Source organism: Pseudomonas sp. FBF18, assembly GCF_024261405.1.
GTDB lineage: Bacteria > Pseudomonadota > Gammaproteobacteria > Pseudomonadales > Pseudomonadaceae > Aquipseudomonas > Aquipseudomonas palmensis.
Genome location: NZ_QKRS01000006.1, coordinates 1 through 55,225 on the forward strand (window position 1 = coordinate 1; position 55,225 = coordinate 55,225).

Here is a 55,225-nt window from a genome sequence, read left to right on the forward strand (position 1 = left end):
CGCGAGCCGCTGCCGGCGCCGGCCGCAGAGGCCGAACCGGCTGCGCTGCCCGGCCTGCTGGTCGGGCATTGGCAGGCGCCGCCGGCCAGTGACGCGCTGCCGCTCACGCGCTTGCCCGTGCATTACCTGGGCGGCCTCAAGGCCGTGCCCGCCAGCGCCACAGTGGTGGTGCTGCGCTACGAGCAGGCGGTGCGTACCTACGTTCGCGGCCAGCGCCTGGCACCGGGCATCGTGCTGCAGGACATCGATGACGATGGCCTGATTTTCGACAACCAGGGGCGGCGCGAGCGCTTGCCCTGGCCGCCACGGCCCGCCGTGACCGGCTTCAAGCGCCAAGGATGAAGGGATGATCGCAAGATTCTGCGTGGCTGGCGTACTGGCCCTGGGGCTCAACCTGGCCTGGGCGTTCGACGAGCCCGAAGCGGTAGCGGACGAAGACGGTACACCGCTGTACGAGGTGAATTTCGTCGACACCGACCTGGGCGAGTTCATCGACAGCGTGTCGCGCATCACCGGGACCACGTTCATCGTCGACCCGCGGGTAAAAGGCAAGGTCACGGTACGTACGGTGGACCGTCACGACAGCGAGGCGATCTACGATATCTTCCTGGCCCAGCTGCGGGCCCAGGGCTTTGCTGCAGTGGACCTGCCCAACGGCAGCGTGAAGATCGTGCCCGATCAGGCGGCGCGGCTGGAGCCGGTGCCCGTCGAGAGCGGGCGCAAGGCCCAGGCCGGCAGCGATGGCATCGCCACCCGGGTGTTCAACGTGCGCAACGCCGCCAGCGAACAGATGCTGGCGATCCTCAAGCCGCTGATCGACCCCCGTGTGGGGGTGATCACGCCGTACCCGGCCGCCAACCTGCTGGTGGTGACCGACTGGCGCAGCAACCTGGAGCGCATCGACAGCCTGCTGCGCCAGCTCGATCAGGTCAGCGAGGAACCGCTGCAGGTGATGCCGCTGCACCATGCCAGTGCCAGCGATACCAGCCAGTTGATCACCCGCCTGCTGGCCCGCGAGCAGGGCGCCGACAGTGCCCAGGTGGTCGCCGACCCGCGCAGCAATGCCCTGCTGGTGCGCGGCAGTGCCGACAGCCGCGAGCGCGTGCGTGCCTTGCTGGCGCAGCTGGACCGCCCCGGCGACGCACTGCGCAGCTCCAACACCCAGGTGATCTACCTGCGTCACGCCAATGCCGGCGAGGTGGTCAAGGTATTGCGCAGCCTCAGCCAGGATGCCGGCGCTGCGCCGGGCGAAGCTGACAAGGACGCCAAGGCGCCCGTGCCGGTCAACCTCTCGGGCATTCGCCTGGAATACGAGGAGGGTACCAACGCCGTGGTCATGGTCGGGCCCGACAGCGAGCTGGCGGCCTACCGCACCATCGTCGAGCAACTGGACATCCGCCGTGCGCAGGTGGTGGTCGAGGCGATCATCGCCGAAGTGTCCGACTCGCGGGCCCAGGAGCTGGGCGTGCAGTGGCTGTTCGCCGACGAGAAATTCGGTGCCGGCGCGGTCAACTTCGGTACCGGCGGTGCCAGCATCACCGGCATTGCCGGGGCCGTGGCCAGCGGCGACAACGCGGCGCTGGGCAAACTGTTGTCGGGCGTGAACGGCGTGACGGCCGGCATCGGCAACTTCGGCGGCGGCTTCAACTTCGCCATGCTGGTCAATGCACTCAAGAGCAACAGTGGCTTCAACCTGCTGTCGACCCCGACCCTGCTGACCCTGGACAACGCCGAGGCGTCGATCCTGGTCGGCCAGGAAGTGCCCTTCGTGACCGGCTCGGTAACCCAGGACAACACCAACCCCTACCAGACCATCGAGCGCAAGGAGGTCGGTGTAAAACTGCGCATCAAGCCGCAGATCAACAGTGACAACACCGTGCGCCTGGACATCGTGCAGGAGGTCTCGTCGATTGCCGACACCGCTGCGGCCAGCGACGTGATCACCAACAAGCGCGAGATCAAGACCAAGGTCATGGTCGAGGACAACGGCCTGATCATTCTCGGCGGGCTGATCAGCGACGAGGTCAGCTCCAGCCATCAGAAGGTGCCGTTTCTGGGGGATATCCCCGGGCTGGGCCGGTTGTTCCGCTCCGATGCCAGCCGTGGCGTGAAGCAGAACCTGATGGTGTTCATCCGCCCGCGGATCCTGCGTGACGGGGCCAGCCTGACCAGCCTCAGCAGCGAAAAATACCGCAGCCTGCAACAGACCACGCCGCTTGCCCTGCCCAGCCTGGCCGATGGCAGCGAGTTGCTGCGGGTGTTCCCGGCCAGCCGCCAGCGCCTGGACGAGGGCACCTGGTGAAGCCGTTGCTGCCCTATCGCCTGGCGCGCCAGGGCGGGCTGGCCATGGCGCCTGGCGCCGACGGCTGGAGCCTGTGGCTGCGCCCGGATGTCGACAGCGACCAGTTGCACGAGCTGCTGCGGGTGTATGGCGCGCCCCAGACCGTGTGCCATTTCGACGCGGGGGAGTTCGACACGCGCCTGGGCCAGTTGTACCAGGCCGGCGAGAACGCCACGGCGGCGCTGATCGAGGGCATTGGCGAACAGGTCGACCTGGACGGCCTGATCAGCGAGATGCCGCGGGTAGAGGACCTGCTCGAAAGCGATGACGAAGCCCCGGTGATCCGCCTGATCAACGGGCTGTTCGGCGAGGCGCTGCGTCAGCAGGCCTCGGACATCCATGTGGAAACCTTCGAGCAGAGCCTGGTGGTGCGCCTGCGGGTCGACGGCCACCTGCGCGAGGTGCTGCGCCCGCCACGTGCGCTGTCGGCCATGCTGGTGTCGCGGATCAAGGTCATGGCGCGCCTGGACATCGCCGAGAAGCGCCAGCCCCAGGACGGGCGCATCACCCTGCGCTCGGGTGGGCGCGAGGTCGACGTACGTGTCTCGACGCTGCCGGGTATCCACGGCGAGCGAGTGGTGATGCGCGTGCTCGACAAGCAGGCCAGCCTGCTCTCGCTGGGCAACCTGGGCATGCCCGGTGCCGTCGAGGCGGGCCTGCGCGCCTGCCTGGGGCGACCCAACGGTATCGTGCTGAGCACCGGCCCGACCGGTTCGGGCAAGACCACCACGCTGTACGCCAGCCTCAACAGCCTGAACGACGGCAGCCGCAATATCCTCACCGTCGAGGACCCGGTGGAGTACGCCATCACCGGTATCGGCCAGACCGCCATCAACCCGCGTGCCGGGCTGACCTTTGCCAGCGGTTTGCGCGCGATTCTGCGCCAGGACCCGGATGTGATCATGCTTGGCGAAATCCGCGACCGCGAAACCGCGCAGATTGCGGTGCAGGCCAGCCTCACCGGCCACCTGGTGCTTTCGACCCTGCACACCAACAGTGCGGTGGGCGCGGTGACGCGCCTGCGCGACATGGGCGTGGAGCCTTTTCTGATTGCCTCGTGCCTGCGCGGGGTCATGGCCCAGCGCCTGGTGCGGCGCCTGTGCAGTTGCGCCGTGGCGCAGCCATTACAGGCGGCCGAGCGGGCGTTGTGGCCGGAGCTGGTCGAGCTTGAGCACAGTTATCACGCAGTGGGCTGCGCACAGTGTCAGGGCAGCGGCTATCGCGGCCGGCTGGGGCTGTATGAGTTCATCGAGCTGGACGCCGGGCTGATCGGCCTGCTGTATGACGGGGCCAGTGAGGTGGCCATGCAGGCGCATCTGCAGGGCCGGCGCCAGAGCCTGGCCGGCATGGCCAGCGAGTGCCTGCGCCAGGGCCAGACGAGCCTGGCCGAAGTGCTGCGCGCGGTGCAGGGCTGAGCCATGCCGACCTACCGATACCAGGCCGTTGACCTCGCCGGGCGCACCCTCAAGGCCAGCCTGCAGGCCGAAAGCGAGCGCCATGCCCGCCAGTTGCTGCGCGAACAGGGGCTGTTCGCGCGCCAGTTGCAGGTGCAGGGCAACGCGCAGGTGTTGCCACGGCGCCAGCGCGTGAGCCGCGCACAGCTGTGTGAATTGACCCGGCAACTGGCCACGCTGACAGGGGCCGGCATTGCATTGGTGGATGCCCTGGCCACCCTTGAGCGGCAGTTGGTGGAGCCGGCCTTGCGCAATCTGCTGGTGGGGGTGCGCGGCGCGCTGGCAGAGGGGCTGGGCCTGGCCCGCAGCCTGGCACGCCAGGGCGGGGTGTTTTCAGCGCTGTACTGCGCGCTGGTCGAGGCCGGCGAACGCTCGGGGCGCCTGGCCCAGGTGCTGGAACGCCTGGCCGACCACCTTGAGCAGGTGCAGCGCCAGCAGCACAAGGCGCGTACCGCGCTGATCTACCCGTGCGTGCTGATGGGGGTGTCGCTGGCGGTGGTGGTCGGCCTGATGAGCTTCGTGGTGCCCAGGCTGACCGAACAATTCGCCCATTCCGGGCAGAGCCTGCCGTTGATCACCCGCCTGCTGATCGGCGCCAGCGAAGCGCTGTTGCTGGCCGGGCCGTGGCTGCTGGGCGCCGCGGTGCTGGGTGCGGCAGGCGCGGCGCGGCTGCTGCGTCGGCCGCACTGGTGCCTGCGCCGTGACGACCTGCTGTTGCGCCTGCCGCGCGTGGGTGCGCTGCTGCGGGTGCTGGAAAGCGCGCGGCTGTCGCGCAGCCTGGCGATTCTGGTCGGCAGCGGGGTACCGCTGCTCGAAGCCTTGCAGGTGGCCACCGCCACCCTGGAAAACCGACGCATTCGTCTGGCGCTGGAGCGGGTGCAGGTCGATGTGCAAGGCGGCGTCAGCCTGCACCGCGCGCTGGATGCCAGCGGGCAGTTCCCGCCGATGCTGCTGAACATGGTCGCCAGCGGCGAGGCCAGCGGCACCTTGCCCGACATGCTCGAGCGCGTGGCCGACAACCAGGAGCGCGGCTTTGCCCGTCAGGTCGACACCGTGATGGCGTTGTTCGAGCCGCTGATGATCCTGGTCATGGGCGCGGTGGTGCTGTTCATCGTGCTGGCGGTGCTGTTGCCGATCATGCAGCTCAACCAGGGCCTCACACTTTAATAGGAGCACTACCATGCAGACACGACGTTCCCGCCAGCACGGCTTCACCCTGATGGAAATCATGGTGGTGATCTTCATCATCGGCCTGCTGATCGCGCTGGTGGCGCCCAGTGTGCTGGGCAGCCAGGACAAGGCCATGAAGCAGAAGGTGATGGCGGACCTGTCGAGCCTGGAGCAGGCGCTGGACATGTACCGCCTCGACAACCTGCGCTTCCCCACCGCCGAGCAGGGGCTGTCGGCCCTGGTGAGCAAGCCGCTGGCCGAGCCGGTGCCGCGTGCCTGGCGGGCCGATGGCTATATTCGCAGGCTCCCGCAGGACCCGTGGGCCACACCGTACCAGTACCGGGCGCCGGGGCAGCATGGGCGCATCGACATCTATTCGCTGGGTGCCGACGGGGTGGAGGGCGGCGAGGGGATCGATGCCGACATCGGTAACTGGGACCTCTAGGCATGCCGGCCCAGCGTGGCTTCACCCTGCTGGAGCTGCTGGTGGTGATCGCCATCGCCGGGTTGATGAGCGCCCTGGCGGTGGCCTCGCTCGACAGTGCCAAGGCGCCTTTGCACCAGGCCCTGGAGCGCCTGGCCGCGGCGTCGCGGGCGCAGGCCGACCTGGCCCTGCATGGCGGGCAGGTGCGCGGCCTGCGCTGGAACGGGCAGCGGCCCGAGTTCGTGCGCCTGGTCGAGGGCGACCAGTGGCAGGTGGAGCCGGTGGCGCTGGGCGAGTGGCCGGCCGGGCTGCGCCCGGACTGGCCTGCGGGCAGCACGCCACGGGTGATGTTCACCCCCTCCGGGCTGGCCCGACCGGTGAGGCTGGAGTGGCGCTGGGCCGAGGGCCGGCAGCGCTGGCACTGGCGTCATGCTGCCGGCCTGCAGGTGGTGAACGTGCCATGAAGGCTCGCCAGCGTGGTTTCACTCTGCTCGAAGTGAGCGTGGCCCTGGGCATCGCCGCGACCATGGCGATCATCAGCAGCCAGGTACTGCGTCAGCGCCTGGTGGTGCAGCAGGGCGTGCAGCAGCATTGGCTGGGCAGCCTGTGTGCCCGGGAACTGCAGGCGCGCTTTGTGGTGGAGCAGTACTGGCCGGCGCAGGCACTGAGTAGCGGCGAGCTGCGTCAGGGGCCGGGCACCTGCCACTGGCGGTTGCAACTGGGTTCCACCGGCGTGCGCAACCTGCGCGGTGGCGAACTGCGCCTGTTTGCCGACCGCGATGAACGTGAGCCGCTGGGTCAGTACCGCCTGTTTCTGGTGCGCCCGTGAGGCGCAGGCAGCAGGGCCTGACCCTGCTCGAACTGCTGGTGGCGCTGGCACTGACCGCTGTACTGGGCGTGCTGCTGGCGGCGCTGGTCAATGGCTGGCTGAGCGTACGTGAGCGACTCGACCAAGCGCCGCAGGCGAGCCCGGTGCTGAGCTTCTGCCTCGGGCTGGAGCGCCGCTTCGACGCCACGGTGCTGCGCCAGTTGTACGAGCAGCGCCTGCCCCTGGCCTTGAACTGGCTGGACTGGCAGCCTGCCGAGTTGCAGCTGCAATGGGTGGCGCTGGCGGCGTGGCCGGCGGCCGAAGGCGGCTCGCGCTTGCAGCGCCAACGCCTGCGCTATGACCGGCGCGATGCACGCCTGCTGCTGGAGACCTCTGCCGACCTGTATGCCGTCGAGCGCCCGCACTGGGTGCTGCGCGACAGCCTGACCGGGGTGTCCAGCCCCGTTTTCGAATTTCGCCAGGGCAGTCGTTGGCTGGCCTGGCCCTCTGCCGAACGCGCTGCGCCCGATCGTGGTGTACGGCTCGAGTTCCAGCGTGATGGAGCCCCCTATGTGTGTACGTTTGCCCTGCCGGAGAGCCAATGATTGACATTCGATACTGGCGACGGCGCCAGCCTGGGTCGTGGTTGCTGGTGCGCCCCGATGAGGCCGGCTGGAGCTGGCTGCAGGTGCGGGCCGGTGAGGTGCTGCGCGCGGGGCACGGGCAACCGCCGGAAGGTGCCGGTCGCGTGGCGCTGGTGGTGCCGGGCAGTGAATGCGCGCACTTCCATTTGCAGGCGCCGCCGGGTCTCAAGCGTGAAGAGTGGCCATTGCTGCTTGAAGATCGCGTGTTGCAGCCAGCCGAGGCGATCCATGTCGGTTGTGTGTCGCGAGGTTCGGGATGGCTTGAGCTGGCGGTGATTGACCGGCAACGCCTGGCGGGCTGGTTGCAGGCTTGCCAGGGCTGGGGCCTGCAGGTCGAGCGCTGCTGGGCGGAGTTCCAGCTGCTGCCGGAGCTTGCCCCCGGCGATGCCTGGTGCTGGCGACGCAGCCCGGACCTGAGCCTGTTCAAGAGTTGCGGCGCCGATCGGCGCCAGGCGTGGCTGGCCTGGCCGACGGCGCTGGGGGCAACCCCGCCGCCGGTGTGGTGTGACAGGCAGGTGCAGGCATTCGAGGGCGCGTGGCCGGTGTCGCTGGCGGCGCTGGAACGTCTGCCCGGCCTGTTCGAGCTGCGCCGCACGCCCCGCGCGCGACCGCACCTGGCACAGGGGCAACGGCGCCTGGCGACGGCCTGCGCCGTGCTGGGTGTGGTGTGGTGTGCCCTGTGGCTCGGCCTGCAGTGGCGCCAGGCCACGCTGTACAAGGCGCAGGTGGTGGCCGTGACCGGGCCGCTGAGCACCCCGCGCCAGGCTACGCAGTGGCTCAAGCGCGAGCGCCAGACGCGGGATGAGCGCAACCTGCGACTGCGCCAGCTGGAGGCATTGCAGGGCGCCATGGTGCAGTGGCTTTTGGCGCAGCCTGGCTGGCGGCTGCAGCGTGCGCGCTTTGATGGCACACGCTGGACCTTGCAGTTGCAGGGTGCGCAGGCACTGTCGGACACGCCGTGGGCTGCCATGGCCGCCAGTGCCGGGGCGCAGGTGGCGGTGCAGCCGACCACGGCAGATGCCGTGCAACTGGTGTTCGACCTGGGGGCAGGAGCATGAGCAGCGTCACCGCACGGCGCTGGTTGATGCCGCTGGCCTGGACCGCAGTGGCCCTCTTGCTGTTGAGCCTGGTGGTGCGCGAGGGCCTTGGCCAATGGCGCGAGCTTTCGCAGTGGCGCGAACTGGCCGCCTCGGCGACGGCCATGCACTCAGGCGCCGAGGTGACGCTGGAGCGATTGCAGCAGTCGGCTGCGGCGCAGCAGCTCGTGCTCAGCGACGTGCAGCCGGTTGACGCGGGGTGGCAGGTGCGCGGCCAGGTCAAGGACGAGCGGCGGCTTCAGGCGTGGTTGCTGAGCTTGCAGCGTGAAGGCGTTCAGCCGCTTCAATGGGGGCTGGAGCAGGCGCCGTCGGGCCTGAGTTTCGATCTGGTGCTGGCGCGATGAGCCGCAGGAGGTTGGGGTGGATGCTGTTGGTGTTCTGCCTGACGTTGCTGGCGGGGTTGCCGGCGCGCTGGTTGTTCAAGGCTGCGCCGTGGCCTGCGCAGGACGTGGCCGGTAGCGTGTGGCAGGGGCAGGCCGGGCGGATCGGCGACGTTGGCCCGTTGAGCTGGCAGGTGCGCCCGTGGGCGGTGCAGGTGCAGGCAGGGTACCAGGGCCAGCGCTGGGGGCTGGTATTGCGCGGCTGGCCGTGGGACTGGCAAGCGAGCGTCATGCCGCAGGGTCCGGCCAGCCGTGTGGCTTCGGCGTATCGCCTGGGGGGGGAGTGGTCGGGGCAACTGGCACTGAGTGGGCGTGGCGCGCGGTGCGTGAGCGGGCAGGGTGCGCTGGTGGCGGATCAGTTGGCCCTGGTGGCGCCATGGACGCTGGCCCTGGGGCGCGGCGAGGTGCGCGTGGTGTGCAACGAAGGCTGGCGGCTATCGGCGCGACTGGCGGCGGCGGGTCAGCACCACCTGGCGCTGGACGCGGGGGTGGCAGGCGGTACGCTGCAAGGGCAGGTGGAGCAGGGGGCGGCATTGTATCCGGTGCTGGTCGGCGGGCAGTGGCTGCAGGCCGGAGAGCACGCGGTGCGGTGGTCCTTCAATTGGTGATTCGCCAGTGGGCGCTTTTTCGCCGGCAAGGCCGGCTCCTGCAGGTTTTGGGGGGGGCGGCAGGTAGGAGCCGGGGAAGGGGCACGCTCGGTCAGGGCCGAATCTCGATCAGCGTGCCGTCGCTGACCAGGTTCCACACTTCGCGCATGTCGCGGTTGGTCATGGCGATGCAGCCTTCGGTCCAGTCCAGGGTGTGGAACAGCGCCTCGGGGTAGTCCGCACTGTCCGGTGTGCCGTGGATCATGATCATGCTGCCCGGCTTCACCCCTTCGCGGCGGGCACGGGCCGAGTCGCTGACATTGGGGTAGGAGACGTGGATGGCCAGGTTGTAACGGTCGGACACCTTGCGCCAGTCGAGCCAGTACAACCCCTCGGGCGTGCGCTTGTCGCCCTCGCGCAGCTTGGCACCGGTGGGCTGCTTGCCCAGCGAGATGCGGTAGCTCTTCATCGAGGTGTCGCCGCTCATCAGTTGCAGGCGGCGTTCGGACTTGATCACCAGCACCTTGTCGATCAACGGGGCGCCGGAGGGGGTGGGCGCCGGGGTCGAGGGCGTCACCTGGCCAAGCGGTTTTCGCACAATGGTTTCGGTGAACGCCGCCTGGGACACCGACGCCACACCGAGGCAGAAGAGGGCAAGCAACCAGCGCATGAAACGGTATCCCTGAAAGTGGCGACGTTGGGGTTCAAGTGAGCGGTTCGACCCGCGGGGACAGGCATTCGGTGCGTACCGGGTAATGCTGCCCCTGGCGGTCGAGATAGTAGCATTCTAGGGCACGACTCACGGTCCTGAAAGCCAGCTCGTCCCAGGGGATCTCGCTTTCCTCGAACAGGCGCACTTCCAGGCTCTCGACGCCCACCGCAAATGCCAGGTCGGCCAGCTCGGCGCGGTAGAACACCTGCACCTGGTTGATGTGCGGCAGGTCGAACAGCTGGTACAGGGCCATCGGCCCCAGGCGCGCGCAGGCTTCCTCGTCGGCCTCGCGGCGTGCGGCGTGTTCCATGGTCTCGCCGTTTTCCATGAAGCCGGCCGGCAGGGTCCAGTAGCCACGCCGCGGCTCGATGGCGCGTCGGCACAGCAGCACCTGGCTGCCATGGCTGGGCAGCACGCCGGCGACGATATTGGGGTTCTGGTAATGGATGGTATGGCAATGATCGCAGACATGACGCAGGCGGTTGTCGCCGTCGGGGATGCGATGAGTGACCGGTTTGCCGCACGCACTGCAGTAATTCATGCTTATCTTCCTGGTGGCTGCGCCTATCTTCGCGCCAGTGCGCGCAGGCCCGCAAGCGCGATTGTCGCGGGGGCTTGGGCGGGCTGCGCCTTTGGTGCATCATGCAGAGACCCGACAGAACGAGAGAGACCATGCTGGACGAGTTACTTCGCCGAATGAGCAATCACACGCCGGGCACCCTGGAGACCGATCGTCGGTTCCCTGAGGCTGCCGTGTTATTGCCCATCACCCGCAGCGAGTCGCCCGAACTGGTGCTGACCCTGCGCGCCAAGGGGCTCTCGACCCATGGCGGCGAAGTGGCCTTCCCCGGCGGGCGGCGAGACCCCGAAGACCCGGACCTGGTGTTCACCGCGCTGCGCGAGGCCGAGGAGGAAATCGGCCTGCCGCCCGGGCTGGTCGAAGTCATCGGCCCGCTGAGCCCGCTGGTTTCGTTGCACGGGCTGAAGGTCACGCCGTTTGTCGGGCTGATTCCCGACTATGTCGAGTACCGCGCCAACGATGCCGAGATTGCCGCGGTGTTCAGCGTGCCGCTGGAGTTCTTCCGCCAGGACCCGCGCGACCATACCCACCGCATCGACTACCAGGGCCGCAGCTGGTACGTGCCCAGCTACCGTTTCGGCGAGTACAAGATCTGGGGCCTGTCGGCGATCATGATCGTCGAGCTGGTCAACCTGCTATACGATGCGCGCATCAGCCTGCACCATCCGCCTGAGCGCACCCCTACAAGATGAGCGGGCCCACCCGCCGCCTTCCCACCGTGAGGAACCACGCATGAAATACCGTCTGGGCGACCTGCGCGTCGAAACCCACCCACAGAGCTGGGTAGCGCCCACCGCCACGCTGATCGGCAAGGTACGCCTGCAGGCGGGGGCCAACGTCTGGTTCGGCGCGGTGCTGCGCGGCGACAACGAGCTGATCGACATCGGCGAGAACAGCAACGTGCAGGACGGTACGGTGATGCACACCGACATGGGCTGGCCACTGACCCTGGGCAAGGGCGTGACGGTCGGCCACAACGCCATGCTGCATGGCTGTACGGTCGGCGACTACAGCCTGGTGGGCATCGGCGCGGTGATCCTCAATGGTGCGCGCATCGGCAAGCACTGCATCATCGGCGCCAATGCGCTGGTGCCCGAGGGGCGCGAGATTCCCGATGGGTCGCTGGTGGTCGGCTCGCCGGGCAAGGTTGTGCGCGAACTGACCCCGGCGCAGCAGCAACTGCTCGAGGCCAGCGCTGCCCACTATGTGCACAACGCCCAGCGCTATGCCCGTGACCTTGTACCCCAGGAGGACTGATGAGCAGCCCTGAACGACCGGTGGCCTCGCCTTGCGTGCACATCTGCGCGCTGGACGAGCAGGATATCTGCACCGGCTGCCAGCGCACCGCCAGCGAGATCACGCGCTGGGGCCGCATGGCCAACGACGAACGACGCCAGGTGCTGGTGCTGTGCCATGAGCGCGCCGTGGCGGCGGGGCTGGTGATGACGGTGGGCAAGGCCGCCGGCTGATCCCGGGCTTGGCCGTGCGGGGGCACTCAAGTACCCTGTACGGCTTGCCAACCGGTGTTTCTATGTTCTTTCTGATTGCTTATATCGCCAGCGTGGTGCTGATCAACTACGCGTTCTCCAGTGCCCCGCACCTGGACGTCATCTGGTCCGCCTGGGGCGGGCTGGTGTTCATCCTGCGCGACATGGTGCAGACCCGCTTCGGCCACGGCGCCCTGCTGGCCATGCTTGGCGCCCTGGTGCTGTCCTATATCACCTCCGACCCTGCCATCGCCCTGGCCAGCGCCACCGCGTTCGCGGTATCGGAGCTGATCGACTGGCTGGTGTTCAGCATCACCAAGCGCCCGTTGCATGACCGCCTGTGGCTGAGCTCGGCGCTGAGCATCCCGCTGGACACCTTCATCTTCTTCGGCATGATCGGCGCACTGACCCCGGCCGTGGTCGGTACCGCGCTGGGCTCCAAGTTCGCCGGGGTGACGGTGGTGTGGCTGGCGATGGCCTGGCGCGCACGCAAGAACGCCTGCGCCATGTAAAATGGCGCTTCTTTTCACCGGGTTGCACCGTGCTGGGGCGGCCCTGGATTCCTTCCCTCTGAGGACCTGAGATGACCCGTATCGGAACCCCCTTGTCGCCGACCGCGACCCGAGTACTGCTGTGTGGCTGTGGCGAACTGGGCAAGGAAGTGGTGATCGAGCTGCAACGCCTGGGCGTTGAAGTGATTGCCGTGGACCGTTACGCCGATGCCCCGGCCATGCAGGTGGCGCACCGCAGCCACGTGATCAACATGCTCGATGGCGCCGCCCTGCGCGCAGTGATCGAGGCCGAGCAGCCGCACTACATCGTGCCGGAAATCGAAGCCATCGCCACCGCCACCCTGGTTGAGCTGGAAGCCGAAGGCTTTACCGTGGTGCCGACCGCACGCGCCGCGCAGCTGACCATGAACCGCGAGGGCATCCGCCGCCTGGCCGCCGAGGAGCTGGACCTGCCAACCTCGCCTTACCACTTTGCCGACACCTTCGAAGACTACCGCAAGGCCGTCGAAGACCTCGGCTTCCCGTGTGTGGTCAAGCCGGTGATGAGCTCGTCGGGCAAGGGCCAGAGCCTGCTCAAGGGCGTCGATGACGTGCAGGCTGCCTGGGACTATGCCCAGGAAGGCGGGCGTGCCGGCAAGGGCCGGGTCATCATCGAGGGCTTCATCGACTTCGAGTACGAGATCACCCTGCTCACCGTGCGCCATGTGGGCGGCACCACCTTCTGCGCGCCGGTCGGGCATCGCCAGGAGAAGGGCGATTATCAGGAGTCGTGGCAGCCGCAGGCGATGAGCCCCAAGGCGCTGGCCGAGTCCGAGCGCGTGGCGCGTGCGGTGACCGAGGCCCTGGGTGGTCGCGGCATGTTCGGCGTGGAGCTGTTCGTCAAGGGCGACCAGGTGTGGTTCAGCGAAGTCTCGCCGCGCCCGCACGACACTGGCCTGGTGACCCTGATCTCCCAGGACCTGTCGCAGTTCGCGCTGCATGCGCGGGCGATCCTGGGCCTGCCGATTCCGCTGATTCGCCAGTTCGGGCCGTCGGCTTCGGCAGTGATTCTGGTGGAAGGCACTTCGCAGCAGACCGCCTTCGCCAACCTCGGCGCGGCGCTGAGCGAGCCGGACACCGCGCTGCGCCTGTTCGGCAAGCCAGAGGTGAATGGCCAGCGGCGCATGGGCGTGTGCCTGGCGCGTGACGAGTCGATCGAAGCCGCGCGGGCCAAGGCGACCCGGGCTTCGCAGGCAGTCAACGTAGAGCTGTAAGGCTTTAGTACGTCATCGCGGGTCAGGCCCGCTCCCACAGGGACAGTGATGATGCCTGTGGGAGCGGTCTGACCCGCGATAGCTGCGCAGCAGCCCGTCTTCAGAGCTCCGTATGCCGGGTCTCTTTCAGGCACAGCACTGCAATCAGGCTCAGTACTGCCGCCGCCGACACATACCCGCCCACCCAGCTCAGGCCGCCCATGGCCACCAGCTTCTGTGCAAAGAACGGCGCCGCCGAGGCCCCGACGATCCCGCCCAGGTTGTACGCCGCCGAGGCCCCGGTATAGCGCACGTGCGTGGGGAACAGCTCAGGCAGCAGCGCCCCCATCGGCGCGAACGTCACCCCCATCAGAAACAGTTCGATGGCCAGAAACAACGCCACGCCCGCGGTCGACCCCGACGTCAGCAGCGGCTCCATGGTGAACCCCGACAGGATGGCCAGCACCCCACCCACGATCAGCACCGGCTTGCGTCCGTACCGGTCGCTCAGCCAGGCCGACAGCGGCGTGGCCAGGGCCATGAACACCACCGCAAAGCACAGCAGTGCCAGAAAGGTCTCGCGGCTGTAGCCAAGGGTCGATACCCCGTAGCTCAGCGAGAACACCGTCGAGATGTAGAACAGCGCATAGCACACCACCATCGCCGCCGCGCCCAGCAGGGTCGGCGCCCAGTACTGTGCGAACAGCTCGACCACCGGCATCTTCACCCGCTCGTGGCGCGCCACGGCCTTGGCGAACACCGGCGACTCCTCGAGCTTGAGCCGCACATACAGCCCCACGATCACCAGCGCGGCGCTGAGCAGGAACGGAATGCGCCAGCCCCAGCTGCGGAACTGCTCGTCGGAAAGGGTCATGGCCAGGGTCAGGAACAGGCCGTTGGCCGCCAGAAAGCCGATCGAAGGGCCCAGCTGCGGGAACATGCCGAACCACGCCCGCTTGCCCTTGGGCGCGTTCTCGGTGGCCAGCAGCGCTGCACCGCCCCATTCGCCGCCCAGCCCCAGGCCCTGGCCGAAGCGCAGCAGGCACAGCAGGATCGGCGCCCAGGCGCCAATGCTGTCGTAACCCGGCAGCACGCCGATCAGCGTGGTGCAGATGCCCATCAGCAGCAGCGAGGCCACCAGCGTCGACTTGCGGCCGATGCGGTCGCCAAAATGGCCGAACAGCGCCGAACCCAGCGGGCGCGCCAGAAACGCGATGCCGAAGGTGAGGAAGGCCGAGAGCATCTGCGCGGTGCCCGAGGTCTGCGGGAAGAACACCGGGCCGATCACCAGGGCCGCTGCCGTGGCGTATACGTAGAAGTCGTAGAACTCGATGGCGGTGCCGATGAAGCTGGCCGTGGCTACCCGGGCGGGCGAGTTGACTGGGGGCGCTGCGGTTTCATCGTTGTTGTTATAGGTGCTGCTGGTCGTCATGAACGTTTCCCTGTCGAGTGCTGCGAAGGCTCCGGCACCTGCCGCGGGCAAGCGCCGGCGGGCTCGAGTATAGCTAGCGGGAAACGGTCCAGACCAGTATGCGGCTGGCGCAATTGTCCTCGGTTTCGAGGATTTCCATGCGATAACGGCCCATTTTCAGGCACACCGCGCTGGCAGGAATGCTTTCCAGCGCCTCGGTCACCAGGCCGTTCAGGGTTTTCGGGCCGTCGCTGGGCAGGTGCCAGCCCAGGCTGCGGTTGAGCTCGCGGATCGAAATGTTGCCCTCGATCACGTAGCGCCCATCGGGCTGCGGGTGAATGTGCGGGTTGTCCAGGCTGTGCTCTTCCTCGAACTCGCCCACGATCTCTTCAAGAATGTCTTCCAGGGTGACGATGCCCTGCACTTCGCCATATTCGTCCACCACCACGCCCAGGCGCCGCTGCTGTTTGTGAAAGTTCAGCAGCTGCAGTTGCAGCGGTGTGCTTTCGGGCACGAAGTATGGCTCGTAGCACGCCGCCAGCAGGTTGGCCAGGGTCAGCTCGGCCTTGGGCAGCAGGTGGCTGATCTGACGCGTGTTGAGGATCGCCTCGACCTGGTTGATATCACTGTGGAACACCGGCAGGCGGGTGTGACGGCTGACGATCAGTTGCTCGATGATTTTTTCGATCGGCTCGTCGAGGTTGATCCCGTCGACATCGTTGCGCGGCACCAGGATGTCGTTGACCGTCACCTTGTCCAGCGCCTGAAGGCTGCCGAGCAGGTCGCTCCTGTGCTGGGCATGTTCCTCGTCCGGCGTACCGGAGGCACCGGGGGTGTCGTGGCGATTGTCATGCTGGGTGACAGCCGTGACCTTGCCCGCGAAGGGGCGCAGCAACAGGCGTGCAACGCCATCGAGCAGCCAGGCCAGTGGCTGCAGCAGCATGAGCGGCACCTTGAGCAGGCTCTCGCCCAGGCCCAGCAGGGCGTCGGGGTAGCGTCGGGCCAGCTGGCGGGGGAGGTAGTCGGTGAGCACCAGCACGGCCAGTGCCGCTGCCGCGCAGGCCAGCCAGAAGCCGCGCTCGCCGGCATGGGCAAAGCCCAGCAGCGAGGCCAGGGCGAACACCAGCAGCTTGCCCAGGGTGGCGCCCAGCATCAGTGCACGTTCGCTTCTGGGGCCATTGCGGCGGGTGCCGCCCTGTTGCTGCTGGGCGGCATCCACTGCGCTGAACAGCGCCGCCCACACCAGGGTCAGTGCCAGTACCGCGACCTGTGGGCCTAACGGCAGAGTGTTCATAGGTCGCCTGTCAGATATGCAGAATGAATTCGCGTACCAGCTTGCTGCCGAAATACGCCAGCATCAGCAGGCAGAAACCGGCCAGGGTCCAGCGGATCGCCTTGTGACCGCGCCAGCCCAGGCGGGTGCGGCCCCACAGCAGGACGCCGAAGACGATCCAGGCCACGCAGGCGAGCAGGGTCTTGTGCACCAGGTGCTGGGCGAACAGGTTGTCCAGGAACAGCCAGCCGGAGATCAGCGACAGCGACAACAGCGCCCAGCCGGCCCACAGGAAGCCGAACAGCAGGCTCTCCATGGTCTGCAGCGGCGGGAAGTTGCGGATCAGGCCCGAGGGGTGCTTGTGCTTGAGCTGGTAATCCTGCACCAGCAGCAGCAAGGCCTGGAACACCGCGATGGTGAACAGCCCGTAGGCCAGGATCGATAGCAGGATATGCGCCAGGATGCCGGGCTCCTCGTTGACCAGCGGCACCGTGCCCGAGGGCGCGAACTGCGCCATCAGCGCGGTCAGCAGGCCCAGCGGGAACAGCAGCAGCAACAGGTTCTCCACCGGGATGCGCAGGGTGGCGACCAGGGTCAGGGCAATCACCGCGGTGGCGATCAGGCTGGCGGCGCTGAAGAAGTCCAGGCTCAGGCCCAGCGGCGTGAGCAGCTGCCAGCACAACGCGGTGCCCTGAGCGACCACGGCGAAGGCGCCGAGCATTCCGAGCAGCCGCTTGTCGGCCTTGGTGCCTCGGGCCAGGCGGGTGCCTTGATAGAAAATCGCGGCGGCGTACAGGCAGGCGGCGATCAGATTGGGTAGCAAGCTGGGTGACAAGGGGAGCATAAGTCCTGTTAGGCAAGCCCGAAAGGCCCTGAGTTTGGCATACAACGCGCCTGCCAAGGAAGACTGGTGGCCGACGCCATGGTGTGCGCGTGCGCGAGTCTTCGCTATAATCGCCGGCCTGCCCTTGCCCAAGGCTGGCCGAATGCGCCAGGGGCAGCTGATAAACCTCGGTTCTACAGAGCCTGAAAGGATCCCCATGTTTGAAAACCTGACCGACCGTCTGTCACAGACGCTGCGCCATGTCACCGGTAAAGCCAAGCTCACCGAGGACAATATTAAAGACACCCTGCGCGAAGTGCGCATGGCGTTGCTCGAGGCCGACGTCGCCCTGCCGGTGGTCAAGGATTTCGTCAACAAGGTCAAGGAACGCGCGGTCGGCACCGAGGTGTCGCGCAGCCTGACGCCTGGCCAGGCGTTCGTGAAGATCGTCCAGGCCGAACTCGAAGAGCTGATGGGCGCGGCCAACGAAGACCTCGCGCTCAACAGCGCGCCGCCTGCCGTGGTGCTGATGGCCGGTCTGCAAGGTGCGGGCAAGACCACCACCGCCGGCAAGCTGGCGCGCTTTCTCAAGGAGCGCAAGAAGAAGAGCGTGATGGTGGTGTCGGCCGACGTGTACCGTCCGGCGGCCATCAAGCAGCTCGAAACCCTGGCCAACGACATCGGCGTGACCTTCTTCCCGTCGGACATCACCCAGAAGCCGGTGGCCATCGCCGAGGCGGCGATTCGCGAAGCCAAGCTCAAGTTCATCGACGTGGTCATCGTCGACACCGCCGGGCGTCTGCACATCGATGCCGAGATGATGGGCGAGATCAAGCAGCTGCACGCTGCGGTCAAGCCGATCGAGACCCTGTTCGTGGTCGATGCCATGACCGGCCAGGACGCCGCCAACACCGCCAAGGCGTTTGGCGAGGCGCTGCCGCTGACCGGCGTGATCCTGACCAAGGTCGACGGTGATGCCCGTGGCGGTGCCGCGCTGTCGGTACGCGCGATCACCGGCAAGCCGATCAAGTTCATCGGCATGGGCGAGAAGAGCGAAGCGCTCGAACCGTTCCACCCGGACCGCATTGCCTCGCGGATCCTGGGCATGGGCGACGTGCTCAGCCTGATCGAGCAGGCCGAGCAGACCCTGGACAAGGAAAAGGCCGACAAGCTGGCCAAGAAGCTGAAGAAGGGCAAGGGCTTCGATCTCGAGGACTTCCGCGACCAGCTGCAGCAGATGAAGAACATGGGCGGCCTGAGCGGCCTGATGGACAAGATGCCGAGCATCGGCGGCGTCAACCTGTCGCAGATGGGCAATGCCCAGGGCGCGGCAGAGAAGCAGTTCAAGCAGATGGAGGCGATCATCAACTCCATGACCCCGGCCGAGCGCCGCGACCCCGAGCTGATCAGTGGTTCGCGCAAGCGCCGCATCGCCATGGGCTCGGGCACCCAGGTGCAGGACATCGGCCGCTTGATCAAGCAGCACAAGCAGATGCAGAAGATGATGAAGAAGTTTTCCACCAAGGGCGGCATGTCGAAGATGATGCGCGGCCTTGGCGGCATGCTGCCTGGCGGCGGCATGCCCAAGCTGTAACCACATTCAGGCCGGTGCCTCCCGTGGGGCACCGACCGGAACCCCGCCGCTGGCGGGACCCGTGCCGCCTTCTATATACAGAAGCGGCTCATTCGCAGATCAGCACGGCGGCTTGTCGCTCGCCGTTAAAAGGCATTTGCAAAAGTCCGTGTATTCCTTGAGAATATGCGGCCTTTCGGGCACCCGTGTGCCCGCTGTGCATTATGATTTGCAGCACCGACTACAGGAACGATGTTCTATGCTAACCATCCGTCTTGCCCGTGGCGGCTCCAAAAAGCGCCCATTCTACACCCTGACCGTGACCGACTCGCGTAACCCGGTTACCGGTTCGCACATCGAGCAGGTTGGTTTCTTCAACCCTATCGCTCGTGGCCAGGAAGTTCGCCTGTCCGTTAAGCAGGATCGCGTTGCTCACTGGCTGAGCGTTGGCGCACAGCCATCCGAGCGCGTTGCAAAACTGCTGAAAGATGCTGCTAAGGCTGCTGCCTGAATAGTATGAGCGCGACGCCAGAAAAAGCTGATGACCTGATCGTTGTTGGCAAGATTTTTTCGGTTCACGGCGTTCGCGGCGAGGTGAAGGTCTTTTCCTTTACCGATCCGATTGAAAACCTGTTGGATTACCGCAACTGGACGCTCCGGCGCGAAGGTGTGGTCAAGCAGGTCGAGCTGGTCAGCGGCCGATCCACTCAAAAGGATCTGGTTGCCAAGCTCAAAGGCCTCGACGATCGCGATGAAGCCCGTCTTCTGAGCGGTTACGAGATTTGCATCTCGCGTAGCCTTTTGCCCGACCTGACCGAAGACGAGTACTACTGGTACCAGTTGGTAGGTCTGAAAGTCATCAACCAGGACGAACAGCTGTTCGGCACGGTTGATCACCTGTTGGAGACCGGCGCGAACGATGTAATGGTGGTCAAGCCCTGCGTGGGCAGTCTGGATGATCGTGAACGCCTGTTGCCCTATACCGGGCAGTGCGTGTTGAAGGTCGACCTGGCTGCAGGCGAAATGAGGGTGGAATGGGACGCGGACTTCTAGACGATGGCGAGCCTTCGTGTCGAAGTCATTACGTTGTTCCCCGAGATGTTCTCGGCCATCAGTGAGTACGGCATTACCAGCCGCGCGGTGAAGCAGGGGTTGTTGCAACTGACCTGCCACAATCCGCGGGACTACACCACAGATCGCCACCACACCGTGGATGATCGGCCGTTTGGCGGTGGTCCGGGCATGGTGATGAAGATCAAGCCCCTGGAAGATGCGCTGGTTCAGGCCAGGCAGCAGGCAGGGGAAGCGGCGAAGGTGATCTACCTGTCGCCACAAGGCCGTCAGCTGAATCAGTCGGCGGTACGCGAACTGGCGAATGCAGAGTCGTTGATTCTCATCGCAGGTCGTTATGAAGGCATTGACGAGCGGTTCATTCAGGCTCATGTCGATGAAGAGTGGTCGATTGGCGACTATGTACTGTCTGGCGGCGAGCTGCCGGCGATGGTCCTGATCGATGCGGTTACGCGGCTGCTGCCCGGAGCTTTAGGGCATGCGGACTCGGCGGAGGAAGACTCCTTCACCGATGGTCTGCTCGATTGCCCGCACTACACCCGACCGGAGGTGTATGCGGATCAGCGTGTTCCCGACGTGTTGCTCAGTGGCAACCATGCACACATCCGGCGCTGGCGTTTACAGCAGTCCCTTGGGCGGACCTATGAACGACGCGTCGATCTTCTGGAAAGTCGCTCACTTTCTGGAGAAGAGAAGAAGCTGCTCGAGGAGTATCTCCGAGAGCGGGACGATAGTTAACGTATCGATGGTGGGTCTGACGACCTATCTTAGGAGCACAGCATGACCAACAAAATCATTCTGCAACTCGAAGCCGAGCAGATGACCAAAGAGATCCCGACCTTTGCCCCAGGCGACACTGTTGTCGTTCAGGTGAAAGTGAAGGAAGGCGACCGTTCGCGTCTGCAGGCGTTCGAAGGTGTTGTTATCGCCAAGCGTAACCGTGGTGTGAACAGTGCTTTCACTGTTCGTAAAATCTCCAACGGTGTTGGCGTAGAGCGTACTTTCCAGACCTACAGCCCGCAGATCGACAGCCTGGCCGTGAAACGTCGTGGTGACGTGCGTAAAGCCAAGCTGTACTACCTGCGCGACCTGTCCGGCAAAGCCGCTCGCATCAAGGAAAAACTGGCCTGAGGCTAGTTTGACCGGCGGGCACGGGACCGCCATGCGAAAAGAAAGCAGCCTTCGGGCTGCTTTTTTGTTGTCCGTCATTCGTGTTTCAGAGATGTCATGAACAGTAGAGAGCAAGAGATCCAGCGCCGTACCCAGTTGTCGGTGACCCGCGTGACCAAGGCGGTGTTCCCCTCGACCACCAACCATCACAACACCCTGTTCGGCGGCACCGCGCTGGCGTGGATGGACGAGGTGTCGTTCATTGCCGCCACGCGCTTCTGCCGCTTGCCGCTGGTGACGGTGTCGACCGACCGCATCGATTTCAAGCACCCGATTGCCGCCGGCTCGATCGTGGAACTGGTGGGGACGGTGGTCAAGGTGGGTACCACCAGCCTGAAGGTCGAGGTGGAGGTGTTTGTCGAAAGCATGAGCTGCGACAGTCGCGAGAAGGCGATTCACGGGTTGTTCAGCTTCGTCGCCATCGATGAAGACAAGCGGCCGGTGCCGGTGTTGCCCGGCTTCTGAACGGCCAACAAGCCCGCGCGATCAACCTGCCTGCGGCTGGACCAGCGCCACCAGCGTCCACCCAGGCCCCGGTTTCAACGCCGTATCCGGCCCTACCACATACACCCAGCCACTGGCATCGCGGGCAAACAGCAAGGTCGCGCGATCGCCATGCAACGCCTGGTAGTCCGCCCAGCCAAACGCCTCGGTCAGGTGCGTGGTGTACAGCTCGGCGCCCTGATTGAACAGGTTGGCCAGTTGCACATAGGTCAACGCCTGGCTGCCAAACAGGCGCCCGCGATGTTCGTCACTGGCGCGGTGCTTGTCGCTGCGCTGGCGCTCCAGCCCGCTGGCCAGCACGAACAGGCGCTGATGCCCGAAATCATGTCGAAAGCGCGTGCATGCCAGGGTGTTGAGCTCGCCCGCCGGCGACAGCCCCAGCAGGTGCCCCAGGCCTACAAGGTCCAGGTGCGCATCGGCATGCTGCGAGGCCGGGTGACCGAAATAGGTCGGCAACCCCTCCATGCGCGCCGCGCGGATGTTCTCCCAGCTCGAATCGGCCAGCAGCACCCGGCTGCCCAGTTGTTGCAAGGCCGTGCCCAGGGCCCTGGCCGGCGCGTTGGCGCCCACGATCAGAAACCCGCTGGGGGCAGGCTCGGCCACCTTGAGCAGGCGCGCCAGCGGCCGCGCCGTGGCGCTTTGCAGCACCACCGTACCGATGATCACCGCGAACGTCAGCGGCACCAGCAGCAAGGCCCCCGCGTGCCCGGCCTCGTCCAGGCGTATCGCGAAAATCGCCGACACTGCCGCGGCCACGATGCCGCGCGGAGCGATCCAGGCCAGCAGCGCACGCTCGCGCCAGTTGAGCTGCGAGCCCCAGGTCGACAGCGCCACGTTCAGCGGCCGCGCAATCAGCTGGATCACCAGCAGCAGGGCCAGCACCGCAGGGCCCAGGCCGAGCAGGGCATTCAGGTCCAGGCGCGCCGCCAGCAGAATGAACAGGCCGGAGATCAGCAGCACGCTGAGGTTCTCCTTGAAGTGCAGGATCTGGCGCACATCCACGCCCTTCATGTTGGCCAGCCACATGCCCATCAGGGTCACCGCCAGCAGCCCCGACTCGTGCATCACCTGGTTGGAGGCGATGAAGATCCCCAGCACCGCTGCCAGCGAGGCCAGGTTGTGCAGGTACTCGGGCAGCCATTGATGGCGGATCACCTGGCCCAGCAGCCAGCCACCGGCCACGCCGAAGGCGCTGCCGCACAGGATCACCCCGGCGAACGTCAGCAGGCTCTGGCTCAGGCCGTCGCCAGCGGCGCTGGCAATGATGAAGCTGTACACCACCACCGCCAGCAGGGCGCCGATCGGGTCGATGACGATGCCTTCCCAGCGCAGGATGTTGGCCACCGCCGCCTTGGGCCGTACCACCCGCAGCATCGGCACGATCACGGTCGGCCCGGTGACCAGGGTCAGGGTGCCGAACAGGATCGCCAGCAGCCAGTCGAACCCCAGCAGCCAGTGGGTGGCCGCGCTGATCACCACCCAGGTGGACAGCGCGCCGAGGGTCACCATGCGCCGCACCACCGTGCCGATCTCGCGCCATTGCGACAGATGCAGGGTCAGGCTGCCCTCGAACAGGATCAGCGCCACCGCCAGCGACACCAGCGGCATCAGCAGCGGGCCGAACAGTTCCTGCGGGTCGAGCCAACCCAGGATCGGCCCGGCCATTATGCCGCTGAGCAGCAGGAACAGGATCGCCGGCAGCTTCAGCCGCCAGGCCAGCCACTGGCAGCCCAGGGCCGCGACACCGATCCCGCCGAATGCCAGCAATATCTCTTGTTCGTTCATTCGGGCTCCCTATGCCGGCGGTGTTATGGAAGACTAGCGGTATTTTTACGGCCTACCACCGAGTCTTCATGCCCGCCATCGACCACCCGCTGATCGACCAGTTCCTCGACGCCCTGTGGCTGGAGAAGGGGCTCTCCGACAACACCCGAGCGTCCTACCGCAGCGACCTGGCCCTGTTCAACGGCTGGCTCCAGGAGCGGGGCATGGCGTTGCCCGATGCCGGTCGCGAGCTGATCCTGGACCACTTGGCATGGCGCCTCGACCAGGGCTACAAGCCCCGTTCCACGGCGCGGTTCCTGTCGGGCGCGCGTGGCTTCTATCGCTACCTGCTGCGCGAGAAGCTGATCGCCCTCGACCCGACCCTGCAGGTCGACATGCCGCAACTGGGCAAGCCGTTGCCCAAGTCGCTGTCCGAGGCCGATGTGGAGGCCCTGTTGAAGGCTCCCGACCTTGGCGAGGCCATCGGCCAGCGCGACCGCGCCATGCTCGAGGTGCTGTATGCCTGCGGGCTGCGCGTCACCGAGCTGGTGAGCCTGACCCTCGATCAGGTCAACCTGCGCCAGGGCGTGCTGCGGGTGATGGGCAAGGGCAGCAAGGAGCGCCTGGTGCCGATGGGGGAGGAGGCGGTGGTGTGGGTAGAACGTTACCTGCGCGACGGCCGCGTCGAACTGCTCAACGGCCGCCCCAGCGATGTCCTGTTCCCCAGCCAGCGTGGCGAGCAGATGACCCGCCAGACCTTCTGGCACCGCATCAAGCACCAGGCCCAGGTGGCCGGGATCGGCAAGGCGCTGTCGCCGCACACCCTGCGCCATGCCTTCGCCACCCACCTGCTCAACCACGGCGCCGACCTGCGCGTGGTGCAGATGCTGCTGGGCCACAGCGACCTGTCGACCACCCAGATCTACACCCATGTGGCCCGCGCCCGCCTGCAGGAACTGCATGCCCGTCATCACCCTCGCGGCTGAGCGCTGATCGCACATTGCATGCGTCGCCAGCAGTCAATGCAGGGCGGCGAATGTGGTACGCTTTCGCGGTTTACACCCGGGCCCTGGATCGCGGCCGTTTTTCGGTACGCCTGTTCCGCTTTCGGCCCCCTGTCCGCCTTCAGGAGTTTTCATGCGCGTGACCCAGATTTTAGCCGCCGCCGCCCTGGCGCTGGCCAGTTCCTTCGCCGTGGCTGCGGCCAACGATGCCGAGCAGGCGATTCGCAAGTCGCTGCAGTCGCTGGAGTCGGAAATACCGGTCGACAGCATCGCTGCCAGCCCGGTCAACGGCCTGTACGAGGTCAAGCTCAAGGGCGGCCGTGTGCTGTACGCCAGCGCCGACGGCCAGTTCCTGGTACAGGGCTATCTGTTCCAGATCCAGGACGGCAAGCCGGTCAACCTGACCGAAAAGGCCGAGCGCGTGGCCATCGCCAAGACCATCAATGCGATTCCGGCTTCCGAAATGGTGGTTTACCCTGCCAAGGGCGAAACCAAGTCGCACATCACCGTGTTCACCGACACCACCTGCCCGTACTGCCACAAGCTGCATGCCGAAGTGCCCGAGCTGAACAAGCGCGGCATCGAGGTGCGCTACGTGGCCTTCCCGCGTCAGGGCCTGGGCTCGTCGGGTGACCAGCAGCTGCAGGCGGTATGGTGTTCCACCGACCGCAAGGCGGCCATGGACAAGATGGTCGACGGCAAGGAAATCAAGGCCGCCAAGTGCGAGAACCCGGTCAGCAGGCAGTTCCAGATGGGGCAGTCGATCGGCGTCAACGGCACACCGGCCATCGTGCTCGAGGACGGTCAGGTGATCCCGGGTTATCAGCCGGCGCCGCAAGTGGCCAAGCTGGCATTGACCGCAAGCAAGTAATTCAATCAGTGAGCCGTCACCATGGGGAGACGGCTGTTTTTTCGACCGGCGCATGGCCGGTCGTTCAATGGGGAGTTCACAGTGAAACCGGTCAAAGTAGGCATCTGTGGGTTGGGGACCGTCGGTGGCGGTACCTTCAATGTACTTCAGCGTAACGCCGAGGAGATTGCCCGCCGCGCCGGGCGTGGAATCGAAGTGGCACAAATCGCCATGCGTACGCCAAACCCGAACTGCCAGATTACCGGTACCCCCATTACCGCTGATGTGTTCGAGGTCGCGAGCAACCCCGAGATCGATATCGTCATTGAACTGATTGGCGGCTACACCATTGCCCGCGAGCTGGTGCTCAAGGCCATCGAGAACGGCAAGCATGTGGTCACCGCCAACAAGGCGCTGATTGCCGTGCACGGCAACGAGATCTTCGCCAGGGCGCGCGAGAAGGGCGTCATCGTCGCCTTCGAAGCGGCCGTGGCCGGCGGCATCCCGGTGATCAAGGCGATCCGCGAAGGCCTGTCGGCCAACCGCATCAACTGGGTGGCCGGTATCATCAACGGCACCGGCAACTTCATCCTCACCGAAATGCGCGAGAAGGGCCGCACCTTCCCCGACGTGCTGGCCGAAGCCCAGGCGCTGGGCTATGCCGAGGCCGACCCGACGTTCGACGTCGAGGGCATCGACGCCGCGCACAAGCTCACCATCCTGGCGTCCATCGCTTTCGGTATCCCGCTGCAGTTCGACAAGGCCTACACCGAAGGCATCACCCAGCTGACCACGGCCGACGTGAACTACGCCGAAGCGCTGGGCTACCGCATCAAGCACCTGGGCGTGGCCCGCAGCACGGCCAATGGCATCGAACTGCGCGTGCACCCGACGCTGATTCCGGCCGACCGCCTGATCGCCAATGTCAACGGCGTGATGAACGCGGTGATGGTCAACGGTGACGCCGCAGGCTCCACCCTGTTCTACGGCGCCGGCGCCGGCATGGAACCGACCGCCTCGTCGGTGATCGCCGACCTGGTCGACGTGGTCCGTGCCATGACCAGCGACCCGGAAAACCGCGTGCCGCACCTGGCCTTCCAGCCCGACTCGCTGTCGGCTCACCCGATCCTGCCGATCGAAGCCTGCGAGAGCGCCTACTACCTGCGCATCCAGGCCAAGGATCGTCCGGGCGTGCTGGCCCAGGTGGCGAGCATCCTGTCCGAGCGCGGCATCAATATCGAGTCGATCATGCAGAAGGAAGTCGAGGAGCACGATGGCCTGGTGCCGATGATCCTGCTCACCCACAGCGTGCTCGAGCAGCGCATGGACGATGCGATCACCGCCCTGGAAGCCCTGCAGGATGTGGTTGGCAGCGTTGTGCGCATCCGCGTCGAACAACTGAACTGAGCCGTCTTTGAGTTAGAGGAATAGGTCATGCGTTACATCAGTACCCGCGGCAAGGCACCGGCCCTGAATTTTGAAGATGTCCTGCTGGCCGGCCTGGCCAGCGATGGCGGCCTGTACGTGCCGGAAAACCTGCCGCGCTTCACCCAGGAAGAAATCGCCTCGTGGGCCGGCCTGCCGTACCACGAGCTGGCCTTCCGGGTGATGCGCCCGTTCGTCACCGGCTCCATTGCCGATGCCGACTTCAAGAAGATCCTCGAAGAAACCTACGGCGAGTTCGCCCACGCCGCGGTTGCCCCGCTGCGTCAGCTGAACAGCAACGAGTGGGTGCTGGAGCTGTTCCACGGCCCGACCCTGGCGTTCAAGGACTTCGCCCTGCAACTGCTCGGCCGCCTGCTCGATCACGTGCTGGCCAAGCGCGGCGAGCGCGTGGTGATCATCGGTGCCACCAGCGGTGACACCGGTTCGGCTGCCATCGAAGGCTGCCGGCGTTGCGACAACGTCGACATCTTCATCCTGCACCCGCACCAGCGTGTGTCGGAAGTTCAGCGCCGCCAGATGACCACCATCTTCGGCGAGAACATCCACAACATCGCCATCGAAGGCAACTTCGACGACTGCCAGGAGATGGTCAAGGCCAGCTTCGCCGACCAGGGCTTCCTCAAGGGCACCCGCCTGGTGGCCGTGAACTCGATCAACTGGGCGCGGATCATGGCCCAGATCGTGTACTACTTCCACGCCGCCCTGCAGTTGGGTGGCCCGGCGCGTTCGGTGGCGTTCTCGGTGCCTACCGGCAACTTCGGCGACATCTTCGCCGGTTACCTGGCGCGCAACATGGGCCTGCCGATCAGCCAGCTGATCGTGGCAACCAACCGCAACGACATCCTGCACCGCTTCATGAGCGGCAACCAGTACGTCAAGGAAACCCTGCACGCCACCCTGTCGCCGTCGATGGACATCATGGTGTCGTCGAACTTCGAGCGCCTGCTGTTCGACCTGCACGGTCGCAATGGCGCCGAGATTGCCGGCCTGATGGACACCTTCAAGCAGGGTGGCGGCTTCAGCGTCGAGCAAGACCGCTGGACCGAGGCGCGCAAGCTGTTCGATTCGCTGGCGGTGGATGATGCGCAAACCTGCGAGACCATCGCCGACGTGTTCGCGCAAACCGGCGAAGTGCTCGACCCGCACACCGCGATTGGCGTCAAGGCCGGCCGCGAGTGCCGTCGCAGCCTGGACACGCCGATGGTGGTGCTGGGTACCGCGCACCCGGTCAAGTTCCCCGAGGCGGTGGAGAAGGCGGGCGTGGGCAAGGCCCTGGAGCTGCCGGCGCACCTGACCGACCTGTTCTCCCGCGAGGAGAAATGCACGGTACTGCCCAACGACCTGAAAGCGGTGCAGGCCTTCGTCAGCCAGCACGGCAACCGTGGCAAGCCGCTCTGACGGCAGCGGTATGCAGCGTTGAACCAGGCCCCGGTGCGCAAGCCCCGGGGCTTTTTGTTGCGCGGCCCGCCATGCCACGGCAGGAACCTGGCTTGCTGGCGAACCGACGCGACGCGTCGATACCGTGGCGACACGAGGACGTTGCCGCCCCCTGGTTTCGGATTTTTCCTATGGGACGCCCGCGCGGGCTTTCCTAGAGTGGGCGCCCGTCCAATCCGGAGTCGCCCATGCGCTCACTCAAGGTTCTGCTTCTGGAGCCTCATGCCTATCGGCTGATGAACCTGCACCAGATGCTCAATGGCCTGGGCATCTACGACGTGCGCGTGGCTGAAACGACCCTCCAGGCGCACGGTGTGCTCGAACGACGGGGGCCGGTGGATATCGTCATCTGTGACCCGCTGTCGCCCGAGCACGATGGCATGGGCTTCGTCGAGCACCTGGCGCTGCACGGCCTTGCCAGTGCCCTGATTGTCCTCAGTGGCGCCAGGCGCAGCGTGCTCCAGGGGGTTGTCGAACTGATCGAGCTGTCGGGCCTGCGGGTGCTGGGCAGCACCCCCGCGCCAGCCAGCCCCAGCCAGTTGCACCCCTTGCTGCTGCAACACCCGGAGGCCGGGCCCGTGGCATGAATCTGTCATGTGCACCGGGCATGCTCGATGAACGTGCAGCGCGCCGCGGCAGAACTTTCAGCCTGTGCCGAGGGTCAGTGAAAGACCCCCTTCAACAACAACGTGAACGGTGAATGGATGGACAATATCAGCTTGTTGCTAAGTGAAGCATTGACGCCCTATCAGGTCACGCTGACCTCCCGGCATGCCAGTGCCGACTTCGACCTGCAGCTGGTCGACCCTGCCGGCGACACCGTGCTGCAGCGCAGTGTCAAGGCCAGCCAGCTGCATGACCAGCGCCTGCTCATCGACCTGGTGGACGGTATCCAACGTGACCTGCGCATCCACGAAGGGCGCCTGCAACCCTGCGTGATCGCAGCCCTCAAACATGCCCGCCAGGGCCGCGCGCAAATCGTTGCGGCGTGACGGGAACCTTTGTCCAGACAGGTACTCAGACAGCTTAAGGACAGTTGAACGGCATTTTGCTCCGATGCCGCCAGGCTGTTCGTGCGAGGCTCCAAGCAGCCCTCGTTTAACCCCGACGGCCTCCCCACCGCTCGGGGTTTCTTTTTGCCTGCGTAAAAGCGCGTGCCGGGGTCAGTGCTGGCTCAGCAGCTCGCGCGCCGCATCGAGGTAGGTCTTGCGCTGGTCGGGCTCTAGCCATTGTGCATACAGCGGCGCCAGGGTCTGCAGGCGCAGGTTGCGCAGCAACTGATCGAGGTGGCTGATGGCCTCGCGGCCCAGCGGGGTGTCGGAGCAACCCACGTAGGTCAGCTGGTAGCGCGCCACGCCCTTGATCGGGAAGTACGTCAGGGCCTGGGGCTGCGGCTGCTTTTCGTTCATGTAGCGCACTTCCGGCCAGTAGGCCAGCAGCAGGTTCAGGCGCCCCAGCTGCTGCATCTGCAGCAGGCTGCCCACCGCATCGTTGCCGTAATGGCGGCTGATGGTGGCGGGCGGGGCGTTGGCCAGTATCGCGTCCACGGCGGGGCTGTAGCTGCGCTGGCCGACGACACCGAGCTTGTGCGTGTTGCTTGCCAGCAGGGCGTCCAGGTCGATTTCGCCATCGTGCAGGTACGGCGCAAGGCTTGCCTGGTCACTCTGGCGGGCAATCACCATGTTGCTCTGCGCAGCCAGCGCCGGTATCGAGAACTTCACGAAGCGCTCGCGCTCCGGGGTTCGCAGCAGCGTGGGGTCGCAGGTGAAGGAGGGTTCCTGGAGCATCTGCATGCCGCGCGCGCGGTTGACCCGCACGATGCTGTGCTGGTACTCGGGCATCTGCGCGATGAGCAGCGGCAGCAGCTGGTCCATGGCGCCCTGGCCGGTTTTGGGGCCCTCGAACACGGTCAGCGGCGGCAGGTCGCGCAACAGCCAGGTGAGGGTTTCCTTGGCCCAGCTCGAGGCAGGCAGCAGGCTCAGCAGCACAGCCAGCAGTGCGCCGTGCAGGTTGCAGCACATGGCGCGACTCAGACCGCGCCCTGTTCGCGAAGATGGGCGATCTGCGCCGCGTCATAGCCCAGCTCGCCCAGCAACTGCGCGGTGTGCTCGCCCAGCGCCGGCCCCACCCACTCGCTGGAGCCTGGGGTGTCCGACAGCTTGGGCACGATGCCCGGCATCTTGAACGGCTTGCCGTCGGGCAGCCTGGCCTGGAGGAACATCTCGCGGGCGAGAAACTGCGGGTCGCTGAACATGTCTTCGGCCGAGTAGATGCGGCTGGCCGGCACCTGGGCCTGGTTGAGCACCTGCATCAGGGTGTCCAGCGGCACGCTGCGGGCCCAGCGGTCGATCACCGCATACAGCTCGTCGCGGCGCAGGTCGCGCCCGTCATTGCTGGCCAGCGCCGGGTCGGCGGCCAGGTCGTCGCGCCCGATGGCCTGCATGAAGCGTTTGAAGATCGCATCGCCATTGGCGCCGATCTGCACATGCTTGCCATCGGCGCTGGTATGGATGGAGGAGGGGGTGATGCCCGGCATGATGTTGCCGGTGCGCTCGCGGATGAAGCCGAATACGTCGAACTCCGGCACCATGCTCTCCATCATCGCGAAGATGGCCTCGTACAGGGCCACGTCGACCACCTGGCCCTGGCCCCCGTTGACCTCGCGATGACGCAGCGCCATCAGTGCGCCGATCACGCCCCACAGCGCGGCAATCGAGTCGCCGATGGAAATGCCGGTGCGTACCGGCGGGCGGTCCTCGAAACCTGTGATGTAGCGCAGCCCGCCCATCGACTCGCCGACCGCGCCGAAGCCGGGCTGGTCTTTCATCGGCCCGGTCTGGCCGAAGCCGGACAGGCGTACCATCACCAGCTTCGGGTTCAGCGCGTGCAGTACCTCCCAGCCCAGGCCGAGCTTTTCCAGCACGCCGGGGCGGAAGTTCTCGATCAGGATGTCGGCCTCGCCCAGCAGCTGCTTGAGAATGGCCAGGCCTTCGGGGTGCTTGAGGTTGAGCGTGAGCGACTGCTTGTTGCGCGCCTGCACGAACCACCACAGCGAGGTGCCCTCGTACAGCTTGCGCCATTTGCGCAGCGGGTCGCCGCCATCGGGCGATTCGACCTTGACCACCTGGGCGCCGAATTCGGCGCAGATGCGCGAGGCGAAGGGGCCGGCGATCAGGGTGCCGAGTTCGATGACTTTGAGGCCGGCAAGCGGTTTGGTGGGCAACGACATGGGGCTTCCGTGGCAGCAGGGCAGAGCGCTAGTTTTTATCACAGGGCGGCAGCGGCAGATACTGCTGTTGGCCGCAGATTGTACGGTTCGGTTCGTTGATTGCCAGCGCATCGGTTAGACTGGGCGACTTTTCCTGTTACCAGAAGCCCGTCCATGGCCCAGCCGTCCACCACCTACAAGTTTGAACTGAACCTCACCGATCTCGACCGCGGCGTGTACGAAAGCGTCAAGCAGACCATCGCCCGCCACCCTTCGGAAACCGAAGAGCGCATGGCCGTGCGCCTGCTGGCCTATGCCCTCTGGTACAACGAGCAGCTGTCGTTCGGTCGCGGCCTGTCGGACGTCGACGAGCCGGCGCTGTGGGAAAAAAGCCTGGATGACCGGGTGCTGCACTGGATCGAAGTCGGCCAGCCCGATGCCGACCGCCTGACCTGGTGCTCGCGCCGCACCGAGCGCACCAGCCTGCTGGCCTACGGCAGCCTGCGGGTATGGGAAACCAAGGTGATCCCGGCGGTCAAGAACCTGAAGAACCTCAACATCGCCGCCGTGCCGCAAGAGGTGCTGGAAGTCCTGGCCAAGGACATGCCACGCGCCATCAAGTGGGATGTGATGATCAGCGAAGGCACGGTGTTCGTCACCGACGACCGCGGCCAGCACGAAGTCCAGCTGCAATGGCTGCTGGGCGAGCGCGGCTGATCCGCCCGCCGACCTTTTTCAAACCAGAGAAGCCTTGATCACTCCATGCGTATCGAACCGCGTTCACTGCCGTCCACCCTGCCGTTTCTTGGCGACCTGCCGCCCCTGCTGACCCGCCTGTACGCCGCCCGTGGCGTACAGAGCGCCGTCGAGCTGGACAAGAGCCTGGCACGCCTGCTGCCCTATCAGCAGCTCAAGGGTATCGACGCGGCGGTAAACCTGCTGGTGGAGGCACTGGACCAGCGCCAGCGCATCCTGATCGTCGGCGACTTCGACGCCGACGGTGCCACGGCCAGCACCGTGGGCGTGCTGGGCCTGCGCCTGCTGGGCGCCGCGCACGTCGACTACCTGGTGCCCAACCGTTTCGAATACGGTTACGGGCTGACCCCGGAAATCGTCGAGGTGGCACTGCAGCGCACGCCGCAGCTGCTGATCACCGTGGACAACGGCATCTCCAGCGTCGAAGGCGTGGCGGCGGCCAAGGCGGCCGGCCTGAAGGTGCTGGTCACCGACCACCACTTGCCGGGCCATGCGCTGCCGGCGGCCGATGCCATCGTCAACCCCAACCAGCCGGGCTGCGAGTTTCCGAGCAAGGCACTGGCCGGGGTCGGGGTGATCTTCTACGTATTGATGGCGCTGCGTGCGCGCCTGCGCAGCCTGGGCCGCTACGACGACCGCCCGCAGCCGAACATCGGCGAGCTGCTCGACCTGGTGGCGCTGGGCAGCGTGGCCGACGTGGTACCGCTGGATGCCAACAACCGCATCCTCGTGCACCAGGGCCTGGAGCGCATCCGTGCCGGTCGTGCGCGCCCGGGGCTCAAGGCGATTCTCGAGGTGGCCCGGCGCGAAGCGGCGCGCATCACCTCCACCGACCTGGGCTTCATCCTGGGCCCGCGGCTCAATGCTGCCGGGCGCCTGGACGACATGAGCCTGGGCATCGAATGCCTGCTCAGCGACGACCCGAGCCTGGCCCGCGAGATGGCGGTGCAGCTGGACGAACTGAACCAGGACCGCAAGTCCATCGAACAGGGCATGCAGCGCGAGGCGCTGGCCCAGCTCAAGGACCTGCCGCTGGAGTCGATGCCGTTCGGCCTGTGCCTGTACGAGGCTGACTGGCACCAGGGCGTGATCGGCATTCTGGCCTCGCGTCTGAAAGAACGTTATCACCGCCCGACCATCGCCTTTGCCGACGCCGGCGACGGCATGCTCAAGGGCTCTGCGCGCTCGGTGCCGGGCTTTCACATTCGCGATGCGCTGGACGCCGTGGCGGCGGCCAACCCGGAGCTGATCAGCAAGTTCGGCGGGCACGCCATGGCGGCGGGGCTGTCGCTGCCGGCCGAGAACTTCCCGGCGTTCGCCCAGGCGTTCGACGAAGAAGTCCGCCGCCAGTTGCAGGAGGACGACCTCACCGGCCGGCTGCTGTCCGACGGCAGCCTGGCGGTCGAGGAGTTCCACCTGGAGCTGGCCCGCGCCCTGCGCAACGCCGGGCCGTGGGGGCAGCATTTTCCCGAGCCGCTGTTTCATGGCGTGTTCCAGCTGGTGCAGCAGCGGGTGGTGGGCGAGCGTCACCTGAAGGTGGTGCTCAAGAGCGAATGCGGTTCGGTGACCCTCGACGGCATCGCCTTCGGCATCGACCGCGAGGTATGGCCCAACCCCACCGTGCGCTGGGTGGAGCTGGCCTACAAGCTGGACGTCAACGAGTTTCGCGGCAACGAGACGGTGCAGTTGATGATCGCCCACATCGAGCCGCGCTGAACCCCTGGGTGGGCAAACTGGTCTAGTCTCTCAGAGACCGGCACTGAGCCGCGGGGAAGCCAAGGCGCTCGGTCCGGTCCACCATTCGGAGACTGGAGAGGTGCCCCATGAGCCTGCTGCTTGAGCCCTATACCCTGCGTCAACTGACGCTGCCCAACCGCATTGCGGTCTCGCCGATGTGCCAGTATTCGAGCGTCGACGGCCTGGCCAACGACTGGCACCTGGTCCACCTGGGCAGCCGCGCGGTCGGCGGTGCCGGGTTGATCTTCACCGAAGCCACCGCCGTCACGGCCGAGGGCCGCATCACCGCCCAGGACCTGGGCCTGTGGTGCGACGAACAGATCGCCCCCCTGCAACGCATCACCCGCTTCATCACAGCCCAGGGCGTGGTGCCCGGCATTCAGCTGGCGCACGCCGGGCGCAAGGCCAGCACGCATCGGCCGTGGCTGGGCAAGCACGGCAGCGTCAAGCCCGAGGACGGTGGCTGGGTGCCGGTGGGGCCGTCGAAAATCGCCTTCGACCCGCAGCACACGGCGCCCACCGAATTGAGCGAAGGGCAGATCCACGAGGTGATCCAGGCCTTTGTCGAGGCCGCCCGGCGTGCACTGGTGGCCGGCTTCAAGGTCGTGGAGGTGCATGCCGCCCATGGCTACCTGCTGCACCAGTTTCTCTCGCCATTGAGCAACCAGCGTCGCGACCAGTACGGCAGCTCGTTCGAGAACCGCATTCGCCTGACCCTGCAGGTGACCGAGGCGGTGCGCGAGGTGTGGCCGTCGGAGTTGCCGCTGTTCGTGCGGGTATCGGCCACCGACTGGGTGGAGGATGGCTGGAACCCGGATGAAACCGTCGAACTGGCCAAGCGCCTCAAGGCCCTGGGCGCCGACCTGATCGACGTTTCGTCGGGGGGCACCTCGATGAATGCCGAGATTCCCACCGGGCCTGGCTATCAGACACGCTTTGCCGAGCGGGTGCGCAAGGAATCGGGGATCGCCACCGGCACGGTGGGCATGATCACCGAGCCGGCCCAGGCCGAGCACATTCTGCGCACCGGCCAGGCCGACATCATCCTGCTGGCCCGCGAGCTGCTGCGCGATCCGTACTGGCCGCTGCATGCCGACGATGACCTGGGCGGGCAGAAGGCCATATGGCCGGCGCAGTACCAGCGTGCGACCCACCGCGACCAGCCGATCCACGAGTCCGACCTGCGCGACTGAAGGCTATGCCAAAGGGCCGCCGAGCGGCCCTCCTGCGCAGGTAACGCCTGCCTGCGCCGTGGGCCTCAATGCCTGAACATCACATGCCGCACGCAGGTGTAGTCCTCCAGCCCATACATCGACATGTCCTTGCCGTAGCCCGACAGCTTCTGCCCGCCGTGGGGCATTTCGCTGACCAGCATGAAGTGCGTGTTGACCCAGGTGCAGCCGTACTGCAACCGGGCGGACACCCGGTGGGCGCGGCCGACATCGGCGGTCCACAGTGACGAGGCCAGGCCGTAGTCCGAATCGTTGGCCCAGGCCAGCGCCTGCGCTTCGTCTTCGAAGCGGGTCACCGACACCACCGGCCCGAATACCTCGCGGCGCACGATCTCGTCATCCTGCTGGGCGTCGGCCAGCACCGTCGGCTCGAAGAAGAACCCGTCGCCCACCACCGCCTTGCCGCCGGTGACCAGGCGAATATGCGGCTGGGCCACGGCGCGCTCCACCAGCGCTGCCACCCGGTCGCGGTGTGCGGCACTGATCAGCGGCCCGAGTTCGGTGTCCGGGTCGTCCTGCAACCCGTGCCGGAGGCTGGCCACCGCCTCGCCGAGCTTGTTCACGAAGGTGTCGTAGATGCCGGCCTGGGCGTAGATCCGGCAGGCCGCGGTGCAGTCCTGCCCGGCATTGTAGAAGCCGAAGGTGCGAATGCCTTCCACCGCAGCGTCGATGTCGGCATCGTCGAAGATGATCACCGGGGCCTTGCCGCCCAGTTCCATGTGCAGGCGTTTCACGCTGTCGGCGGTGCCGGTGATGATCTGGCTGCCGGTGGCGATCGAGCCGGTCAACGACACCATGCGCACCTTGGGGTGGGTAACCAGGGGCATACCTACGCTCTGGCCCTTGCCGAACAGGATGTTGAGCACCCCGGCCGGAAACAGCTCGGCCGCCAGTTCGCCCAGGCGCAGGGCGGTCAGCGGGGTCTGTTCCGAAGGCTTGAGCACCACGGTGTTGCCGGCGGCCAGGGCCGGGGCGATCTTCCATGCCAGCATCATCAGCGGGTAGTTCCACGGCGCGATGGACGCCACCACACCCAGCGGGTCGCGGCGCACCATCGAAGTGTGCCCCGCCAGGTACTCGCCCGCCGCCGAGCCGCCCAGACAGCGGCTGGCCCCGGCAAAGAAGCGGAACACGTCGGCGATTGCCGGCAGTTCGTCGTTCAGCGCGGCCGGGTAGGGCTTGCCGCAGTTGTCCGATTCCAGCCTGGCCAGCTCCCCGGCATGGGCGTCTATCAGGTCGGCCAGCTTGAGCAGCAGTGCGGCGCGGTCTTTCGGTGCGGTCTGCGACCAGCCGTCGAAGGCATGGTCGGCGGCGCGCACCGCCGCATCCACCTGCGCTTGGCTGGCCTCGTTGATGTCCACCAGCACGCTGCCCAGCGCGGGGTTGAGCACGCTGTGGGCCGGGCCTTCGCCGGCGACGAGCTGGCCGTTGATCAGCAGTCGGGTTTGCATGGTGTTCGATCCTCCTGGTTCAGGTCATTTGCCGTCGCTGCCGGTCACGTTCTCGGCGCCACGGGTCAGGTAGTAGGCGCCCAGAATCGGCAGCATGGTCACCAGCATCACCAGCATGGCCACCACGTTGGTCACCGGCACGTCGCGCGGGCGGCTGAGCTGGTTGAGCAGCCAGATCGGCAGGGTGCGTTCGTGGCCGGTGGTGAAGGTGGTCACGATGATTTCGTCGAACGACAGCGCGAACGCCAGCATGCCGCCCGCCAGCAGCGCCGACCCCAGATTGGGCAGCACGATGTAGCGAAAGGTCTGCCAGCCGTCGGCGCCCAGGTCCATCGACGCCTCGATCTGGTTCTGCGAGGTGCGCCGCAGACGCGCGATGACGTTGTTGTAGACGATCACCACGCAGAAGGTGGCGTGGCCCACCACGATGGTGAAGATCCCGGGCTCGATGCCCAGGGTCTTGAACGCCGACAGCAGGGCGATGCCGGTGATGATGCCGGGCAGGGCGATGGGCAGGATCAGCATCAGCGACAGGCTCTCCTTGCCGAAGAAGCTGCGCCGGTACAGGGCCGCGGCGGCCAGGGTGCCAAGCACCAGGGCGATCAGCGTGGCCAGGCACGCCACCTGCAGCGAAAGCTTGATCGACTCGAGCACGTCGGGGCGCGAAAACGCCACGCCGAACCACTTGAGGGTCAGGCCCCGGGGCGGAAAGCTGAAGGCCGCGTCTTCGGTATTGAAGGCGTACAGCACGATGATCAGGATCGGAAAGTGCAGGAACAGCAGCCCGCCCCAGGCGGCCAGGCGCAGCCCCGGCGAGGCGTTGTCAGAGTGCATCGAAGGCTCCCAGGCGTTTGACGAGGGTCAGGTACACGGCGATCAGCATGATCGGTACCAGGGTGAAGGCGGCGGCCATCGGCATGTTGCCGATGGCGCCTTGCTGGGCGTACACCATGCTGCCGATGAAGTAGCCGGGCGGGCCCACCAGCTGCGGCACGATGAAATCGCCCAGGGTCAGCGAGAAGGTGAAAATGGAGCCGGCGGCGATGCCCGGCACCGCCAGCGGCAGGGTCACCTGCACGAACGTCTGGCGCGGGCGTGCGCCAAGGTCGGCCGAGGCGTGCAGCAGCGAGGGCGGCAGGCGCTCCAGCGCGGCCTGGATCGGCAGGATCATGAACGGCAGCCAGATGTACACGAACACCATAAAGCGCCCCAGGTGCGAGGTCGACAGGGTGCTGCCGCCCACCCCGGGAATGCCGAGCAGCCATTGCAGCAGTGGCTCCAGGTTCAGCTGCTGGACGAACCACTGGGCCACCCCGCCCTTGGCCAGCAGCAGGGTCCAGGCATAGGCCTTGACGATGTAGCTGGCCCACATCGGCATCATCACCGCGATGTAGAAGAACGCCTTGGTGCTGCCGCGGGTGTAGCGGGCCATGTAGTAGGCGATGGGAAACGCCAGCACCGCGCTGGCGATCGATACCGCCACCGCCATGCCCAGAGTACGCAGGATGATGTCGAAGTTGGATGGCTGCAGCAGCGCGGCAAAGTTGGCCAGGGTCAGCTCGGGCGTCACCGCCATGGTGAAGTCGTCGAAGGTGTAGAAACCTTGCCACAGCAGCGCCAGCAGCGAGCCCAGGTAGATCGCGCCGAACCAGATCAGCGGCGGTATCAACAGCATCGCCAGGTACAGGTTGGGGCGACGGTAGAGCAGGGTGGCCAGGCGCCGCATCATCTCAGCGGCACTCGTCGAGCACGGTTTCGCGCAGCGCGGTCATGGCCTCGCGCGGCCAGTGGGCGTGCAGGCGCTGGCCGGGTTGCCAGGGGGCGGCGTCGGCATGCCACTGGCTGTTGGCCTGGCTCACCGCCAGCAACTGGCCGTTGTCCAGCTGCAGTTCGTAGCGGGTGGTGCTGCCCTGGTACTGGATATCGTGCAGCACGCCGCTGAGCTGGAGGACGTCGCCCGGGATGGCCGACGCGCTCAGGCGAATGTGTTCCGGGCGGATCGAGAACGGCTGCGGGCTGGCCACCAGGTGTTGGGCCAGCTCGCCGCGCAGCACGTTGGAAGTGCCGACGAACTCGGCAACGAAGGGGGTGGCCGGTTGCATGTAGAGGTTGCGCGGCGTGTCGACCTGTTCGATGCGCCCGCGGTTGAACACCGCCACGCGGTCGGACATCGACAGCGCCTCGGTCTGGTCGTGGGTGACGAAAATGAAGGTGATGCCCAGCTGGCGCTGGAGCTTCTTCAGCTCGCCCTGCATCTGCTCGCGCAGCTTGAGGTCCAGCGCGCCGAGGGGCTCGTCCAGCAGCAGTACCCGGGGACGATTGACCAGCGCGCGGGCCAGGGCCACGCGCTGGCGCTGCCCGCCGGACAACTGCACCGGCTTGCGCTCGCCGTAGCCGGCCAGGGCCACCATGCCCAGGGCCTCTTCGGCGCGGGCATGGCGCTGGGCCTTGGCCACGCCCTTGACCTTGAGCCCGTAGGCCACGTTGTCGCGCACGTTCATGTGCGGGAACAGCGCGTAGTCCTGGAAGACCGTGTTGACGTCGCGCTGGTAGGGCGGCAGGCCGGTGGCTTCCACGCCGTGGATGCGAATCGAGCCGTGGCTGGGTTGTTCGAACCCGGCGATCAGGCGCAGGCAGGTGGTCTTGCCCGAGCCCGAAGGGCCGAGCATGGAGAAGAACTCGCCGTCTTCGATGTCGATGCAGACCCGGTCGACGGCCTTGACCTCGCCGAACAGGCGGGACACTTGGGTGAACTGTACGGCTGGGGGCATGCGAGGTACTCCACGGTTCTGCGAGGGCGGTGCGCTCGCTTTGCCGTCAAGGCCGGCCCCTTCAGGTGTGCGAGTCGCCTGCAGGGGCCGGCCTTGACGGCGAAGAGGCCCTAACGGCCGCCCATGATCGCGATGTAGTCCTGGGTCCAGCGGCTATAGGGCACGAACTTGCCCCCTTGCGCCTGCGGCGTGCGCCAGAACGCGATCTTGTCGAACAGGTCGAAACCGTTGGTCTTGCACCCGTCGGCCCCCAGCAGTTCACTGCCCGAACACGCCGCCGGCACCACCGGCAACGAGCCGAACCACGCCGCCACGTCGCCCTGCACCTTGGGCTGCAGCGACCAGTCCATCCATTTGTAGGCGCAATTGGGGTGCTTGGCCTCGGCGTGCAGCATGGTGGTATCGGCCCAGCCGGTGGCGCCTTCCCTGGGGATGGTCGAGGCCACCGGCTGCTTGTCGTCCTTGAGCCCATTGACCATGTAGCCCCAGGAGCTGGAAGCCGCCACGCCTTCGTTCTTGACGTCGCTCATCTGCACGGTTGCGTCATGCCAGTAGCGGTGAATCAGGGGGCGTTGCTGGCGCAACAGGTCGAGCACCGCCTTGTACTGGGTTTCGTTGAGCTCGTAGGGGTTGTCGATGCCCAGTTCCGGCTTGGCCGTCTTCAGGTACAGCGCCGCATCGGCGATGTAGATCGGCCCGTCATAGGCCTGCACACGGCCCTTGTTCGGCTTGCCGTCCGGCAGGTCCTGCGGCTCGAACACCACGCCCCAGCTGGTGGGCGCCTGCTTGAACACCTCGGTGTTGTACAGCAGCACGTTCGGCCCCCACTGGTACGGCGTGCCGTAGACCTTGGCGTCGACCACGTACCAGGGGCCGTCCTTCAGGCGCGGGTCGAGGTGCTTCCAGTTGGGGATCAGGTCGGTGTTGATCGCCTGCACACGCTTGCCGGCAATCAGGCGCAGCGAGGCATCGCCCGACGCGGTCACCAGGTCGTAGCCGCCCTTGGTCATCAGGCTGACCATCTCGTCGGAGGTGGCGGCAGTCTTGACGCTCACCTTGCAGCCGGTGTCCTGCTCGAAACCGCTGACCCAGTCGTAGGCCTTGTCGCTCTCGCCGCGCTCGATGTAGCCGGGCCAGGCCACGATGTCCAGTTGCCCTTCGCCGGCACCCACGGCCTTGAGCGGCTCGGCGGCCTGCAGGCTGGCGCTGGCGAGGATCCCGGCGCCCAGGGCGCCAAGCAATGCGGTGGTGTGCACAAGCATGATGTTCCCTCTTTTATTGGAATTGTGCAGGGGCAGTGATGACGGTGCTGCAGCGGTGCATTCCCTACTAGCGTAGTGCGTTCCCGCGAATGCAACATCCAGAAGCAAATGCGCAGCGTGACGACGCAGGTCAGGCTTTACTCTGGCGTTTCATTTCCTTGTTGAGGACGTTCAGATGAACACCCGAGGTTTGCTCGACCAGTTGCTAAAGTCCGGCCAGGAGCTGCTGCAGAACCAGGCCGGCAAAGGTGCCAGCGCCAAGCCAGGGGGCAGTGGCGGGCTGGGTGGGTTGCTCGGCGGCGCCGGTGGCGGTGGCCTGGGCGGGCTGCTCTCCGGTGCCGGCGGTGGTGCGCTGGCGGCGGGCGCGATGGGCCTGCTGCTGGGCAACAAGAAGGCGCGCAGCCTGGGGGGCAAGGCGCTCACCTATGGTGGCCTGGCCGCCCTCGGTGTGCTGGCCTACAAGGCCTACGGCAACTGGCAGGCCCAGCAGGGCAGTGCGCCGCAGCGCGAACCGCAGACCCTCGACCGCCTGCCTGCCGCCCAGGTCGAATTGCACAGCCAGGCCATCCTCAAGGCGCTGGTGGCTGCGGCCAAGGCCGACGGGCATGTCGACGAGCGCGAGAAGGCGCTGATCGAAGGCGAGTTCGTCAAGCTCGACAACGACCACGAGCTGCAACAGTGGCTGCATGCCGAACTCAACCGACCGCTGGACCCGGCCGACGTCGCCCGCGCCGCCACAACGCCGGAAATGGCGGCCGAGATGTACATCGCCAGCGTCATGCTGGTGGACGAGGAACACTTCATGGAGCGCGCCTACCTCGACGAGCTGGCCAAGCAGCTCAAGCTCGACCCGGCCCTCAAGGCCGAGCTGGAAAAACAGGTTCGCCAGGCCTGAGTCAGCAAATGCGGGCATATGGCCATCGCGCAGGCCATTTTGCCCGAGCCGTCTTGATCCAGAGCGCGTGCAGATAAGGTGCGTGGGCTATAATCTGCGCATTTTTCTGCTCGCGTAGAATCCTTGAGGGCTGACTGTGAAGAACTGGACATTGCGCCAACGCATCCTGGCGAGCTTCGCCATGATCATTGCCATCATGCTGTTGATGGTGGTCGCTGCCTACTCGCGCCTGGTGGCGATCGAGTCCAGTGAGGAGGCGGTGCGTTCGGACAGCATCCCTGGCGTGTACTACAGCTCGATGATCCGCAGCGCCTGGGTCGACAGCTACGTCAACACCCAGCAGTTGCTCGGCCTGAGCAACCACCGCGAGCTGACCAATGCCGACGCCGAGCTGTACAAGAGCTTCGAGGATCGCCTCAAGCAGAACATGGCCGATTACCAGAAGACCATCCAGTCCTCCGAAGACCAGTCCAGCTACGAGGAGTTCGTGCGCCTGGAGCAGGGCTACCTGAAGCTGCTCGACAGCGTGCTGGAGGCCTACCGGCAGAAGAACTACGCCGAGGCCCAGCGCCTGCTGCAGGACAGCATGACCCCGGCCTGGAACGAGGGCCGCAAGCACCTGAACACGGTGATCGAAGGCAACCGGGTGTCGGCCGAGCAGGCCACCGGTGCCATCGTCAGCGCGGTGACCACGGCCAAGGTCAGCATGATGATCTCGCTGGTGCTGGCGATCATTGCAGCCGGCATCTGCGGCCTGATGCTGATGCGCGCCATCACCGGCCCCATGCAACTGATCGTGCGGGCGCTGGACAAGCTGCGCGGCGGTGACCTCAGCGTGCGCCTGAGCCTGGACCGCAAGGATGAATTCGGCGCGGTGGAAACCGGCTTCAACGAAATGATGAGCGAGCTGACCACGCTGGTGTCCCAGGCCCAGCGCTCGTCGGTGCAGGTCACCACCTCGGTGACCGAGATTGCCGCCACCTCCAAGCAGCAGCAGGCCACCGCCACCGAAACGGCCGCCACCACCACCGAAATCGGTGCCACCTCGCGGGAAATCGCCGCCACCTCCCGGGACCTGGTGCGCACCATGACCGAGGTCACCAGCGCCGCCGACCAGGCCTCGGTACTGGCCGGCTCCGGCCAGCAGGGCCTGGCGCGCATGGAAGAGACCATGCACCAGGTGATGGGCGCGGCCGACCTGGTCAACAACAAGCTGGCGATCCTCAACGAGAAGGCCGGCAACATCAACCAGGTGGTGGTCACCATCGTCAAGGTCGCCGACCAGACCAACCTGCTGTCGCTCAACGCCGCCATCGAGGCCGAGAAGGCCGGCGAATATGGCCGCGGCTTTGCCGTGGTGGCCACCGAGGTGCGTCGCCTGGCCGACCAGACCGCCGTGGCCACCTACGATATCGAACAGATGGTGCGCGAGATCCAGTCGGCGGTGTCGGCCGGGGTGATGGGCATGGACAAGTTTTCCGAGGAAGTGCGTCGCGGCATGGCCGAGGTGCAGCAGGTGGGCGAGCAACTGACCCAGATCATCCACCAGGTGCAGGCGCTGGCGCCACGGGTGCTGATGGTCAACGAAGGCATGCAGGCCCAGGCCACCGGTGCCGAGCAGATCAACCATGCACTGGCGCAGCTGGGCGATGCCAGCAGCCAGACCGTGGAGTCGCTGCGCCAGGCCAGTTTCGCCATCGACGAGCTGAGCCAGGTAGCGGTCGGCCTTCGTGGTGGTGTGTCGCGGTTCAAAGTCTGAAGCCCCGATGAGCGACCTTCAGTCACGCCGCGACACTTCGGTGCCTACGCCAGGGCGCCTGTTCCTGGTATTTCGTATCGGCGAGCAGCGCTTTGCCCTGGACACCCATGAGGTAGTGGAGGTGCTGCCGCGCCTGCCACTCAAGCCCATCGCCCACACCCCGCGCTGGGTGGCGGGGGTGCTGGCGCATCGCGGTGCGCTGGTACCGGTGATCGACGTGGGCGACCTGGGGTTCGGCACCCCGGCGCCGCTGCGTACCAGCACCCGGCTGGTGCTGGTGCACTACCGGGGCCAGGCGCAGGCCGAGCCGCAGTTGCTGGGCCTGATCCTGCAGCAGGCCAGCGACACCCTGCGTTGCCACCCCGACGAGTTTCGCCCCTATGGCGTCGACAACCAGCAGGCCCCCTACCTGGGGCCGGTGCGCGAAGATGCCCAGGGCCTGATGCAACGCATCAGCGTACAGGACCTGCTGACCGACCAGGCCCGCGCCTTGCTGTACCCGCCCGTGGAGGTGCAGCCATGAGCGACGAGCAGCGGTTCTTTCGGTTTTTGCAGGAGCGTATCGGCCTGGATGTCGCCTCGGTTGGCGCGCCGATGGTCGAGCGGGCCCTGCGCCAGCGCTGTGCTGCCCTGCAGGCCCGCGACCTGGACGACTACTGGGTGCGCCTGCAGCAGTCGACCCCGGAGCAGCAGGCGCTGATCGAAGCGGTGATCGTGCCTGAAACCTGGTTCTTCCGTTATCCCGAGTCGTTCAGCGCGTTGGCCGGGCTTGCCCTCAGGCGCCTGGCCGAGCTCAATGGCACCCGGCCGCTGCGGGTGCTCAGCCTGCCGTGTTCGACCGGTGAAGAGCCCTATTCGATTGCCATGGCCCTGCTCGATGCCGGTATTGCCGGCCCCGGGTTTCGCGTCGACGGCATCGACATCAGCCCCAACTCGATCGCCCGCGCCGAACAGGCGGTGTATGGCCGCAACTCCTTTCGCGGCAGTGACATCGCCTTCCGCCAGCGCCACTTCAGCGAGGTGGAGCAGGGCCATCGCCTCGACGAGCGGGTTCGCCAGCAGGTCGACCTGCAGGTGGGCAACGTGCTCGACCCGGCGCTGCGCACCCGCAGGGGCAGCTACGACTTCGTCTTCTGCCGCAACCTGCTGATCTATTTCGATGTACCCACCCAGCAACGGGTGTTCGACGTACTGAAAAGCCTCACCCATGAAGACGGCGTACTGTTCATCGGCCCGGCCGAAGGCAGCCTGCTGGCACGCATGGGCATGCGCCCGCTGGGTATCGCGCAGTCGTTCGCCTATGTACGGCATATCCCGCAGGAGCCGCCCCCAGTGCTTTCGCCACCGCCCCCGATGCCTGCACCCAGTCCACGGCGGGCGCCTGCGCCGTTGGCGCGCCGTGCGCCAGCCCCGGCACCGCAGCCTGCCCGGGTTGCGCCCCCAGCCGCCGGCAAGCCCGGCGCCGAACAGCTGCTAGCGCAGATCGCCACGCTGGCCAACGAGGGCCGCAGCGACGAGGCACGCGCGGCCTGCGAACGCTACCTGCAGCAGCATGCACCGGATGCGCAGGTGTATTACTGGCTGGGCCTGCTCAGCGATACCGCCGGCGATGCGGCCCAGGCCGTGAGCCACTACCGCAAGGTGCTGTACCTGCAACCCCAGCACCCCGAGGCCCTGGCGCACCTGGCGGCGCTGCTGGCGTCCCAGGGCGATGAGGTGGGCGCCCGGCGCCTGCAGGAGCGTGCGGCGCGCCGAGAGCGCAGCGAGCGGGAGCCTGAACGATGAGCGGCCAGGCAGAGCTGGGCGTGATGGCCGCCACGGTCGAGGCCATCGACGATTGCTGGAACCGTATCGGTGTGCACGGCGACAAGAGCTGCCCGTTGCTGGCCGAGCATATTCACTGTCGCAACTGCCAGGTGTACGCGGCAGCGGCCACGCGCCTGCTGGACCGCTATGCGCTGGCCCAGGACGCCCATGCGCAGATGCATGTGCAGGCACCGGTGAGTGTCGGGCGCTCGCTGTTGCTGTTTCGCCTGGGCGAGGAATGGCTGGCCCTGGCGACCCGCTGCCTGGTCGAGGTGGCGCCGCTGCAGCCGGTGCACTCCTTGCCGCACCAGCGCTCGCGGGTGCTGCAGGGGGTGGCCAATGTGCGCGGTGCGCTGGTGCCGTGCCTGTCGCTGGGCGACCTGCTGGGGCTCGAGCCCGGCAGCCCGGTGGCGGTGTCGGCGCGGGTCATGCCGCGCATGCTGATCCTGGGTGCCAGCGGCGGCGCCGTGGTGCTGCCGGTGGACGAAGTGGACGGTATCCATGCCCTCGACCCCGGGCAGCCGGCCAGCGACACCGCCACCGATGCACGCTTCACCGAAGCGGTATTGCAGTGGCGCGGTCGCAGCGTGCGGGTGCTGGATGAAGAACAGCTGTTGTCTGCCGTGAACCGGAGCCTGTCATGACCCCAGAGCAAATGCGCGACGCTTCGCTGCTCGAGCTGTTCAGCCTGGAGGCCGAGGCGCAGACCCAGGTGCTCAGCGCCGGCCTGCTGGCCCTGGAACGCAACCCTACCCAGGGTGACCAGCTCGAGGCCTGCATGCGCGCCGCCCACTCGCTCAAGGGCGCGGCGCGCATCGTGGGGATCGACGCCGGGGTCAGCGTTGCCCACGTGATGGAAGACTGCCTGGTCGAGGCCCAGGAAGGCCGCCTGCGCCTGCGCCCCGAGCACATCGATGCGCTGCTGCAGGGCACCGACCTGCTGATGCGCATCGCCACCCTGGGCGGTGCGGCCACCGAGGCGGCGGTTCAGGCCTTCGTGGTGCAGATGGCCGTGCTGCTCGATCCGGCCAGTGCGCTGATGGCGACGGGGCCGGCAACCGGCGACGCGCCCGAGCCGACGCAGAATCCTGAACCCGCACCGGCTGCGCCGCAGCCGGTGCCCCCGGCGCCCGAGCCTGAGGCGCTCGCGCAACCGGAGGCGCCTGCCGAGCCCGTGGCCCTTGCGCCGGGCAAGCGCAGCGAAGGCGGCGAGCGGGTGCTGCGGGTCACGGCCGAGCGCCTGAACAGCCTGCTCGACCTGTCCAGCAAGTCGCTGGTCGAAACCCAGCGCCTGAAGCCCTACCTGGCCACCCTGCAGCGCCTCAAGCGCATGCACGGCCAGAGCATTCGCGCCCTCGATACGCTCAAGGCCGAGCTGGACACCGGCGGCCAGCGACCGGAGGTGCAGGAAGCGCTGGCGCAGGCCCAGCGCCTGCTCGGCGAAACCCGCGAGATGCTGCAGCAGCAGGCCGCCGACCTGGACGAGTTCGGCTGGCAGGCCAGCCAGCGCGCGCAACTGCTGTACGACACCGCGCTGGCCTGCCGCATGCGCCCGTTCGCCGACGTGCTCAACGGGCAGAGCCGCATGGTTCGCGACCTGGGGCGGTCGCTGGGCAAGCAGGTGCGTCTGGAGATCGAGGGCGAAAAGACCCAGGTCGACCGTGACGTGCTGGAAAAACTCGAGGCGCCGCTCACCCACCTTCTGCGCAACGCCGTGGACCACGGTATCGAACTGCCCGAGCAACGCCTGCTGGCAGGCAAGCCGGCCGAGGGCCTGATCCGCCTGCGCGCCTCGCACCAGGCCGGCCTGCTGGTACTGGAACTGAGCGATGACGGTGGCGGCGTCGACCTGCAACGCCTGCGCCACAGCATCGTCGAGCGCCAGTTGTCGCCGGCCGACACCGTGGCGCAGATGAGCGAAGCCGAACTGCTGACGTTCCTGTTCCTGCCGGGGTTCAGCCTGCGCGACAAGGTCACCGAGGTTTCCGGGCGCGGCGTGGGGCTCGATGCGGTGCAGCACAGCGTGCGCCAGTTGCGCGGCTTCATCGACCTCAGCCAGCACAGCGGGCAGGGCAGCCGCTTTCACCTGGAGGTGCCGCTGACCCTGTCGGTGGTGCGCAGCCTGGTGGTCGAGGTGGGGGGCGAGGCCTACGCCTTCCCGCTGGCGCATATCGAACGCACCCTGGACCTGCCCGCCGAGGCCATCGTTCAGATCGAGGGGCGCCAGCATTTCTGGCATGAAGGCCGGCACATCGGCCTGGTGGCCGCCTCCCAGTTGCTCAACCGGCCGCCCAGCCAGGCGGTGGAACAGGCCATCAAGGTGGTGGTCATCCGTGAGCGCGACACCCTGTATGGCGTGGCCGTCGAGCGTCTGATCGGCGAGCGCGTGCTGGTGGTGATGCCGCTGGACGCGCGGCTGGGCAAGGTGCAGGACATCTCGGCCGGGGCCCTGCTCGATGACGGCTCGGTGGTGCTGATCGTGGACGTCGAGGACCTGCTGCGCTCGGTCGAGAAGCTGCTCAGCACCGGCCGCCTGGAACGTATCGAGCGCGGCCAGCGCGCCGCCCGCGAAGCGACGCGCAAGCGCGTGCTGGTGGTGGATGACTCGTTGACCGTGCGCGAGTTGCAGCGCAAGCTGCTGACCAACCGCGGTTACGAAGTGGCCGTCGCGGTGGACGGCATGGACGGCTGGAACGCCTTGCGCAGCGAGGATTTCGACCTGCTGATCACCGACATCGACATGCCGCGCATGGACGGCATCGAACTGGTCACCCTGCTGCGCCGCGACAGCCGGTTGCAGTCGTTGCCGGTGATGGTGGTGTCGTACAAGGACCGCGAGGAAGATCGTCGTCGTGGACTGGACGCCGGGGCCGACTACTATTTGGCCAAGGCCAGTTTTCATGATGATGCCTTGCTGGAAGCCGTGGTGGAGCTTATCGGGGGAGCCCAGGGATGAAGATCGCCATCGTCAACGACATGCCCCTGGCCGTGGAAGCCCTGCGCCGGGCATTGGCGTTCGAGCCGCAGCACGAGGTGATCTGGGTGGCCGGCAATGGCGCCGAGGCGGTGCAGCGCTGCGCCGAGCACACCCCGGACCTGATCCTGATGGACCTGATCATGCCGGTCATGGACGGTGTGGAGGCCACGCGCCAGATCATGGCCCGGACCCCTTGCGCCATCGTCATCGTCACGGTCGACCGCCAGCAGAACGTGCACCGCGTGTTCGAGGCCATGGGCCACGGCGCCCTGGACGTGGTCGACACCCCGGCGGTAGGCGCCGGCAACCCGCGTGAGGCGGCCGCGCCGCTGTTGCGCAAGATCCTCAATATCAGTTGGCTGATCGGCCAGCACGGCAGCAACCGTGTGCGGGCAGTGGCAGCACCGCAGCGCCAGGGCGCACAACGCCAGCGCCTGGTGGCGATCGGTTCCTCGGCCGGTGGCCCGGCGGCGCTTGAGGTGCTGCTCAAGAGCCTGGAGCAGGATTTCAACGCGGCCATCGTGCTGGTTCAGCACGTCGACCAGGTGTTCGCCGCCGGCATGGCCGAGTGGCTGAGCAGCGCCTCCGGCCTGCCGGTACGCCTGGCCCGCGAGGGCGAAGCACCCCAGCCCGGGCAGGTGCTGCTGGCCGGCACCAACCACCATATCCGTCTGTTGAAGGACGGCACCCTGGCCTACACCGCCGAACCGGTCAACGCGATCTACCGCCCTTCGATCGATGTGTTCTTCGAGAGCGTGGCGCGCTTCTGGCAGGGCGATGCGGTGGGCGTACTGCTGACCGGCATGGGCCGCGATGGCGCACAGGGGCTCAAGCTGATGCGCGAGCAGGGCTTTCTGACCATCGCCCAGGACCAGCAGAGCAGTGCGGTCTACGGCATGCCCAAGGCGGCTGCGGCCATCGATGCCGCCGTCGAGATACGTGCGCTGGAGCGCATTGCGCCGCGCCTGATGGAGATTTTTTCGAAATGACGATGTGTAATGAACCAAACCGGTCGTTCGCCAGGGAGCAGGGCGCGCATGAATGATCTACCGCTCGTGGGGTTCCCGACCACCAATGAAAACTCGGCGATGGTGCTGCTGGTCGACGACCAGGCGATGATCGGCGAAGCCGTGCGTCGCGGCCTGGCCAACGAGGCCAACATCGACTTCCACTTCTGCGCCGACCCGCATCAGGCCGTCGCGCAGGCGATCCGGATCAAGCCCACGGTGATCCTGCAGGACCTGGTCATGCCCGGCCTCGATGGCCTGAGCCTGGTGCGCGAGTACCGCAGCAACCCGGCCACCCAGGACATCCCGATCATCGTGCTGTCGTCCAAGGAAGACGCGCTGGTCAAGAGCGCCGCGTTCGCCGCCGGGGCCAACGACTACCTGGTCAAGCTGCCCGACAACATCGAGCTGGTCGCGCGCATCCTGTACCACTCGCGCTCCTACCTCACCCTGCTGCAGCGTGACGAAGCCTACCGGGCGCTGCGGGTCAGCCAGCAGCAGTTGCTGGACACCAACCTGGTGCTGCAACGGCTGATGAACTCCGACGGCCTGACGGGGCTGTCCAACCGCCGGCATTTCGACGAGTACCTGGAACTGGAATGGCGCCGAGCCATGCGTGACCAGTCGCAGCTGTCGTTGCTGGTGATCGACGTCGACTATTTCAAGGCCTTCAACGACTCGTTCGGCCACCTGGCCGGGGACGAGGCGCTGCGCCAGGTGGCCGAGGCGATTCGTGCCTCGTGCAGCCGCCCCAGCGACCTGCCGGCACGCTACGGTGGCGAGGAATTCGCCCTGGTGCTGCCCAACACTTCGCCGGGCGGGGCGCGGCTGGTGGCCGAGAAGCTGCGCCAGACCGTGGTGGGCCTGGCCATCTCGCACAACATGCCGCAGGCGGGCAGCGTGCTGACCATCAGCATCGGCCTGGCCACCCACACGCCGGCAGTCGGCAGCCATTGCCGACAGTTGATCTCGGCGGCGGACAAGGGCCTGTACCAGGCCAAGAATGGCGGGCGCAACCAGGTCGGGGTGGCCTGACAGACCGCCATCGCGGGTCAAGCCCGCTCCCACGGGCATCGTGCTGCCCTTGTGGGGGCGGCTGATCCGCGATCAGGCGCCGGCTTCTCCAAAGGCCGCCCGACGGGCTGCCGCGCACCTGCAGACTCGTTTATACTCTCCGGCTTTTCACAGAATACGCACGAGAGCTGCCCGCCCATGGAAATCCAACCGATCCTGAACACCATCAAGGACCTGACCGAGCGCTCCGAATCCATTCGGGGGTATCTTTGACTACGATCACAAGCATGACCGCCTGATCGAAGTCAACCGCGAGCTCGAAGACCCGAACGTCTGGAACAAGCCCGAGTACGCCCAGGAACTGGGCCGCGAACGCGCCATGCTGGCGCAGATCGTCGACACCCTGGACGAACTGTCCGGCGGCCTGGTCGACGCCCGCGAGCTGCTCGACATGGCTGTCGAGGAGAACGACGAAGGCGCCGTCAATGACGTCGTCGAAGTGCTCCAGGGCCTGGAAGACTCCCTGGCCCAGCTCGAATTCCGTCGCATGTTCAGCGGCGAGATGGACATGAACAACGCCTACCTGGACATCCAGGCCGGTTCCGGCGGCACCGAGGCCCAGGACTGGGCCAACATCCTGCTGCGCATGTACCTGCGCTGGGCGTCCAAGCGTGGTTTCGACGCCACCATCATGGAACTGTCCGAAGGCGACGTGGCCGGCATCAAGGGCGCCACCGTGCACATCAAGGGCGAGTACGCCTTTGGCTGGCTGCGCACCGAGATCGGTGTGCACCGTCTGGTGCGCAAGAGCCCGTTCGACTCCGGCGCACGCCGCCATACTTCGTTCTCGGCGGTGTTCGTGTCCCCCGAGATCGACGACAAGGTCGAAATCGAGATCAACCCGTCCGACCTGCGTATCGACACCTACCGCTCCTCGGGTGCCGGCGGCCAGCACGTGAACACCACCGACTCGGCGGTGCGTATCACCCACGTGCCGACCAACACCGTGGTCAGCTGCCAGAACGAACGTTCCCAGCACGCCAACAAGGACACCGCCATGAAGATGCTGCGGGCCAAGTTGTACGAGCTGGAGATGCAGAAGCGCAACGCTGCGTCGCAGGCCCTGGAAGACAGCAAGTCGGACATCGGCTGGGGTCACCAGATCCGTTCGTACGTGCTCGACGCCTCGCGGATCAAGGATCTGCGCACCAACGTCGAACGCAGCGACTGCGACAAGGTGCTCGACGGCGATATCGACGAGTACCTGGAAGCCAGCCTCAAGCAGGGGCTGTAAGTTTCGCGACCCGCTACAAGACCCTCGCCTGCGGGCGGGGGCAATGAACCCCTGATGGAAAATGTGACCACATGAGCGACCTCAAACTCGACCCGCAAGACCTGCAACAGGAAGAAAACACCCTGATTGCCCTGCGCAAGGAAAAGCTTGCCGCAGAGCGCGCCAAGGGCAACGCCTTCCCCAACGACTTCCGCCGTGACAGCTACTGCAACGACCTGCAGAAACAGTATGTCGACAAGACCAAGGAAGAGCTGGAAGCTGCAGCGATCCCGGTCAAGGTTGCCGGTCGCATCATGCTCAACCGTGGCTCGTTCATGGTGATCCAGGACATGACCGGGCGCATCCAGGTCTACGTCAACCGCAAGACCCTGCCCGAGGAAACCCTGGCAGCGGTCAAGACCTGGGACCTGGGCGACATCATCAGCGCCGAAGGCACCCTGGCTCGTTCGGGCAAGGGCGACCTGTACGTCGAGATGACCAACGTGCGCCTGCTGACCAAGTCGCTGCGCCCGCTGCCGGACAAGCACCACGGCCTGACCGACACCGAGCAGCGCTATCGCCAGCGCTACGTCGACCTGATGGTCAACGAGGAAACCCGCCACACCTTCCGTGTGCGCTCGCAGGTCATCAACCATATTCGCAACTTCCTCATCCAGCGCGACTTCCTGGAAGTGGAAACGCCGATGCTGCAGACCATCCCCGGTGGCGCTGCGGCCAAGCCGTTCGAAACCCACCACAACGCGCTGGACATGCCGATGTTCCTGCGCATCGCGCCGGAGCTGTACCTCAAGCGTCTGGTGGTCGGTGGTTTCGAGAAGGTCTTCGAGATCAACCGCAACTTCCGTAACGAAGGCGTCTCGACCCGGCACAACCCCGAGTTCACCATGCTCGAGTTCTACCAGGCCTACGCCGACTACGAAGACAACATGGACCTCACCGAAGAGCTGTTCCGCGAGCTGGCGCAGCTGGTGCTGGGCAGCACCGACGTGCCGTACGGCGACAAGGTGTTCCACTTCGGCGAGCCGTTCGTGCGCCTGTCGGTGTTCGACTCGATCCTCAAGTACAACCCCGAGCTGACCGCCGACGACCTCAACGACATCGACAAGGCCCGTGCCATCGCCAAGCAGGCCGGCGCCAAGGTGCTGGGCTTCGAAGGCCTGGGCAAGCTGCAGGTGATGATTTTCGAAGAGCTGGTCGAGCACAAGCTGGAGCAGCCGCACTTCATCACCCAGTACCCGTTCGAAGTGTCGCCGCTGGCCCGTCGCAATGACCAGAACCCGAACGTCACCGACCGCTTCGAACTGTTCATCGGCGGCCGCGAGATCGCCAACGCCTACTCCGAGCTCAACGATGCCGAGGACCAGGCCGAGCGCTTCATGGCCCAGGTGGCCGACAAGGACGCCGGCGACGATGAGGCCATGCACTACGATGCCGACTTCGTGCGCGCCCTGGAGTACGGCATGCCGCCCACTGCCGGTGAGGGCATCGGTATCGACCGCCTGGTGATGCTGCTGACCAACTCGCCGTCGATCCGCGACGTGATCCTGTTCCCGCACATGCGCCCGCAGGCCTGAGTGTCTTGAACAAGCCGCCTCTAGGGGCGGCTTTTTCATGTCTGCGACAAGCTGATCGATCAGTCAGCATTCAACGAGGTAGACCCCAGTGACGACTGCAATGGCTCAACAAGGTGCTGCTGGCGTGGCCACAGCGGTAGCCGAAAGTGTTCAGTACCAGGGGCGCAAGGCCAGCCGCCAGGGCAGCGAGCAGCGCCGTCAGCAGATCCTCGACGCGGCCATGCGCATCATCGTGCGCGATGGCGTGCGCGGCGTGCGCCACCGTGCGGTGGCCGCCGAGGCCGGTGTGCCGCTGTCGGCCACCACCTATTATTTCAAGGACATCGAAGACCTGCTCACCGACACCTTCGCCCAGTATGTCGAACGCAGCGCGGCCTACATGGCCAAGCTGTGGGAAAACACCGAGGTGCTGTTGCGCCAGCTGATTGCCAAGGGCGACGGCAGCCCCGGCGCCCGCGCGCAGCTGGCCGACGAAGTGGCGAAGATGGGCGCCGAGTACGTGCAGCGCCAGTTGCACAACCGCCGCGACTTCCTGATGGCCGAGCAGGCGTTTCGCCAGGAAGCGCTGCTGTGCCCGCGGCTGGCCGAACTGGTGCGCCTGCATGCGCAGATCCTGCTGCGCGGCACCTGCCAGCTGTTGCAGGTGGTGGGTTCGCGCCAGCCACAGCAAGATGCCATAGTGTTGACGGCCATCATCGAGCAGATGGAATATCAGGGCCTGCTCGTTGCTGCACAACCCCAGGCCGAAGCGCAGATGCTCGCTATCCTTACCCGATACCTGCATCTGGTGCTGGCATCGGCCTGAGGCTCTACCTAATTCAAGGAGTATCGGATGAAAGCCTGGCGTGTGCTGTTGGCCCTGTCGTTTGTGCTGTTGAGTGGTTGCCTGGTGACGTTCAACGAGCCGATCCCGACCAACCAGCCGGCGCCCAAGGCCCTGCTCGGCAAATGGACCAGCAAGGACGCCTGGGGCGAGCCGCTGACGTTGCAGATCAGCCGCAGGGGCGACAACGCCTACAAGGCGGTGGCCACCGCCAAGGGCAAGAAGCCTGAAACCTACGCCTTCACCGTGGCCCGCCATGGCAACCGCTGGTACCTCTCGGCCGGCGTGCCCAAGCGTCTGGGGGGCAACTTCCTGATCGGCGGGTTCGAGGTGATCGACAACAAGCAACTGGTGATCTACAACCTGGATGTCGAGCAGATCAACCAGGCCCTGAAGAACAAGGAACTGAGCGGTCGCGCCATCGAGATACCGGAGGAGAACGGCCAGGGCGTGCTCATCGACAGCCCGGCGGCGCGGGTGCTGGCCTACCTGGACGACCCGGCCAACTCCGACCTGTTCATCGAAGTCGCACGTTTTCAGCGGGCCGGCAAGTAGGCTGGCCAACACAAGGAGTTTCGGGTGGACGAGTACCAGCAGACGATACGCACCCTGTCTGATCGCATTGTCCTGGCGCAAACCCCCATTCGCGTACTCGATGCGGTGAAATGGGACGACAGCATTCGCCAGGGTTTCCTCAAGGCCAAGGGCCGGGAAATGCCGGCCGTGGACCGCGCCTACTATCAGAGCAGGCCCTTGTCGTTCGACTCCAGCGCGGTGAAGCTCGAGTTCCAGAACATCGAGCGCGACATCACCCGCCAGCTCGGCCAGTTCAACCCGGTCGGGCAGATCATGCGGCGCATGTGCAAGGAATACCGCATGGTGGTGCGCATGCTCGAGGCGCGCGGCACCGAAGACTTCGGCCTGATTTCCCAGGAGCTTTACGGCGCCGCCTCCGACGCCTTCCATGCCGGCGACCCGACCCTGGCCGACCTGGGCCTGATGCTCTCGGACTACCTGAACAACATCGACGGGCGCGGCGACCTCAAGGACGAACCCAAGGACCTCACCGCCAAGCAGGCCGTGGAGCTGCTCCAGGGCCGCCTGAACAAGGTGTTCGGCGAGGCCGAGGAAACCATCCGCGTGTTCGAGTCCGACGGTATCGTCGCCGACGCGGCGGCGGGCGCCGACTATATCAAGATCCGCAGCGACGCGATGTTCAACAGCCGCGACGTGCGCGCGCTGGAGGTGCATGAAGGGCTGGTGCACGTGGGCACCACGCTCAACGGCCTCAACCAGCCGATCTGCACCTTCCTGGCCAAGGGCCCGCCCTCGTCGACGGTGACCCAGGAAGGCCTGGCGATCCTGATGGAAGTGATCGCCTTTGCCTCCTACCCCAGCCGCCTGCGCAAGCTCACCAACCGCACCCGCGCCATCCACATGGTCGAGGAGGGGGCGGACTTCATGCAGGTGTACGAGTTCTTCCGTGCCCAGGGGTTTGAAATGGCCGAAAGCTATGGCAATGCCAGCCGCGTGTTCCGCGGCTCGGTGCCCAATGGCCTGCCATTCACCAAGGACTTGTCCTACCTCAAGGGCTTCATCATGGTTTACAACTACATTCAGTTGGCCGTGCGCAAGGGCAAGCTGGAGCAGATTCCGTTGCTGTTCTGCGGCAAGACCACCCTGGAAGACATGCGCACCCTGCGCCAACTGGTCGATGAAGGCCTGGTGGAGCCACCCAAGTACCTGCCCGAGCAGTTCCGCGACCTGAACGCGCTGTCGGCCTGGATGTGTTTTTCCAACTTCCTCAACCACCTGAGCCTGGACCGGATTGAAGCCGATTATTCGAACATTCTCTGAGCACTGGCGGGTCGGCCTGCTGGCCGCGCTGCTGAGCCTGGCCGGCTG

58 protein-coding genes (1 of these 58 cut by a window edge) are annotated in these 55,225 nt (G+C 66.2%); 45 read left to right on the forward strand and 13 right to left on the reverse strand.

The features are described 5' to 3' along the window. The 11 genes from DN387_RS11230 to DN387_RS11280 all read left to right on the forward strand — a co-directional run. Window positions 1–342, forward strand: a 342-nt coding sequence (locus DN387_RS11230) for a pilus assembly protein PilZ (RefSeq protein WP_254506073.1), incomplete at its 5' end; no start/stop codon positions are given. A gap of 4 nt (window positions 343–346) precedes the next feature. Then, window positions 347–2,302, forward strand: coding sequence for a type II secretion system secretin GspD (gspD, locus tag DN387_RS11235; RefSeq protein WP_054915046.1), 1,956 nt, complete (start codon window positions 347–349; stop codon window positions 2,300–2,302). A 5-nt stretch (window positions 2,303–2,307) separates the two neighbouring features. Beyond that, on the forward strand, window positions 2,308–3,756 hold the full coding sequence (locus DN387_RS11240) for a GspE/PulE family protein (protein WP_078480108.1): 1,449 nt from the start codon (window positions 2,308–2,310) through the stop codon (window positions 3,754–3,756). Between the two features lie 3 nt (window positions 3,757–3,759). After that, the gene (gene gspF / locus DN387_RS11245; protein ID WP_043860628.1) at window positions 3,760–4,962 is read left to right on the forward strand and encodes a type II secretion system inner membrane protein GspF; all 1,203 of its coding nucleotides are present in this window, start codon (window positions 3,760–3,762) and stop codon (window positions 4,960–4,962) included. A gap of 13 nt (window positions 4,963–4,975) precedes the next feature. After that, complete coding sequence (gene gspG / locus DN387_RS11250) at window positions 4,976–5,410, forward strand: type II secretion system major pseudopilin GspG (protein WP_054915045.1); 435 nt, start codon at window positions 4,976–4,978, stop codon at window positions 5,408–5,410. Between the two features lie 2 nt (window positions 5,411–5,412). Beyond that, the gene (gspH, locus tag DN387_RS11255) at window positions 5,413–5,853 is read left to right on the forward strand and encodes a type II secretion system minor pseudopilin GspH (protein WP_054915044.1); all 441 of its coding nucleotides are present in this window, start codon (window positions 5,413–5,415) and stop codon (window positions 5,851–5,853) included. Then, window positions 5,850–6,218, forward strand: coding sequence for a type II secretion system protein (locus tag DN387_RS11260; protein WP_054915043.1), 369 nt, complete (start codon window positions 5,850–5,852; stop codon window positions 6,216–6,218). Before gspH ends, DN387_RS11260 begins: the two co-directional genes overlap by 4 nt. Continuing rightward, entirely contained in the window at window positions 6,215–6,802 is a 588-nt protein-coding gene (locus DN387_RS11265) for a prepilin-type N-terminal cleavage/methylation domain-containing protein (protein ID WP_054915042.1), read from the forward strand. Before DN387_RS11260 ends, DN387_RS11265 begins: the two co-directional genes overlap by 4 nt. Further along, window positions 6,799–7,899 carry a type II secretion system protein GspL gene (locus DN387_RS11270; RefSeq protein WP_236172005.1) on the forward strand — a complete coding sequence of 367 codons (1,101 nt, stop codon included), beginning with the start codon at window positions 6,799–6,801 and terminating at the stop codon, window positions 7,897–7,899. The genes DN387_RS11265 and DN387_RS11270 overlap by 4 nt, the downstream gene beginning before the upstream one ends. Continuing rightward, window positions 7,896–8,282, forward strand: coding sequence for a type II secretion system protein GspM (gspM, locus tag DN387_RS11275; RefSeq protein WP_054915041.1), 387 nt, complete (start codon window positions 7,896–7,898; stop codon window positions 8,280–8,282). The genes DN387_RS11270 and gspM overlap by 4 nt, the downstream gene beginning before the upstream one ends. Before the next feature lie 20 nt (window positions 8,283–8,302). Further along, window positions 8,303–8,926 (forward strand): hypothetical protein, encoded by a 624-nt coding sequence (locus DN387_RS11280; protein ID WP_054915040.1) that lies wholly within the window; start codon window positions 8,303–8,305, stop codon window positions 8,924–8,926. 91 nt (window positions 8,927–9,017) lie between these two features. Here DN387_RS11280 and DN387_RS11285 read toward each other — a convergent pair whose 3' ends face one another. Together DN387_RS11285 and DN387_RS11290 are read right to left on the reverse strand one after the other, a co-directional pair. Continuing rightward, window positions 9,018–9,575, reverse strand: a complete 558-nt coding sequence (locus tag DN387_RS11285) for a murein L,D-transpeptidase family protein (protein ID WP_054915039.1) — start codon at window positions 9,573–9,575, stop codon at window positions 9,018–9,020. 34 nt (window positions 9,576–9,609) lie between these two features. Next, window positions 9,610–10,158, reverse strand: coding sequence for an NUDIX hydrolase (locus DN387_RS11290; RefSeq protein WP_054915038.1), 549 nt, complete (start codon window positions 10,156–10,158; stop codon window positions 9,610–9,612). A gap of 131 nt (window positions 10,159–10,289) precedes the next feature. Between DN387_RS11290 and DN387_RS11295 the strand changes: the two genes are divergently transcribed. The 5 genes from DN387_RS11295 (at window position 10,290) to purT (ending at window position 13,449) form a co-directional block, all read left to right on the forward strand. Then, window positions 10,290–10,889, forward strand: a complete 600-nt coding sequence (locus tag DN387_RS11295) for a CoA pyrophosphatase (RefSeq protein WP_054915037.1) — start codon at window positions 10,290–10,292, stop codon at window positions 10,887–10,889. A gap of 40 nt (window positions 10,890–10,929) precedes the next feature. Further along, complete coding sequence (locus DN387_RS11300; RefSeq protein WP_054915036.1) at window positions 10,930–11,454, forward strand: gamma carbonic anhydrase family protein; 525 nt, start codon at window positions 10,930–10,932, stop codon at window positions 11,452–11,454. Then, window positions 11,454–11,666 (forward strand): DUF1289 domain-containing protein, encoded by a 213-nt coding sequence (locus tag DN387_RS11305; RefSeq protein WP_043863177.1) that lies wholly within the window; start codon window positions 11,454–11,456, stop codon window positions 11,664–11,666. The genes DN387_RS11300 and DN387_RS11305 overlap by 1 nt, the downstream gene beginning before the upstream one ends. A 62-nt stretch (window positions 11,667–11,728) precedes the next feature. Continuing rightward, entirely contained in the window at window positions 11,729–12,196 is a 468-nt protein-coding gene (locus DN387_RS11310; protein ID WP_054915035.1) for a VUT family protein, read from the forward strand. Window positions 12,197–12,267: 71 nt separating this feature from the next. After that, window positions 12,268–13,449, forward strand: coding sequence for a formate-dependent phosphoribosylglycinamide formyltransferase (gene purT / locus DN387_RS11315; protein ID WP_054915034.1), 1,182 nt, complete (start codon window positions 12,268–12,270; stop codon window positions 13,447–13,449). A 100-nt stretch (window positions 13,450–13,549) separates the two neighbouring features. On the opposite strand, the gene DN387_RS11320 is transcribed toward purT, so the two are convergent. The 3 genes from DN387_RS11320 to ccsA all read right to left on the reverse strand — a co-directional run bounded on the left by DN387_RS11320 (window position 13,550) and on the right by ccsA (window position 16,947). Further along, the gene (locus DN387_RS11320; RefSeq protein ID WP_043863180.1) at window positions 13,550–14,860 is read right to left on the reverse strand and encodes an MFS transporter; all 1,311 of its coding nucleotides are present in this window, start codon (window positions 14,858–14,860) and stop codon (window positions 13,550–13,552) included. A gap of 73 nt (window positions 14,861–14,933) precedes the next feature. After that, a complete protein-coding gene (locus DN387_RS11325; RefSeq protein ID WP_054915033.1) occupies window positions 14,934–16,133 on the reverse strand; it encodes a transporter associated domain-containing protein in 1,200 nt (399 codons plus the stop codon). A gap of 10 nt (window positions 16,134–16,143) precedes the next feature. Next, the gene (gene ccsA / locus DN387_RS11330; protein WP_162484878.1) at window positions 16,144–16,947 is read right to left on the reverse strand and encodes an inner membrane protein YpjD; all 804 of its coding nucleotides are present in this window, start codon (window positions 16,945–16,947) and stop codon (window positions 16,144–16,146) included. A gap of 205 nt (window positions 16,948–17,152) precedes the next feature. Between ccsA and ffh the strand changes: the two genes are divergently transcribed. The 6 genes from ffh to DN387_RS11360 all read left to right on the forward strand — a co-directional run bounded on the left by ffh (window position 17,153) and on the right by DN387_RS11360 (window position 21,214). Further along, window positions 17,153–18,529 (forward strand): signal recognition particle protein, encoded by a 1,377-nt coding sequence (gene ffh, locus DN387_RS11335; RefSeq protein ID WP_043863183.1) that lies wholly within the window; start codon window positions 17,153–17,155, stop codon window positions 18,527–18,529. Window positions 18,530–18,767: 238 nt separating this feature from the next. Beyond that, window positions 18,768–19,019 carry a 30S ribosomal protein S16 gene (gene rpsP / locus DN387_RS11340; protein WP_028942918.1) on the forward strand — a complete coding sequence of 84 codons (252 nt, stop codon included), beginning with the start codon at window positions 18,768–18,770 and terminating at the stop codon, window positions 19,017–19,019. Between the two features lie 5 nt (window positions 19,020–19,024). Further along, the gene (gene rimM, locus DN387_RS11345; RefSeq protein ID WP_043863184.1) at window positions 19,025–19,561 is read left to right on the forward strand and encodes a ribosome maturation factor RimM; all 537 of its coding nucleotides are present in this window, start codon (window positions 19,025–19,027) and stop codon (window positions 19,559–19,561) included. Window positions 19,562–19,564: 3 nt separating this feature from the next. After that, a complete protein-coding gene (gene trmD / locus DN387_RS11350) occupies window positions 19,565–20,317 on the forward strand; it encodes a tRNA (guanosine(37)-N1)-methyltransferase TrmD (protein WP_043863185.1) in 753 nt (250 codons plus the stop codon). A 42-nt stretch (window positions 20,318–20,359) separates the two neighbouring features. Beyond that, on the forward strand, window positions 20,360–20,710 hold the full coding sequence (gene rplS / locus DN387_RS11355) for a 50S ribosomal protein L19 (protein ID WP_043863186.1): 351 nt from the start codon (window positions 20,360–20,362) through the stop codon (window positions 20,708–20,710). 96 nt (window positions 20,711–20,806) lie between these two features. Then, the gene (locus DN387_RS11360; RefSeq protein WP_043863187.1) at window positions 20,807–21,214 is read left to right on the forward strand and encodes an acyl-CoA thioesterase; all 408 of its coding nucleotides are present in this window, start codon (window positions 20,807–20,809) and stop codon (window positions 21,212–21,214) included. A 21-nt stretch (window positions 21,215–21,235) separates the two neighbouring features. Here DN387_RS11360 and DN387_RS11365 read toward each other — a convergent pair whose 3' ends face one another. Then, window positions 21,236–23,038: a sodium:proton antiporter gene (locus tag DN387_RS11365; RefSeq protein WP_054915032.1), complete on the reverse strand. Its 1,803-nt coding sequence runs from the start codon at window positions 23,036–23,038 to the stop codon at window positions 21,236–21,238. Window positions 23,039–23,106: 68 nt separating this feature from the next. On the opposite strand from DN387_RS11365, the gene xerD reads away from it, so the two are divergent. From xerD to DN387_RS11395, 6 genes are all read left to right on the forward strand, one after another. Continuing rightward, complete coding sequence (gene xerD / locus DN387_RS11370) at window positions 23,107–24,003, forward strand: site-specific tyrosine recombinase XerD (protein WP_054915031.1); 897 nt, start codon at window positions 23,107–23,109, stop codon at window positions 24,001–24,003. A 151-nt stretch (window positions 24,004–24,154) separates the two neighbouring features. Then, on the forward strand, window positions 24,155–24,892 hold the full coding sequence (gene dsbC / locus DN387_RS11375) for a bifunctional protein-disulfide isomerase/oxidoreductase DsbC (RefSeq protein ID WP_054915030.1): 738 nt from the start codon (window positions 24,155–24,157) through the stop codon (window positions 24,890–24,892). A gap of 81 nt (window positions 24,893–24,973) precedes the next feature. Further along, entirely contained in the window at window positions 24,974–26,278 is a 1,305-nt protein-coding gene (locus DN387_RS11380) for a homoserine dehydrogenase (protein WP_043863191.1), read from the forward strand. A gap of 27 nt (window positions 26,279–26,305) precedes the next feature. Further along, window positions 26,306–27,715 carry a threonine synthase gene (gene thrC, locus DN387_RS11385; protein WP_054915029.1) on the forward strand — a complete coding sequence of 470 codons (1,410 nt, stop codon included), beginning with the start codon at window positions 26,306–26,308 and terminating at the stop codon, window positions 27,713–27,715. A 227-nt stretch (window positions 27,716–27,942) separates the two neighbouring features. Further along, entirely contained in the window at window positions 27,943–28,341 is a 399-nt protein-coding gene (locus DN387_RS11390) for a response regulator (RefSeq protein WP_054915028.1), read from the forward strand. Between the two features lie 117 nt (window positions 28,342–28,458). After that, the gene (locus DN387_RS11395; protein WP_054915027.1) at window positions 28,459–28,746 is read left to right on the forward strand and encodes a DUF3509 domain-containing protein; all 288 of its coding nucleotides are present in this window, start codon (window positions 28,459–28,461) and stop codon (window positions 28,744–28,746) included. A gap of 171 nt (window positions 28,747–28,917) precedes the next feature. On the opposite strand, the gene DN387_RS11400 is transcribed toward DN387_RS11395, so the two are convergent. Together DN387_RS11400 and DN387_RS11405 are read right to left on the reverse strand one after the other, a co-directional pair. After that, window positions 28,918–29,775, reverse strand: a complete 858-nt coding sequence (locus DN387_RS11400; RefSeq protein WP_043863194.1) for a TIGR02285 family protein — start codon at window positions 29,773–29,775, stop codon at window positions 28,918–28,920. Window positions 29,776–29,783: 8 nt separating this feature from the next. Then, window positions 29,784–30,983 (reverse strand): CaiB/BaiF CoA-transferase family protein, encoded by a 1,200-nt coding sequence (locus DN387_RS11405; protein ID WP_043863195.1) that lies wholly within the window; start codon window positions 30,981–30,983, stop codon window positions 29,784–29,786. A 153-nt stretch (window positions 30,984–31,136) separates the two neighbouring features. On the opposite strand from DN387_RS11405, the gene DN387_RS11410 reads away from it, so the two are divergent. The 3 genes from DN387_RS11410 (at window position 31,137) to DN387_RS11420 (ending at window position 34,648) form a co-directional block, all read left to right on the forward strand. Next, a complete protein-coding gene (locus DN387_RS11410) occupies window positions 31,137–31,679 on the forward strand; it encodes a YaeQ family protein (protein ID WP_054915026.1) in 543 nt (180 codons plus the stop codon). Between the two features lie 45 nt (window positions 31,680–31,724). Further along, window positions 31,725–33,434, forward strand: a complete 1,710-nt coding sequence (gene recJ, locus DN387_RS11415; RefSeq protein WP_054915025.1) for a single-stranded-DNA-specific exonuclease RecJ — start codon at window positions 31,725–31,727, stop codon at window positions 33,432–33,434. Between the two features lie 107 nt (window positions 33,435–33,541). Further along, window positions 33,542–34,648, forward strand: a complete 1,107-nt coding sequence (locus DN387_RS11420; RefSeq protein WP_043863198.1) for an NADH:flavin oxidoreductase/NADH oxidase — start codon at window positions 33,542–33,544, stop codon at window positions 34,646–34,648. Between the two features lie 65 nt (window positions 34,649–34,713). Here DN387_RS11420 and DN387_RS11425 read toward each other — a convergent pair whose 3' ends face one another. The 5 genes from DN387_RS11425 to ydcS form a co-directional block, all read right to left on the reverse strand. Continuing rightward, entirely contained in the window at window positions 34,714–36,138 is a 1,425-nt protein-coding gene (locus DN387_RS11425) for a gamma-aminobutyraldehyde dehydrogenase (protein ID WP_054915024.1), read from the reverse strand. 24 nt (window positions 36,139–36,162) lie between these two features. Then, entirely contained in the window at window positions 36,163–36,972 is an 810-nt protein-coding gene (locus tag DN387_RS11430) for an ABC transporter permease (RefSeq protein WP_054915023.1), read from the reverse strand. Next, a complete protein-coding gene (locus tag DN387_RS11435; protein ID WP_054915022.1) occupies window positions 36,962–37,867 on the reverse strand; it encodes an ABC transporter permease in 906 nt (301 codons plus the stop codon). The genes DN387_RS11430 and DN387_RS11435 overlap by 11 nt, the downstream gene beginning before the upstream one ends. Before the next feature lies 1 nt (window position 37,868). Continuing rightward, entirely contained in the window at window positions 37,869–38,909 is a 1,041-nt protein-coding gene (locus DN387_RS11440; protein ID WP_054915021.1) for an ABC transporter ATP-binding protein, read from the reverse strand. Between the two features lie 110 nt (window positions 38,910–39,019). Beyond that, window positions 39,020–40,171, reverse strand: coding sequence for a putative ABC transporter substrate-binding protein YdcS (gene ydcS / locus DN387_RS11445; protein WP_054915020.1), 1,152 nt, complete (start codon window positions 40,169–40,171; stop codon window positions 39,020–39,022). Between the two features lie 175 nt (window positions 40,172–40,346). On the opposite strand from ydcS, the gene DN387_RS11450 reads away from it, so the two are divergent. The 14 genes from DN387_RS11450 to DN387_RS11515 form a co-directional block, all read left to right on the forward strand. Next, window positions 40,347–41,066, forward strand: a complete 720-nt coding sequence (locus DN387_RS11450; protein ID WP_054915019.1) for a tellurite resistance TerB family protein — start codon at window positions 40,347–40,349, stop codon at window positions 41,064–41,066. A 136-nt stretch (window positions 41,067–41,202) separates the two neighbouring features. Then, the gene (locus DN387_RS11455) at window positions 41,203–42,825 is read left to right on the forward strand and encodes a methyl-accepting chemotaxis protein (RefSeq protein WP_043863205.1); all 1,623 of its coding nucleotides are present in this window, start codon (window positions 41,203–41,205) and stop codon (window positions 42,823–42,825) included. A gap of 7 nt (window positions 42,826–42,832) precedes the next feature. Continuing rightward, window positions 42,833–43,348, forward strand: a complete 516-nt coding sequence (locus DN387_RS11460) for a chemotaxis protein CheW (RefSeq protein ID WP_054915018.1) — start codon at window positions 42,833–42,835, stop codon at window positions 43,346–43,348. Further along, window positions 43,345–44,610, forward strand: coding sequence for a CheR family methyltransferase (locus tag DN387_RS11465; protein WP_054915017.1), 1,266 nt, complete (start codon window positions 43,345–43,347; stop codon window positions 44,608–44,610). Before DN387_RS11460 ends, DN387_RS11465 begins: the two co-directional genes overlap by 4 nt. Next, a complete protein-coding gene (locus DN387_RS11470) occupies window positions 44,607–45,275 on the forward strand; it encodes a chemotaxis protein CheW (protein WP_054915016.1) in 669 nt (222 codons plus the stop codon). Before DN387_RS11465 ends, DN387_RS11470 begins: the two co-directional genes overlap by 4 nt. Next, entirely contained in the window at window positions 45,272–47,587 is a 2,316-nt protein-coding gene (locus DN387_RS11475; protein ID WP_054915015.1) for a hybrid sensor histidine kinase/response regulator, read from the forward strand. The genes DN387_RS11470 and DN387_RS11475 overlap by 4 nt, the downstream gene beginning before the upstream one ends. After that, entirely contained in the window at window positions 47,584–48,597 is a 1,014-nt protein-coding gene (locus tag DN387_RS11480; RefSeq protein WP_043863210.1) for a chemotaxis response regulator protein-glutamate methylesterase, read from the forward strand. The genes DN387_RS11475 and DN387_RS11480 overlap by 4 nt, the downstream gene beginning before the upstream one ends. A gap of 48 nt (window positions 48,598–48,645) precedes the next feature. Then, window positions 48,646–49,650, forward strand: a complete 1,005-nt coding sequence (locus tag DN387_RS11485) for a PleD family two-component system response regulator (protein WP_054915014.1) — start codon at window positions 48,646–48,648, stop codon at window positions 49,648–49,650. Window positions 49,651–49,827: 177 nt separating this feature from the next. Beyond that, a protein-coding gene (gene prfB, locus DN387_RS11490) for a peptide chain release factor 2 (protein ID WP_100633065.1) occupies window positions 49,828–50,923 on the forward strand; the annotation gives its coding sequence in 2 pieces (ribosomal slippage) (window positions 49,828–49,899 and window positions 49,901–50,923; 1,095 coding nt in all). Window positions 50,924–50,994: 71 nt separating this feature from the next. Beyond that, a complete protein-coding gene (gene lysS, locus DN387_RS11495; RefSeq protein WP_043863213.1) occupies window positions 50,995–52,497 on the forward strand; it encodes a lysine--tRNA ligase in 1,503 nt (500 codons plus the stop codon). A 100-nt stretch (window positions 52,498–52,597) separates the two neighbouring features. Then, a complete protein-coding gene (locus DN387_RS11500; RefSeq protein ID WP_254506076.1) occupies window positions 52,598–53,302 on the forward strand; it encodes a TetR/AcrR family transcriptional regulator in 705 nt (234 codons plus the stop codon). A 27-nt stretch (window positions 53,303–53,329) separates the two neighbouring features. Further along, window positions 53,330–53,875 (forward strand): hypothetical protein, encoded by a 546-nt coding sequence (locus DN387_RS11505; protein WP_043863215.1) that lies wholly within the window; start codon window positions 53,330–53,332, stop codon window positions 53,873–53,875. A 24-nt stretch (window positions 53,876–53,899) separates the two neighbouring features. Continuing rightward, window positions 53,900–55,177 (forward strand): flavohemoglobin expression-modulating QEGLA motif protein, encoded by a 1,278-nt coding sequence (locus tag DN387_RS11510; RefSeq protein WP_054915013.1) that lies wholly within the window; start codon window positions 53,900–53,902, stop codon window positions 55,175–55,177. Beyond that, window positions 55,149–55,225, forward strand: partial view of an alpha/beta hydrolase gene (locus DN387_RS11515; RefSeq protein ID WP_043863217.1) — the 5' portion only. 841 nt of this gene lie beyond the right edge of the window; 77 of the gene's 918 nt are visible here — the first part of the coding sequence; its start codon is at window positions 55,149–55,151; its stop codon lies off the right edge, out of view. The genes DN387_RS11510 and DN387_RS11515 overlap by 29 nt, the downstream gene beginning before the upstream one ends.

Coding starts and splice junctions, on each gene's coding strand:
- gspD (WP_054915046.1), top strand. CDS start 347: ATGATCGCAAGATTCTGCGTGGCTGGCGTACTGGCCCTGGGGCTCAAC.
- gspF (WP_043860628.1), top strand. CDS start 3,760: ATGCCGACCTACCGATACCAGGCCGTTGACCTCGCCGGGCGCACCCTC.
- gspG (WP_054915045.1), top strand. CDS start 4,976: ATGCAGACACGACGTTCCCGCCAGCACGGCTTCACCCTGATGGAAATC.
- gspH (WP_054915044.1), top strand. CDS start 5,413: ATGCCGGCCCAGCGTGGCTTCACCCTGCTGGAGCTGCTGGTGGTGATC.
- DN387_RS11260 (WP_054915043.1), top strand. CDS start 5,850: ATGAAGGCTCGCCAGCGTGGTTTCACTCTGCTCGAAGTGAGCGTGGCC.
- DN387_RS11270 (WP_236172005.1), top strand. CDS start 6,799: ATGATTGACATTCGATACTGGCGACGGCGCCAGCCTGGGTCGTGGTTG.
- gspM (WP_054915041.1), top strand. CDS start 7,896: ATGAGCAGCGTCACCGCACGGCGCTGGTTGATGCCGCTGGCCTGGACC.
- DN387_RS11280 (WP_054915040.1), top strand. CDS start 8,303: ATGCTGTTGGTGTTCTGCCTGACGTTGCTGGCGGGGTTGCCGGCGCGC.
- DN387_RS11285 (WP_054915039.1), bottom strand. CDS start 9,575: ATGCGCTGGTTGCTTGCCCTCTTCTGCCTCGGTGTGGCGTCGGTGTCC.
- DN387_RS11290 (WP_054915038.1), bottom strand. CDS start 10,158: ATGAATTACTGCAGTGCGTGCGGCAAACCGGTCACTCATCGCATCCCC.
- DN387_RS11295 (WP_054915037.1), top strand. CDS start 10,290: ATGCTGGACGAGTTACTTCGCCGAATGAGCAATCACACGCCGGGCACC.
- DN387_RS11300 (WP_054915036.1), top strand. CDS start 10,930: ATGAAATACCGTCTGGGCGACCTGCGCGTCGAAACCCACCCACAGAGC.
- DN387_RS11305 (WP_043863177.1), top strand. CDS start 11,454: ATGAGCAGCCCTGAACGACCGGTGGCCTCGCCTTGCGTGCACATCTGC.
- DN387_RS11310 (WP_054915035.1), top strand. CDS start 11,729: ATGTTCTTTCTGATTGCTTATATCGCCAGCGTGGTGCTGATCAACTAC.
- purT (WP_054915034.1), top strand. CDS start 12,268: ATGACCCGTATCGGAACCCCCTTGTCGCCGACCGCGACCCGAGTACTG.
- DN387_RS11320 (WP_043863180.1), bottom strand. CDS start 14,860: ATGACGACCAGCAGCACCTATAACAACAACGATGAAACCGCAGCGCCC.
- DN387_RS11325 (WP_054915033.1), bottom strand. CDS start 16,133: ATGAACACTCTGCCGTTAGGCCCACAGGTCGCGGTACTGGCACTGACC.
- ffh (WP_043863183.1), top strand. CDS start 17,153: ATGTTTGAAAACCTGACCGACCGTCTGTCACAGACGCTGCGCCATGTC.
- rpsP (WP_028942918.1), top strand. CDS start 18,768: ATGCTAACCATCCGTCTTGCCCGTGGCGGCTCCAAAAAGCGCCCATTC.
- rimM (WP_043863184.1), top strand. CDS start 19,025: ATGAGCGCGACGCCAGAAAAAGCTGATGACCTGATCGTTGTTGGCAAG.
- trmD (WP_043863185.1), top strand. CDS start 19,565: ATGGCGAGCCTTCGTGTCGAAGTCATTACGTTGTTCCCCGAGATGTTC.
- rplS (WP_043863186.1), top strand. CDS start 20,360: ATGACCAACAAAATCATTCTGCAACTCGAAGCCGAGCAGATGACCAAA.
- DN387_RS11360 (WP_043863187.1), top strand. CDS start 20,807: ATGAACAGTAGAGAGCAAGAGATCCAGCGCCGTACCCAGTTGTCGGTG.
- DN387_RS11365 (WP_054915032.1), bottom strand. CDS start 23,038: ATGAACGAACAAGAGATATTGCTGGCATTCGGCGGGATCGGTGTCGCG.
- xerD (WP_054915031.1), top strand. CDS start 23,107: ATGCCCGCCATCGACCACCCGCTGATCGACCAGTTCCTCGACGCCCTG.
- dsbC (WP_054915030.1), top strand. CDS start 24,155: ATGCGCGTGACCCAGATTTTAGCCGCCGCCGCCCTGGCGCTGGCCAGT.
- thrC (WP_054915029.1), top strand. CDS start 26,306: ATGCGTTACATCAGTACCCGCGGCAAGGCACCGGCCCTGAATTTTGAA.
- DN387_RS11390 (WP_054915028.1), top strand. CDS start 27,943: ATGCGCTCACTCAAGGTTCTGCTTCTGGAGCCTCATGCCTATCGGCTG.
- DN387_RS11395 (WP_054915027.1), top strand. CDS start 28,459: ATGGACAATATCAGCTTGTTGCTAAGTGAAGCATTGACGCCCTATCAG.
- DN387_RS11400 (WP_043863194.1), bottom strand. CDS start 29,775: ATGTGCTGCAACCTGCACGGCGCACTGCTGGCTGTGCTGCTGAGCCTG.
- DN387_RS11405 (WP_043863195.1), bottom strand. CDS start 30,983: ATGTCGTTGCCCACCAAACCGCTTGCCGGCCTCAAAGTCATCGAACTC.
- DN387_RS11410 (WP_054915026.1), top strand. CDS start 31,137: ATGGCCCAGCCGTCCACCACCTACAAGTTTGAACTGAACCTCACCGAT.
- recJ (WP_054915025.1), top strand. CDS start 31,725: ATGCGTATCGAACCGCGTTCACTGCCGTCCACCCTGCCGTTTCTTGGC.
- DN387_RS11420 (WP_043863198.1), top strand. CDS start 33,542: ATGAGCCTGCTGCTTGAGCCCTATACCCTGCGTCAACTGACGCTGCCC.
- DN387_RS11425 (WP_054915024.1), bottom strand. CDS start 36,138: ATGCAAACCCGACTGCTGATCAACGGCCAGCTCGTCGCCGGCGAAGGC.
- DN387_RS11430 (WP_054915023.1), bottom strand. CDS start 36,972: ATGCACTCTGACAACGCCTCGCCGGGGCTGCGCCTGGCCGCCTGGGGC.
- DN387_RS11435 (WP_054915022.1), bottom strand. CDS start 37,867: ATGATGCGGCGCCTGGCCACCCTGCTCTACCGTCGCCCCAACCTGTAC.
- DN387_RS11440 (WP_054915021.1), bottom strand. CDS start 38,909: ATGCCCCCAGCCGTACAGTTCACCCAAGTGTCCCGCCTGTTCGGCGAG.
- ydcS (WP_054915020.1), bottom strand. CDS start 40,171: ATGCTTGTGCACACCACCGCATTGCTTGGCGCCCTGGGCGCCGGGATC.
- DN387_RS11450 (WP_054915019.1), top strand. CDS start 40,347: ATGAACACCCGAGGTTTGCTCGACCAGTTGCTAAAGTCCGGCCAGGAG.
- DN387_RS11460 (WP_054915018.1), top strand. CDS start 42,833: ATGAGCGACCTTCAGTCACGCCGCGACACTTCGGTGCCTACGCCAGGG.
- DN387_RS11465 (WP_054915017.1), top strand. CDS start 43,345: ATGAGCGACGAGCAGCGGTTCTTTCGGTTTTTGCAGGAGCGTATCGGC.
- DN387_RS11470 (WP_054915016.1), top strand. CDS start 44,607: ATGAGCGGCCAGGCAGAGCTGGGCGTGATGGCCGCCACGGTCGAGGCC.
- DN387_RS11475 (WP_054915015.1), top strand. CDS start 45,272: ATGACCCCAGAGCAAATGCGCGACGCTTCGCTGCTCGAGCTGTTCAGC.
- DN387_RS11480 (WP_043863210.1), top strand. CDS start 47,584: ATGAAGATCGCCATCGTCAACGACATGCCCCTGGCCGTGGAAGCCCTG.
- DN387_RS11485 (WP_054915014.1), top strand. CDS start 48,646: ATGAATGATCTACCGCTCGTGGGGTTCCCGACCACCAATGAAAACTCG.
- lysS (WP_043863213.1), top strand. CDS start 50,995: ATGAGCGACCTCAAACTCGACCCGCAAGACCTGCAACAGGAAGAAAAC.
- DN387_RS11500 (WP_254506076.1), top strand. CDS start 52,598: ATGGCTCAACAAGGTGCTGCTGGCGTGGCCACAGCGGTAGCCGAAAGT.
- DN387_RS11505 (WP_043863215.1), top strand. CDS start 53,330: ATGAAAGCCTGGCGTGTGCTGTTGGCCCTGTCGTTTGTGCTGTTGAGT.